This window comes from Azospirillum sp. P4_B5 (assembly GCF_056402275.1).
This window is the reverse complement of the sequence record NZ_JBFUHT010000005.1, coordinates 163,230-219,191: the sequence shown is the minus strand read 5'-3', so window position 1 is coordinate 219,191 and position 55,962 is coordinate 163,230. Positions and strand designations below refer to the sequence as shown.

Genomic DNA, 55,962 nt, shown 5'->3' with positions numbered 1-55,962 from the left:
GAGGGCATCGTCGGCAGTGACCGCATGCGCGGTCGCGGTCTGCCCGAACCGATCCAGGACCCGCGCCGTCTCCGCCTGGACTTTCTGCCCTTCATTGAGCGCACGGTGCAGCCCGAGGGCATCGTCTGGGACAAGATCTGGTACCGGGACCCGCTGCTCTCCCAGTGGGTTCGGGCCGACGAAGGGCGCTGCCGTCGAAAGTTCAAAGTTCGGCGCGACCCGACCGACATCTCGAAGCTCTACTTCCTCGACCCAAGCCTGGGCGACTACGTGGAGATCCCATACCGGGACTATGGCCGCCCCTCGATCTCACTGTGGGATTACCGGGCGGTCGAGGCCTACTTGCGGCGCCAGGGCAAAGCGGCGGAAAACGAGGCCGCCATCTTCGAGGCATATGAAGAGATGCACCGCATCACCACCGAGGCGGCGCAGCAAACCAGGCGCGTGCGCAGGGAGCAGGCCAAACGGGAAGAGTTGCGCAAGCATCGCGCCGCTCTGACGCTGGACCCACCGCCGCCGGAATCGGCGGCGTCGAAGACGCCTCCATCAAAAGTGCCCCGTCAGCGCGAGGGGCATCTGGAGCTTGTGGTCGACAACGCGCAACGAATGCCGGGCAAACCTTTGACGTCTGCAACGGACTTCGACTTCGACGACAGTGAGATCAGGACGGGCGTGGAGGAATGGTGATGCATCTTGATCCATTTGCAGGGGGCGGTTCGCCGGAGCCGGGAATGTCTGCCGATGACATCGCTACCCGTATTCGTCGGATCAGGAGTCCCCGTTACGTTGAATACGACACTGGAACAGCCGTGCTCGACCGATTGGCTTGGCTGTACAACCACCCCAGCGTGCCAAGACCGCCTTGCAGCTTGATTTACGGAGATACGAACAATGGCAAGACAGCGCTCGCCTACAAGTTCGTGCGGGATCACGGCCCGCTCGAAGACAGCCCGGAGTACGGCAAGCGCCCGGTGGTCTACCTCCAATCTCCTCCGTTCGCCGACGTAAGCGGCTTCTACGACGCCATTCTGCGCGCCCTGAAAGCGCCATTCCGTTCAACAGGCCGGGCCCAAAGCAAGTGGGACCAGCTTCTGATTCTTCTCGGTGCGGTGGGGACGCGGGTGGTGATCGTGGATGAGGTCAACAACCTGCTTGTCGGCAAGATCGACCAACGCTCCATGGTGCTGAACAGCCTCAAGAGCCTGAGCAACGAACTGAAGATATCCGTCGTTGCTCTGGGAACTCAAGATGCCGTGCGCATCTTCCAGACCGACCAGCAGCTCGGAAACCGGTTTGAGCCCATGGGGATTCCCCGCTGGGCGGTGTCCAAGGAGTATGCCGTGTTCGCTGGGCGCTTTGTTCAGGGGCTGCAGCTCAAGCAGGAAAGCAATTTCCGCTCCAAGGACTTGGTCGGCCGGATTCACCGCATGGCCGAGGGGTTGACGGGTGAAACCTGCAAGCTGCTCGCTCTGGCGGCCGAGATGGCGGTGCAAAGCGGCCGGGAGGTCATCGACATGGAAACGCTGGACCAGGTGCCCTGGGTGATGCCGAGCGAGAGAAGGAAGGCAGCGCGGTAAACTCATTACCTGGGGCAGTCAAGAGTTTATTTGCCAGTCGGAAGAGGAGAACGCGTTATCATGACGCGATAATCTGGTCGCTGTTATGGATATGGATCGTAATCCGGCGATGGGCGCCATCCTGGAAGGTGACTTCGATTTCCTTGTGATGGGTTAGGCTGCCGATAGCTTCGCGTTAGATATTGGTAATCGATGGTGAGAGATTGCAGGTGGAGGCGAACAGTTTACCGAGGGACATGCCTCGGCATCGGAGTAGATTGGCCCGGGAAGCTGCTCCATGAGCATCGCGACGCTCGCAGCCAGTAACTCTTCACTTGGCTGGCAGCCGGTGAGGGGGCAGGCGACGGCGAAGTTTCCGCCGACGAGAGCCTGGAATGCTCTGTTCGCCGGCAGCGACGGCGGCGAGCACTGGGCGACCATCAGCGTCGCTGATGGAAACGGCGTTATGCCGCGTGCGGCACAACGGTCGCACTCAGGCGATAGCGCAGCGGAACTGCTATCCCAACACCACACAAAAGGGCAAAAAAGGGCAAAATTCGGCCAAGGAATGGTGCGGAAACCACACCGTTACCCGAGGATAGCTTCTTTTGGACACTCTCAATCCCGATCAGCGTCGCTTTGCGATGAGCCGCGTCCGAAGCCGGGACACCGCTCCCGAATTGGCGTTGCGTCGGAGCCTGCATGCGGCGGGATTCCGCTTTCGCCTGCATCGAAAGGGGTTGCCCGGGCGTCCCGATTTGGTCTTTCCGAAGTACCGCGCCGTCATCTTCGTGCACGGCTGCTTTTGGCACGGTCACGACTGCCCGCGCGGCCGGCCGCCGGCCACACGCACCGAGTTCTGGGGGGCGAAGATCGCCCGCAACCAGGCTCGGGACACCGCGACCGAACAGGTGCTCCTCGACGCCGGTTGGCGGGTGCTGACCGTTTGGGAGTGCGGCGTCTCCGGTCCCGCACGGCGGGAACAGGCCGCGCTCGTCGCGTTGTGCGCCGCCTTTTTGCGGGGGGAGCGGCCTACCGCGGAGGTGAGCGGCGATTGGCTGCACGTTCCTGCGCGGAAGTCGCGGAAATGACGCGTCGGCGGTTGTGGTCCATTCTCCGGCCGCCGAACGCCGGTGAGGGCGGCTCTTTCAGCGCGGCGCCCGTGACCGCTCCGCACCGTTGCCGACGTGCGCGAGGTCACGGCCCGCTTTAGCGCAGAAAGACGGACTCGCGGTGATAATCCAGATACACGGCCTGTCCGGCTGAGAATGGCCCGACGCTCCCGGCCAACGCCGCGGTCAGCCCGAGGCGTTGGACGTCGGGCGGAGCCAGAAGCGGGGAAACCAGGATGCGCCCGTCATCTTGGAAGCCGATGAGTCCACGGTCGAAAAGCCGGTCGATGTGCGGCGCCAGCATCAGGCCGTTGTTTCCGTCAAGGCGCTCCGTTCCCGTCGTGCAGGAGCGCCAAGGCTTTATGTGGCTCGCGGTGAGCAGGTCGGGATTTGTGATGCCAGTGATGCGGCACGCCTTCTCCACGGCCGACACGTTGTCGCGGAATTGGCCTTGCCCCCGCCGTGCCCTGACCTGCTCCAGCCTTTCGGTCTCCGCGATCGAAAGGTCCCGGTTGATGGCCCGCTCCGCTTCTTCGTCCAAGACCTCCACCATTTGTTCGAACGGCCGGGTCCCGTCGGTCCGCAGTTCCTCCAGCGCGAGACCGGCGCGACGGAGGACTGTCTCCACGACGGCGCGCTCCACCTGCGCCAAATAGGCTTTTTGGTTGCCAGCACCGGTGACGGCGTTGAAGGGCGAATGCTTGAGCGGTAGCAGCGGTGCCAACAGGTCCGCAAAGTCTCTTGGTCGGACCGGTCTCGGGAGCGGAGTCCACCTCACTGGCAGCCACCACCCGTCCTGCGCCCAGTACGCTCCGGTTGCGCCGAAATGCCCTGGCTTCGGTGCGGTGACGCAACGCGCCTCCACCACGCCGATATGCCGGATCCATGTGGCCGCGAAAGACAGTACCACATCGCCCGGATCGGCGAGCCGCATGTTCTCGTAGAACTGACTGCGTGCGCCGCCGTTTTCCCGTTTCGGGGACCACAGGTAACCGCCGCCGATTTCCTGACGGACCGTCTGCTTGTGGTTCACCCACCAATATCGAGGCATGCTCCGCTCCTGAACGTTGAACCAGCTTTCCTGTGGCCGACCGTGGCCGTCAGCTGCCCAGCTTCACGTGATCCATGCCGATCCGCGACAGGTGCTGTCCGGCGAGCTGCAGAAAGCGACTGGCGTTCTGGGGACGGAGTTGGCCGATGACAGCGAAATTCTCAGCAGTCAGTGCCGGCTGTCGGGCTCCATTCAGCTGGACCCGCGACGCGGAGAACGTTGAATTGCCGTCTGCGTCGATCGTCAGAGCGCTGCTCTCGGGCAGGAAGAAGAATTCCCAAATGACCTGTTTGACACCCGACGACTCGATGCAGAACGCCTTTTCCTGGTCGGCGGTCCTCACGAAGATATGGCGGCCATGAGTGGCGTTCTTCAATGCGTCGCCCACTTTGCTCATTTCATGTAGACGCAAGGCAAGCATCGGCATCGTCGGGAAGAGGCTATGAAGCCAGGTCTGATCCTCGTGCGCCTTCCTGGCCACCATGTCGCAAGACGGTGAGGCGCAAATCCAGAACTCATCCGTGCCAGCTCTATGGAACACGGTCCCCGTCGTGACGTGCCGCCGAGGCCGGGGCTCGTTGGAGAGGTAATAGTTCAGGGCAAATCCCACCTTTTCCTTCGCGGGCTTTACCGGCGGCGCGCCCAGTTGAATGGCGGCCTCCCACATCCGGTTGGGAGTGGGAGGCTCGGTCCAACCGATCTCTTGCAGCTTTTCACGAAAAACCGATGTGGCCATCGTCCGCAGCGCTTCACTATCACCGATGCGCCGTCTCAGCGTGTCCACCAGCTTATCGATGATGGTTTCCACCGAAGCCCAGACCCGGCGCTCATCCGGCGGCACCTCGTTGCCGAGGCCTTCGAGCATGAAATAAGACAGGCCCGTGCGGATGAGCGGGTCCTTCAGGTTAAGCTCATCCGTGGCGAGCGCCTGCAACTCCAGCAGATTCTGGATCTCCGAGCCGATCACTTGGATCAGGCTGGGCTTCCAGTCCAGCAGGGCCGCGTCCAGCGTGGCCAACAGGCCGTCGGGGTCACTTTCGTCGTTTATGTCCTCCTTCGCCTTCTGAGCCACGGCAACAAAACAGTTGCCCGCCTGAACCCAGCAGAGCCCCCCGTCCTTGTCATACCGGCCCGCCACTTCTTTTCTGGGAGCGGCGTAATCAGTCTTGAGCGCTCGTCGCATGAAACGGTGGATTAAGGCGTCGGTGAAAAGTGTGATTGCCGGTCTGGGAACGTCGCGGTCCTGAAGCTCTTTGCGGAACTGTTCGGCGTCGGCGTGTTCCTTCCACCCCTCTTGTCCGTGAGTGATGTAGGCCCGGACCAGACTGATCGGAGGATCACTCAATTGGTCGCCGATTTCATCCCACAGCTCCGTCAGCTCCCTGCTGTTGGACGCCTGTGCGAAGATAGCCGCTTCATCATCTTCCCATCCTTGGCGCAGGCGACCGGCGAGTTCAAGCCAGACCTCAGCCAGGTCGTGGTGTCGTGTGTAGACGATGATCGTATTGAAGTGTGCAGACTCGCTGAGTCGCAGGACGACGTCGACCGCTTTTGCTCCGTCTTCCGATCCTGGAATTAGATGATAATCAAGGATGATGAGGTCGCTTTTCTTAAAGCGCTCAACTCCGAGGTCAATATTGGCGATATCATTCTCGACATCGCAGATCATTCTGCGCTTATGAAAAGACTCGTAGAGCCGGAGAGCCTTTCTCTCTTCCGAAAAATGCTTCCGGTCCTCACTAAGAACGTCCTTGTATGTAGGAAACTGGTCGTCGATAAGGAGGACGCTTTTCAGGGCCTTACTATGGAAGGAGCCCAGGACAGCTGACTGGTACGCACTAAGCTGTGGCATTCGAAAGACCCTTGAACTCGATAATGAAATTGGCCCCCGGAAGGACATGAGGGTCTTCCTCACGGGCATAGCGTATTTGGTGACCCGCCACGGCGAGGTTGGCCCGGGCAAGATAGAGTCCGATACCGCGGCCCGAACGCTTCTTGGTGAAGAAAAGCTCGAACAGCCGGTGCATGTCGTCCGGGTCGATGCCCGGGCCGCTGTCGGCCACCACCACCAAACCGTCCACCAGGTCCAACGTTATCCGTCGGTCGATCGCCTGAGACGCCCAATACACCGCGTTGTTCACGAGGTTGATGAACACTGGATATATTCTTGATGGAATGTCTGAAATCGTCAAGCCACGGAACGCGTTGGTGACGGTCAGAGCGATCCGGTTGCTAGAGACAGACTTGGCAAAAAACTCTTCAAGGTAGTCGGCGATCTGGCGACCGGTGATCGTCTCCCGCGCTCGGTAGCCCGCGACCTTGAGGGGGGACAGGAAGCGCAGCCGCTCTGTCAGGGCATGGTGGGCCTCGTAGGCGAGCTTGAAGGCGGTGGACCGGCGGGTTTCGTCGGGAAGACGGGCGAGATTGCGGCGGACCTCCGCATCCAGCGTCTCCAATTCGTGCCCGATGATCTCGACGGTGACGCCGACCTGAGCCACCGCGTTCAGGTCGTTGACCTTGTCCTCCAAAGCCTGCCGGTCGTCGTCCACGACGGCCAACGCGCTGTCCAGATCGATGCCCTCGGCCAACTGCTGGAGCGACTTGACCAACGGCTCATAGGTCGAGGTGAACTCCTCCTCGAGGTCTGCACGGTGCTTGTCCAATAGGTTCAGCATCCGGACCAGCGAGAGGCCTTCAATGTCCTCCTCCAACAACGGCCGGCAGAGCTTGTAATACTTCGCCCGGTCCTCCGCGGCCCGCCGGCGCCAGATTCCTCGGAGCGCTTCGATTTGCTGATCCGCCTCCTTCATGTAGGCGTCCACTCGGCTGGCCAGCGTGGCTTGGTGGCTGCTGAAGGACCGCGTCAGCACTTCCTTGGGGTCGGTCGGACCGAGCTTGGCCTGAGCGTCGGCTAAGAGCTTCGACACTCGGTCCAGCTCCGCCACGAACGCCTTGTACCGGTCTCGGTACTCTCGGTAGCGTTCCTCGACGTCCCCGAGCTTTCCGCTGGCACCCGGGGGCTTCAGTGCCACCCGTTCCTGAACGATGTCTTGAAGGCGCGCCGCCGCGAGGGCGACCTGCTCCCGGTCGCCGAGTTCGGCGGCCCGCTCAAGGTCGTGTGCAAGCCCCTCGGCTTCCGACAGCCGGCTGTCCAACGCTCCGCGCTGTTTGCGCAGGAAACTTTTTAAGCCGACCTTCCGCTTGGTTCTGGCTTTTTCCGCCGCGGCCCGGGCTGCTGCGTTCCGAGCCATCAGCTCCGGCAGGATCTCATTGCGCAGGTCGGCGTCCGTCCCGAAGTACTTGAAGGCGAACTCGATGAGCAGCCCGGACACGAGCGCCTTCATTTCTCGGAACGCGCGATTGTCCACCAAACCCTCGCGACCGGCTTTATCGCGCAGGTTAGGGTTCTGTTCCCTGGTAATAGCGACTCGACCGAAACTTCTCCTATGGGCCCAATAATATCGGCCGGCATGTTTGCCACGGCGGCCTTCCAGCTCGAAGACGTCTGAGTCGGGCCGGCCATAGGGCATGACCCGCAGTCCGTCGCGGTAGAAGGTGATGCCCGCGTGCTCTTCCTGTTGCTGCTTGATGATCTCAAGCTGATTCGCTGTGTGCGTCGAGCGAACGGCCTCCTGCTCCGCTGCCGCAATGCAGAATCGGAATGGTCCCAGACGGTCTCGACCGGACTTCGGAGGAGGACGCTTCGGAACGAAGGTTCTTTCCCCAAGATCCCGCCCGAAAACCTTTACGCGACCGCGAAAAACCCCGTCCTCATCGAATTCACCGTCAACCACATGCTCAAGTGCCCAGAGGTCGTCAAACCCAAAGACGTCGGTGTTGCCGACGATCCGGCGCGATCTGCTTCCCGTGTAAAGCAGCACCTCGTAACTGAAGTCGGACTCAGTCGGGCTGTATGGATCGGTAAATCCGCTCAAGGTCCGCCGCCATCGTTCCCGAACCGTATCGACTTCGTCGTTCTGAACGTTGGGTCGGGTCCACTGAGCGAGTTCGTAATGGACGCCCAACAGGAAGAAGCCGGTCCCGTGCTCTGCTAGGCCCGCGAAAACGGGCCATTCATTAAGGTGCCGCTCCCCGACCGGTAGTTCCGCCCAGGCCCGTTCGATCGTGCTCCTGGTGGTGGGCGAACCCTGCGCCAGCTCGAAGCCGTCAAATCTGTGCCACGCCGCCTTAAGCCGACGCCCACGCTCGTCGTCCGAACCGCCGAGGTTGGATCGAATGAGGTCTATCATCCCCGGCAGCCGGTCCATCAAGTCGGACGGCTCCTCGAACTCCTCGACGGGAATGCGGATGTCGTCCAGGTTCAGGTAAGGGTTCTCAAACAGGCGCCAGTCGACGAGAACGGCCGCGAATGGCGCTCCGGCCTTTTTGGAGAGAACCAGCGCCGCGGGCGCGAGATAGGCTGCGGACAGACGGCCGATGCCTTTCTCGCCCTGCCGCTCGCGAGGCTTCAAGCCGAAGGTCTCAACAGGAACCGGCGAATCGGAGAACTTCGACTCGGTGCCGAGCACCAGCCAGCGTTCGGTGAAGTCGTCGGCGGTCATGCCGCAGCCGTCGTCGACCACAGCCGCGACCTCCGGTGTGCCGTCGAAAATATAGAGGCCCACGTACCTAGCGTAGGCGTCGTAGGCGTTTTTCCAGAGCTCGCTGACCGCCGTGGGGGCGTCGGCGATCTGCCCGCGGCCGAGGTGGTCGACCGTGCGGGCGCGGGTCTGGAACGCGGCCTGCCGCATCACGCAGCCTCCGCTGGCGCGTCTTCGCCGCACTCGGCGGCGGCCAGAACGAACGGCCGTAGCAGCGCCCGGCCCATTTCCACCGGAACGGCGTTGCCGATCTGGGCGCCGCAAGACATCAAACCGCCCTGGAAAACGAACCAGTCCGGGAACGCTTGGAACCGGGCCGCTTGGCGGAGCGTGATGCCGTGGTGCTCGAATGGGTGTACGAAGCGTCCCTTGGACGGGTTGATGCAGGCCGTGGTCATTGTCGGGCCGGGTACCGACGTTTTAATCCGCCCATACACGTCGTTGTGGCCGTCGTGACCTTCGTGGCAAGGCAGCTTGCAGTTCGACTGATGACGGGTTCCACCGTCAAGCGGGGTGCTCTCAAACCGGCTAACCATTTTCGGGCTGTGGTTCATGTGGCGATTGTTCGCATCCAACTCCGGAAATGGTGTAGAAAACACCTCATCCGCGACCCGCCAAATCGGCAAGCTGCGACGCTCCCCATCAGCATCACCGGGAGCTCGGTGACTCTTCTCTGGAGGCCAATTGACATCAAGAAGAGGCATGCGGGTGTCTCGCCCTAGTAGAAAAACCCTTTTCCGGTTCTGCGGCACCCCGTAGTCGCGGGCGTTCAGTCGCGAGGGTTGCTCCACGGCGTAGCCGATATTTTTTGCCTTCTCGTAGAAAGCCTTCAAATATTTTTCGTGCCTGGGCCAGAGCAGGCCGGGCACATTCTCAACCAAGAAAAACTTGGGCCTGAGTGCAGCTACAAATTCAAAGTAGCGCAGCAGCAGCCTATTTCGGGGATCATCAACACCGACGCCTTTAAGTCGGTGTGTCGAGAAACCTTGGCAGGGCGGACCGCCGATGAGGATGTCGCACGCTCCGGGAACAAGGCCCGCTTCGTCCATCAGACGTTCAGGGGTGACCTCCAAGATGTCCTCTTCGAACAGCTTAGGACCGTCCACGATCGTGTCTACTAGATTCGCCCGGTATGTTTTGCACGCATCTTTGTCTTTTTCCACTGCGGCGACAACCCGCAATCCAGCTAGCAAAGCACCAAGCGAAAATCCGCCAGCGCCAGCGAACAGGTCTACGGCAACTAAGTCGGAACGAGGACGTAGTGCCAAAGGGTGTCGGGGATTGGAAGGCGGAGTGTCGCTCATTTTCCAAAAACAACCATGGTGTAATGCGCTCTCCTACCCGTGCTAAGCTCAGCGGCGGACGATTTTACTGGGATTGACGTCGCCGGTCTACAACCACTTATTGGTTAATGAATCGGATATTCCCATTTTTGGGATATGACATTGAGCCCGTGTTCATGCCGCACTAACCGGTCACCGCTGTCCGCGCTCAAGATGGTCATAATGCGGATCTTTGATCGCCTCCGATTGCTGCACTCGGACAGCGGGCGTCAGGACCAGCGGGTGAATGGGATCCTGCGCGCTGTCGCAACGCGGGCAGGTTCTGCTGGCGACATCAATGAGGATCTCCTCGCTCGGCAGGTTGTCGCGGTTCAACCGACGCCATGGCGCCGAAAGGTGTCAGTGCCGGTTGGATACTGCTTCATCCGCAAACTTAATGTATAGGGGCGGCTGAGCAGCGCCGTTCAATCGGCCTTGAGAACGCTGTGGCGCAGCAGGTCGAAGCCGCCGCCGCTGTTCATCGTACGCTTGGCCGTGTTTAGCTTACTGATCTGTCCCTCCGCTTCACGGCAGCGACAAGGTCGCCCGCACTGCGGCAAATCGTGTCATGCCTTTGGCAAAGCTCACCAGGGCCGTGCTGGCCACCTCCTCTAGCCAGCCGTCCAACTTGTCAACCCGTTAGACGTGGGCCATCGCCCGGAAGGCCCGCGCCGGCTCGACGGTCCTCGCCAACTTGGGAGAGCGTGCGACCAGGGCGGCGACGAAGGGCTGTTCGACAGCGTCGCCACTGACCACCACCAGCCACACAGTCCGCCGCCGAGAGGGCGTCCACCACGCGATCGGTTCTCTGGAGGCCTTGCCGGGAGTGGCCTGTCGCGAGAGGCGCGCCCACTACCGCACCAAGCCGCTCTGGCGGTGAAGCCAAGGGTGCGGAACTCCCTGCGCAGCCGCGTGGTGTTGTGGCACTCCTTGTTTCAGCGCCGACGCGAAATCGTCAGTGAATGGATTGAGCAGGCTGCCCGTGGCCGGCCAGTGTCAGGGGGACAGAGTTTGCCGGGTGCGCAACCACACCTACACTGTCTTGCGGTCCAGCCCAAGCGTCTCGGCGAAGTGCGTCTGCGACCAGCCGCGGGCGTCCAGCGCAGCAACTTCCTCGTTGCGTGCCTAGCGGAAGATTTAAGGCGCGGCGCACCTCCGGTCACGGCGGGTCGGTGGGTGGACCTCCCGTTCTCTGTATTGACGATCGGTCCGATTTCTGTTAATCGAGACTGGCTTCAAACAACATTCACATACGCGACTTGTCGTGCTTTTCGCTCCATGGGCTGCATCGCACCCCGTGGCGTGGCCTGTTGTGCACAGCTGCAACAGCCTGGTCCATGAGGTGACGGACTATGGTTGAGGCGCTCTGGCAAGCTATCGCAGCACAGTTGAATAATCAGGTCTTCACTGGAGGCCTCGCGCTTGGTGTCTTCGGTGTTGCTGGGGCAGCAGCCCTGCGGCTGTTGCCTGGAGTCCTGCGCTTCGTCATAGAAACTTGTGTTCTGACCACCGTCACGGTCGACAGCCGGTCGCCACTATTCGGCGCGCTGGTTGCTTGGCTTGCTGCTCATCCCTATACGGCGCGCTGCCGGCGGCTGACGGCGGTTCGGGTGACGCAGGGAGATGCCGACGTTCTGCTGCTGTCACCAGGGCAAGGAACCCATTTTGTCCGCGAGGGGCGGGTGCTGCTTTGGGTCGATCGCGGATTCGGTCATGGCCACACCGGACAACCGTCTGGGATGCGGGAGCCCCTGGAGACGATCACCCTGCGTGCCCTGACCCGAGATCGCAGAGTTCTGGCTAATTTGTTGACCGATGCCGACCGCCGTTTTGGTGGCCGAGATCCTGACCGCATTTCCGTCCACGTGGTCGAGCATTACGGAGACTGGGGCGATTGCGCCAGTATCCGCCGCCGTCCGCTCAGGTCGGTGATTCTGGCCGATGGATTGGCAGAATCGCTGCTGGAGGATGCGCGAACCTTCCTGAAGAGCGAAAGCTGGTACATCGCCCGCGGCATCCCCTGGCGCCGCGGCTACCTGCTCTATGGCCCGCCGGGGACAGGCAAGACCAGCGTCATCAAGGCGCTCGCCAGCGAGCTCAATCTCGACCTCAGCATCGTCAATCTCGCCGCGGAGCGGCTGGACGATCAGCAACTGTGCACGCTCCTCGGCTCGGCACCAGCCCGCAGTGTGCTGCTGTTCGAAGACATAGACGCCGTGTTCCGCGAGCGGGAAGCTGGCACGGCGGGCAAAGGCATCACCTTCTCGGGTCTGCTGAACGCCATTGACGGAGTCATGTCGCAGGAGGGGCATATGCTCTTCATGACCACCAACCACATTGAGCGCCTCGATCCGGCCCTGATCCGGCCTGGGCGCATCGACTGGCAGCGAGAAATTGGTCTGGCGAGTGGTGCCCAAATCGCGCGGATGTTCCACGCTTTCTATCCGGAACGAGGGGAATTGGCGGAGGCCTTTGTGGCTGCGCTGGGTGGGCGAGTTCTGGCGCCGGCCGCCTTGCAGGGGCATTTCCTTCAGCACCGCAACGATCCCGAGGCTGCGGTGCAGGCCGCCGGAACGCTCGGCACTCACTTCCGGCAGCCTTCGGCGAACGGGGAACTCGCATGACGCCAGAACCTCACGTCACGTGCGGATTTCCGCAAGGCTACCCGTCCTTTTGACAGGGAGCCGTGTGAGTAGAGAGACTTGCCCCGTGCAAGCGAAATCTCGGTGGCGCGGTAACGGGGCATGTAGCGGCGGCGCGCCGTAAAGCGATGACCAGCAACTTTTCCCTAATAGGTTTTCACTGCTTGGTGGTCAGTCGACCCGAACCGATTCTGTCTCACCTATAAGCCGCAAGTTAGGGGATTGTCTCGTGAAAGAGTAAAAACGGTTCTCACTTATAGCCAGCTAGAAAGGGCAATGTACCCACCGCACTCTCATTTACGTTCAATCCCGACAGCCGGTCCATAGACCAGGTCGGCTCAGCCGATTTCCATCGGACGCCACCCACGCCATTCCCGCTGCGCCGCCCTTTCTTTGCGGAAGGCCGAGGCGGGTGTCGCGTGGACTATTCCCGTTTCTTCGTCCGTTGCCGTGAGGCAAGAATTTCATCGACGGTCACCGGGCGGAAATCCCACACATCCACACCGACGTCGAACTGCCGGGGCATGCCCTTCAACTGACCGTGGCTGTGGCCGTGCAGGTTCAAAGCGCCCTTGTACATGCCGTTCCAGGTGCGGAAGGCGTAGTGGCACAGCACCAGCCGCCGCTCGCCCAGCAGGAGTTCCGCATAGGGCTGGACGCTCGCCCAGCCGGGTAGGGCCAGGGTGGTGGGGCCGTCGTTGTTGCCGGTGATCAGGTGCTTGGCGCCGTACAGCCGCTCCAGGAGCGCCGCCATGGCGTCCGGCTTGCGGTGCAGAGCGAAATCGCCGAGGTGCCACACCTCGTCGTCCGGGCCGACCGTGGCGTTCCAGTTGGCCGCCATGGCCTCGTCCATCTCCGCGACCGACGCGAAGGGGCGGCGGAAGGAGGGTTCCCCGCGCCGCCGCTGCGGCCGTCCCTCAATCGTGCTTGTGCCCATCCGCCGACGGATCGAGCAGGCGGTGCAGGTGCACGATGAAGTAGCGGGTGTGGGCATCGTCGATGGTCATCCCGGTGGCGCCGCGCCACGCCTTGTACGCCTCGTCGTAGTTGGGGAAGATGCCCACGATGTGGACCTTCGTCGGATCGACGAACTGGTCGGAATCGGGACGGACGAGTTCGCCGCCGAAGACGAGGTGGAGAAGCTGCTTGTCGGGCATGACGCGGGCATCCTTGATTGGACGGGGGTGGAACGGGGTTGGGCCGGATTTTTGAGTACGTCATATCCGTCGGCCACCCGCTTCTTCAAGTGCAATGACAGTGCTGCGCCGCCGCCTACCCTCTCGATTGTCGCTTTTTTTTCGAAAACTGGGCAAAAGGCGCCGCCTTGGGGCATAGTCTAAGGAAGAACAGACGAAGCGAGGGGTGATTCATGGTTGTTGGTAATACCACAAATCGCACGAAGGCCCGGCGCGACGTGGCCGTCTGGGACTTGCCGACGCGCCTGTTTCACTGGAGCCTGGTCCTTTTGGTGACGGTCGCGGTCGTCTCCGCCAAGACCGACCGCATGACCGTCCATATGCTGGCGGGGGAAGCGATTCTCGCGCTCCTGCTGTTCCGGCTCGTCTGGGGGCTGATCGGCAGCCAGACGGCGCGCTTCAGCCACTTCGTGAAGGGGCCGCGCGCGGTTCTCGCCTACGCCTGCGGGATGCTCCGCGCCGGGCGCGGCGGCAAGGAACCCGCGCCGGTCGTCGGGCACAACCCGATGGGTGGGCTGATGGTGCTGGCTCTGCTGGGGGCTCTGACGCTCCAGGCGGTGGCCGGCCTCTTCACCTCCGACGACATCCTGGTGGACGGGCCGCTGGTGGCGCAGGCATCGGGGGCCGTGGTGGCGGGTTTCAGCACGCTGCACCGCATCCTGGCCGACGGAATCCTGATCCTGATCGGCGTGCATGTGCTGGCCGTGCTGGCCTATCTGCTGGTCAAGCGGGACAATCTGATCCGCCCGATGATCACGGGGCGGAAGGCGATCGCGGCTGACGCGCCGGTCGAATCGCCGAAGCGCCGCCCGGCGGCCTTGGCCCTGGCGGTGCTGGCCGCGGCGGCGGGGCTGGTGGCGGCGGTGGTGCAGGCGGGCTAAGGCGCCGCAAGGGTCCTTCCCCGCAACCGGCGGGGAAGGACGTGTTTGCGGAGCGGCCGGGTCAGTCGGCGCGGTAGCTCTCGTGGCAGGACTTGCAGGTGCCGCCCACGGCGGCGAACTGCTTGGCGGTGGCGGCCTTGTCACCGGACGCGGCAGCGGCCTCCAGCCCCTTGGCGGCGGTCTCGAAAGCCTGGGCCTTGGCGGCGAAATCGGCGTTGTTCGCCCAGATGTCGGCCTTGGCCTTGGTGTCGCCCTTGTCGCTGCCCGCCGGGAACAGGGTGGGGATCTGGGCGCCGAAGGCGCTCATGCGCTGGGCGACCGGGCCGACCTGGGCGACCTTGTCGTTGCCCAGAAGGTCCTTGATCTCGGCCATCGCCTTCTTGTTGGCCTCGAACCCGTCCTTGCGCGTCTTGATCGGATCCTGAGCCATCGCCGTGCCGCCGACGCCGACACCGACGAGGAGCAGGGCGGCCATGGCGGCCAGCGTGACGCGGGTGAGCATGCAGATCCTCCGGATGATGGGATTGATTAGAAAGAGGTAAGATACCCCGTCCGCGGCGCGGGCTGTCAAGCCGGGCCTGTGCGGTGCAGCAACCGGCTTTGGAGACGAGGGGCGCGTCCGCCGGCCGGGAAACCGTCCCGCTCGGGGAGTGATCGGCTTGCAAGAGCAATAAGGCGGAAGTAAGGTCCCGCGTCGCGTTCGCGCGGTCATACCAAGTTCTCACCCGAACCTTCCGCCACCTTCGTCATAGGGGCCAGTACGCCATGTCGATCATCGCGTCCCGTCTGTCGCGCATCAAGCCCTCGCCGACCATCGCCGTCACCCAGAAAGCCCGCGAGCTTGCGGCGGCCGGTCGCGACGTCATCGGCCTCGGCGCCGGCGAGCCGGACTTCGACACCCCCGACAACATCAAGGATGCCGCCATCAAGGCCATCCAGGCCGGCGACACCAAGTACACCGCCGTGGACGGCACGCCCGCGCTGAAGAAGGCCATCTGCGCCAAGTTCGAGCGCGAGAACGGCCTGACCTACGCGCCCGACCAGATCACGGTCGGCGTCGGCGGCAAGCAGGTGCTGTACAACGCCCTGATGGCGACGCTGAACCCCGGCGACGAGGTCGTCATCCCGGCCCCCTATTGGGTGTCCTACCCGGACATGGTGGAGCTGGCGGAAGGCACGCCGGTCTTTGTCTCCTGCCCGGCCGAGCAGGGTTTCAAGCTGCAGCCCGCCGACCTGGAGAAGGCGATCACGCCGAAGACCAAGTGGCTGATCCTGAACTCCCCGTCCAACCCGTCGGGTGCCGCCTACACGCGCGACGAGATGAAGGCCCTGACCGACGTGCTGGTGAAGCACCCGCAGGTCTGGGTGATGACCGACGACATGTATGAGCACCTGCTCTACGACGGCATCGAGTTCGTGACCCCGGCCCAGGTCGAGCCGGCGCTGTACGACCGCACGCTGACCGTCAACGGCGTGTCGAAGTCCTACGCCATGACCGGCTGGCGCATCGGCTACGCCGGCGGCCCGAAGGCGCTGATCAAGGCGATGGGCGTGATCCAGAGCCAGTCGACCTCCAACCCGACCTCCATCGCCCAGGCCGCCGCCGTCGAGGCGCTGAACGGTCCGCAGGACTTCATCGCGGAGCGCGCGGCGGTGTTCGCCCAGCGCCGCGATCTGGTGGTGTCGATGCTGAACCAGGCCAAGGGCATCTCCTGCCCGAAGCCGGAAGGCGCCTTCTACGTCTACCCGTCCTGTGCCGGCACCATCGGCAAGACGACGCCGGACGGCAAGGTGATCGAGACCGACGAGGATTTCGTCACCTATCTGCTGGAGTCGGAAGGCGTGGCGGTCGTCCAGGGTTCGGCCTTCGGCCTCGCCCCGCACTTCCGCATTTCCTACGCGACCAGCACCGAGGCCCTGGAAGAGGCCTGCAAGCGCATCCAGCGCGCCTGCGGCAATTTGAAGGACTGATTTCCGGCGGTTGCGACCGGCGGAAAAGGAAGAGGGGGCCGCAAGGCCCCCTCTTTTCGTTTGTGCACCGTCGTTTTACGCGCCGCGGTCGACTCCCGCGGCCTGCAGGGCCGGCGCGGCGTCCTTGGCCGACACCAGCCGCAGGACCAGGGCGCCCGCCGTCGCGGACAGGATCGACCCGGCGAAGACGCCCACCTTCACCGCGTCGCCCAGTTCCGGCGAGGTCGGGAAGGCCAGCGCGCCGATGAACAGGCTCATGGTGAAGCCGATGCCGCACAGCAGGGCGACGCCGTAGAGCTGGGCGGTGGTGGCGCCGGCCGGCATGCCGGCGAAGCCGAGACGGATGGTCAGCCAGGCGGTGCCGAACACCCCGACCATCTTGCCAAGGAACAGACCGAGCGCGATGCCCAGCGGCAGCGAGCCGGTGAGAATCGAGGGACTCATGCCGGCGAAGGACACGCCCGCGTTGGCGAAGCCGAAGACCGGGACGATCAGGAAGGCGACCCAGGGGTGGATGCCATGCTCCAGCCGGAGCAGCGGCGCGTGTGGGTCCGCCGCCGCGCCGGAAGCGGGACGCAGCGGGATGGTCAGGGCCAGCGTCACGCCGGCCAGCGTCGCGTGCACGCCGGACAGCAGAACCGCGCCCCACAGGCCCGCACCCAGAACCAGATAGGGCAGGAGGCTGCGCACGCCGAACCGGTTCAGGCCGATGAGCGCCGCCAGGAGCAGCGCCGCCACGCCGAGCGCCGGCAGGGACAGGTCGGCGGTGTAGAACAGGGCGATGATGATGACCGCGCCCAGGTCGTCGATGATCGCCAGGGCGGTCAGGAAGATCTTGAGCGAGACCGGAACGCGCGGCCCGAGCAGCGACAGCACGCCGAGCGCGAAGGCGATGTCGGTCGCCGCCGGGATCGCCCAGCCGTTGACCGTGGCCGGGTTGCCGGCGTTGAAGGCGAGATAGACCGCCGCCGGCACCAGCATGCCGCCCGCCGCCGCGACCCCCGGCAGGATGCGGCACGACCAGTTGGACAGCTGGCCGTCCAGCATCTCCCGCTTGATCTCCAGCCCGACCAGCAGGAAGAAGACCGCCATCAGGCCGTCGTTGATCCAATGGCCGATGCTGAGCCCGAGGACGTAGGTGTGCAGCGTGTCGAAATAGGCGGTGGACAGGGGGGAGTTCGCCACCACCAGAGCCAGCGCCGCGGCGACCATCAGCAGGATGCCGCCCGAGGCCTCGTTGCTCATGAACTCCCTGATGAAGGCTGCCGGGCGCCGGCCGGCGGGTTGCCTGTGAGCATCCATGGCGCTTGTTTCCTTTCCTGGTTCGTCGGTCCTGATCGGCCGGAAGAACGGAGTTGTCGTGGAGTTCGTGAAGAAGCAATTTGTGAAAAGAATGTGGCGTCATGGCGGCTTCGCCATGACGCCATCGCAGGTTTCTTATCAGCTGCGCATCATTTTCAGTCGCGCATCATCACATGAAGAATTTTGTGATGAGGACGTAGAGCGTCAAGCCGACCAGGCTGATGGTTCCGGCCCAGGCCCAGGCGAACTGGAACTTGCTCGGCAGCAGATCGCGCTCGAAATCGCTGGTGAAGTTGTCCTTGACCGCCTTGATGGTCAGCCAGAACAGGACCGGTGAGAAGACCAAGGCCATGACGGAAGCGAGCTGGACCACGAAGATCGGCTCGGGCAGACCGTAGACCACCGCGATGCCGGCGACCAGCCACGTCACCTGCATGCCGCGGTACAGCAGCTTGCGGATCGCGGCGGTGTCCCACTCGCGCTTCAGACGGACCACGCATTCCTCGAACAGGCGGGCCTGACCGTCGAAGTAGGTGAAGACGGTGGAGAACAGCGCGGCCACGCCGCCGGCGATGATGACCGGGAAAATCCAGGCGCCGAAGGTGTCGGTGTAGATGCTCGCGATGGTCGTGCCCATCTCCGAGCCCTTGGGCACCAAGCCTTGCGGGTGCAGCACCACGGCGCCGACGATCAGGAAGATCATTCCCGACAGCATCGAGATGATGTAGCTGATGTTCATGTCGCGCTTGAACAGGATCAGGCTGTTCTTCATGTAGTTGGGGTCCATGTGCACGGTGTGCCCCTGGGCCCGCATCTCGTTGACCTTGACCATGCCGGCCTTCTTGTCGACAGCCCAGTTCGACTGCATGGGTGCCACTTCAAGCGTGGTCGGGAAATAGCCGAACATGGCGCCGAACAGCATCATCGACCCGATCGGCGGCAAGGTCGGCAGCAGACGCGACAGATACTCGCCCGGCGGCGGGGCCTGGAGCGCGAAGGCCACGAAGCAGGACACGGCGAAGACGATGATGAGGATCTTGCAGATGCCCTCGACCGCCTTGTAGCTGCCCATCCACAGGATGCCGACGGTCAGGAGCAGGATGGCGACCGCCCAGAGCTGCATCGACATGAAGGGGAAGGCCGCCCACATCAGAGCCGCACAGCCGAGCGCGCGGCCGGCGATGCCCACGGTGTTGGCGAAGCCCTGGAAGATCATGAACCACAGCGGCCAGGTGCCGACGCGGTGGTACGCGTTGATGATGGATTCGCCCTTCACCATCGTGTAGCGGTGGGCGAATTCGAAGGCGCAGTATTTGATGATGTAGGCGGCCAGGATCACCCACAGCAGATCGTAGCCGTAGAGCGCGCCGGCGGTCGGCGCGTGCATGATGTGGCTGGCGCCGATGCCGGTCATCGCCGCCGCGATGCCGGGCCCCATGGCCTTCCAGGTGTCCATGAAGCCGGTGCCGGGGGCTTCCAACCGGATGACCTTCTTGGCGCTTCCGTCCGCGGTGGTGCCGCCGTAGAGGCCATCGGCGTCGATGGCCGCGCTGTTCGTCGAGCTGACGCTCATTCCCGTTCCTCCCTAGGATTGGCCTGTCGATTGGCATCGGGCCGTTCGAGGATTGATCGGCCCGGTTCCGTCCGGCTCCTTTCCTGATCCGTGCTCTCTTGCAGGGGCTGGTTTCCCGCATGCCATAGTTTGGTATGCCAAATATCAGCGGGGCGTAGGAAAAAAAATCTGGTTGGGATGAGCGTTTTTCAGACTCAGAAAAAAAGCAGAAACTCGGGACTAAAACCGCTATTGCCCATATTGGCTATGATCAGTGCGCGAATCATGAAAATAAATTCATGATCGAATCGACCGGTTGCGCAGGGTAAGTGATGCATCCATATGCCGGTGGACTCAGCGAGCTTGGGCCGCACGCTGCGTCGCCTCCCCAAAGGCTGTCCCTGTTGATTCAGGGGCAGCCTTTTCTCGTTCAGGTATTATGGGGCGGTTAAAAATATTCATATTGTGCGGGATGAAAATTGAAGGAGGAATTTGCCGAAAGCAACGGCGACAGAGGTGTCGGAGACGCATCAGCTAGGCTTTTAATCCATGAAACGTAAGAATTTTAAAGCAGCGCTGCTCAGCGGGACAAAACCGCGCCGATTCTTGTGGTTTGCCGCCCTGTGAAAAAAGCGGGGGTCCTGGGGAACTGAAAGCATCTATGCTGAAGGGTAAGGCGAGCGGGAAGCCGTGCAACGCGCGCCGGCCAATCTGTTGTCGGGGCGTTGCCTCAGAGGATTGCGCTGCCCAAAGCCGGCGCGCCGAACCGTATGTGCGGGAGCTTCCATGGTCCTGGAACCGATCACACTCGCTGTGGCGCTGTGCCTCGCCACTTTCGCCGCGACCGCTGTCGCATCTCTGTTGACCGCGGTGTGGGAAAGCCACCGGGACCCAAGCGCCCTTCTCGTTCCCGTGCGACCCTGGGGGCGTCCGGCGAACATGAACCGGCCCCCGCGCGGGACCCGCCGTCACCTGTGGATCGCAGCGGATACGTCGGACTGATCCCGTCGATCGGCGTGGCGATGCCGAAAATCAAAAAACGCTCTGATTTAGACGACGCTTGAATCAGAAAGGGCCGCGACTGGATCGCGGCCCCTTCGTCGTCCGGTGTCGTCCGGCTGTCCGCAAGGCATGCTCACAGGACGCCGTACAGACGGGACTTCTCGCACCAGGCTTCCATGAAGGACTTGAACGCCTGAAGGAAAGTCGAACCCTTCGTGCCGTTCTGGTTGGCGTGAAGATGGGTTACGGTCGCGTAGGTCATGATCATCTCCGTCGTTCGATGAAGACAATGTAGCCTGGTATACCTAATACCAGAAGCGCAATCGATGCATCGCTTGCTTGCCCTCATCACATGGCGGGTTATGAAAGACTTACTTATTGTCTGTGACGCTGATTTATTGTTGGGCTGATTTTCCCCCCCCCCATCGCCTGCGTGCAAGCGACCCATTCCCGACGTCCGGCCATGAAAAAGGGGCCGGAGGACGCTCCCCCGGCCCCATGCACCGTCCCATCCGCCGCTTATTGCGCGGCCAGCGTCTCCTTGCGGATCTCCACCGCCTTGTCGGCGGCCTTGCCGGTCAACTCCTGCAGGCGTTCAAAGCTCCAGGTGAAGGTGCCGACGCCGAGCGACAGCGAGCGCAGCTCGACGATCAGGTCGTGCATCTCGGCCTGCGGCAGATAGGCTTTCACCTCGTCCCAGCCCTGCCAGCCGGGGCGCGCGTCGTAGCCGAGGATCTGCCCGCGCCGTCCGCTGACCAGCCGCTGCACCTTCGAGGTGAAGTCGCTGGGCACGGCGATGGAGACGGTCAGGATCGGCTCCAGAAGCACCGGCTCGCAGGCGGGAAGCGCCTCGGTCATCGCCTGACGCGCCACCGTCTTGAAGGCCATCTCGGAGCTGTCCACGGCGTGGAACTGCCCGCCGGTCAGCCGCACCGCGAAATCCACCACGGGGAAGCCCAGCGGCCCGCGCACCGCGTAGTCGCGCACGCCGTTCTCCACCGCCGGGATGAACTGGCGCGGCACGACGCCGCCGACGATGCCATCCTCGAACTGGAAGCCGGTGCCGCGGGGCAGCGGCTTGACCTCCACATGGATGTCGGCGAACTGGCCGTGGCCGCCGGTCTGCCGCTTGTAGCGGGCGTGGTGGGCGGTGCCCTTGCGGATCGACTCGCGGTAGGGCACCTGCGGCGGCACGCCCTTGACCGAGACGTTGAACTTGTTGCGCAGCCGGTCCATGGCGATCTGGAGATGGATGTCGCCCTGGCCCCACAGCACCAGCTCGCCGGTGTCGGTGGACTGGTCCAGACGCAGGGACGGGTCCTCCTCGACCAGCTTCTGAATGGCGGCGGTCAGCTTCACCTCGTCGTTGCGGTTCTGGGCGTGCAGGGCGAGGCCGAAGACCGGCGGCGGCAGCTCCGGCCACAGCGCCGAGCGGCCGGCGTTGCCCTTGTCGGTCAGCAGGTCGCCGGTCGCCGCCTTGTCGAGCCGGCCGAGCGCCACCACCTCGCCAGCCGCCGCCTGGGACAGCTTCTCCTGATTGTGGCCCATCATGCGGAAGACGCCGGACACCCGCTCCCCGCCGAGCGTCATGCCGTCGTTGACCGTGCCCCGCCAGACCCGGGCGAGGCTGATCTTGCCGGCGTGGGAGCCGTTCAGCGTCTTGAAGACCTGGGCGGCCACCGTGGCGTCCGCCGGGATGCCGGCGCGCTCCGCCGAGGTGGCGACGTCCGGCCCCTCGTGGCGCAGCGCCTTCAGCAGGCGGCGGATGCCGTTGTCGTTTTCCGCCGAGCCGAAGAAGACCGGGACGATCAGGTCGCCGGCCAGCTCGCTGGCCAGCCGGTCGTAGACCTCCTGCGTGTCGGGGGCGACGTCCTCCAGCAGCTTTTCCAGAAGCGCGTCGTCATAGTCGGCCACCGCCTCCAGCATCTCCTGCCGGGCCTCGTGCTCGCGGTCCTTCAGGCTGTCGGGGATCTGGACGAGGTTGGACGGCTTGTGCGGGTTGAAGTGCCAGGCGCGCTCGCTGACCAGATCGACGAAGCCGGTGATCTTCCCGTCCTCGCGGATCGGCACCTCGCGCAGCACCAGCTTGCGCGCCGACACCGCCTGATAGGCCTGCACCACGTCGCGCACCCTGAGGTCGCCCAGGCTGTCGACCTTGTTGATGAACAGCAGGTGGGGGATGCGGTTGTCGTCGAGGAACTTGAACAGGGGGGCGAGCAGCACGGCCTTTTCCGGCGCCGCCTCGGCCACGATCACCGCGACGTCCGCCACCATCAGAGCGCTCTGCGTCTCGCAGGCCAGCTCCACCGAGCCGGGGCAGTCGAGCACACTCCAGCGCTCGCCCATGAATTCGAAGGAGGCGACGTTGACCTCGACGCTCATCTGCCGGGCCTTGGCCTCGGGGGAGCTGTCGCCGACCGCGTTGCCGTCGCGGACGCTGCCCTTGCGCGTGGTCGCCCCGGCGGCGGACAACAGGCTTTCCAGAAGCGATGTCTTGCCGCTGAGATAGGGGCCGACCAGCGCAGCGCAGCGGGCCGTCTGGATCTGAGTATGGGGCATGCACACCTCCCGTATGGCGTCTTCCCGTGTGGGCATCGGCCGGAACGCCGGGTGGCCTGGGTGGGCCGGGTGGGACGCTGTGGCCGGAAGCACCGGCGGCGCGCATGGCCCTGACAGGGTGCCGGACTGGTCCGGTGCTTTGAAAACAGTGCCTTTTCAACGCTATGGTCCACCCGTGGCGGGGGACGTGTCGATGGAAAAAAGGGGCGGCATGACGTCACGCCGCCCCTGGTGGGGTGTCCTTGCCTAGGGCGGTCCGTCGGCGTAGGGCGCCAGGGCCGCCGCGACCACCCGGTGGACGGGAGTCGGCACCCCTAGCTCCGAGCCGAGCTGCACCACCGCCCCGGACAGCCAGGGCAGCTCCAGCCGCCCGCCCCGCGTCAGGTCGTTCAGCATGGAGGAGGTCATGGCGGGCGGCACGCCGTCGAGCAGGGCCTCGACGCGGGCGACGATGCCGGTGCCCAGATCGACGTCGCGGGCGCGGGCCAGCCGGGCGACCTCCGCCACCGCGTCGAGGAACAGGGCGCGGCTCTCCGGAACGCGGCGGATCACCCCGGCGGGCTGGCGAGTCAGGGCGGTGACGCCGCTGAAGGGCGCCAGGAAGGCGAACTTCTCCCACTGCGCGCGCAGGATCGCCGCGGACAGCACCGCCTCGAACCCGGCCGCCTCGGCCAGCGCGTGGAAGGCGGTCAGCCGGGGGGAGGGGCGCCCGTCCAGCTCGCCATAGGTCAGGCGGGCCAGCGTTCCGGTGTGGCGGATCATGCCGGGGGCGGCGATGGTGGCGCCGATGTGGGCGACGCCGCCCGCCACATGCTCCCGCCCCAGGATCTGGCACAGCGTGTCCAGGCCGGTGACGCCGTTCTGCACGGTGACCACCACGGTGCCCGGCTTGACCAGCGGGCGGCAGGCCTCGGCGGCGCGGTCGGTGTCCCACAGCTTGACCGCGAACAGCACGAGGTCCACCGGCCCGATCTCCGCCGGATCGTCGGTCGCACGGATGTCGGTCAGGTGCAGGGGGGCGGCCTCGCTCTCGATGCGCAGGCCGTCGCGGCGGATGGCCTCCAGATGCGGGCCGCGGGCGATGAAATGCACCTCGGCTCCGTGGGTCGCCGCGAGGCGCGCGCCGAAATAGCCGCCGACCGCGCCCGCCCCCATGATTGCGATGCGCATGCGATGCTCCTCCCAAATGCGGTCCGGGCCGGCGCGCTCCGTTGGATGGGGCCGATCGATCGGCGAAGGCCGGGCGGGCCTTTGGTGCCGGACGCTCGGGACAGTGTGGCCCGCGCGGAACTTTGCGGCAATAGGCCGCAGGATTGCGGATTGCGGGAGGCCGACTTTCTTTCGACAGTGGGCGAACCGATCGGCGCCCATTTTCCGAATCATGTTCCCGCATTGGCCGGTCCGGGGGATTTGCCATGAGCGCCTTCGTCCGAGTGCCGCCGCTCCGCGCCTTATGGGCCTTGCTGACCGTCCTCTCGGTGGTGTCGGCCCACCCCGTGGGAGGCCTCGCCCAGCCCGGCGATCCGGATCGGGAACAGGTCCGCGCCATTGCGCTGAAGGCCGCGGACCTGATCGCCACGCGGGGCCTGGAGGCGGCGGCGGCGGTGTTCAACAGCGACGGGGAGTTCAAGCACGGGGCGCTCTACGTCACGGTCATCGACTTCGCCGGGGTGTGGAAGGTCTATCCGCCGCGGCCCGCCGGAGTCGGGATGAGCGTCATCAACGTGAAGGACCCGGACGGGCGCGACATCGTCCGCGATATCCTGTCGGTGGCGCGGGACGGGGGCGAAGGCTGGGTGGACTACCGCTGGCTGAACCCGGCCAGCGACCGGATCGAGCCGAAAACCACCTTCGTGAAGCGGGTGCCGGGTCAGGATCTGGTCGCCTATGTCGGCCTGTATCATTGACGCCGCACGGCCGCGTGTTCGCGGAGCTTGATACGGCTGCTGTTGCGGCGCACATCTTGACCCGCATCGGGTGCGCCCAAGCTTGTCGGGGTGACCTTCACGGCATGCCGGGGCATGCGGGTTGCGCAGGGCTGCTTTTTAGAAACTTTCTAAAGTAGGGTCTTTACCCGGGGCGCAGCGGGGCGTAGCCTCGATTGCAGCCAAGAATGGAAGACAACCCCTCGGAGGATTGAGAAACCATGCAGATCGACATCGGGATCGCGGAAGCCGACCGCAAGGCCATCGCCGAAGGCCTGAACAACGTGCTCGCCGACACCTTCGCCCTGTACCTGAAGACGCATTCCTTCCACTGGAACGTCACGGGGCCGATGTTCAACACGCTCCACACCATGTTCATGACCCAGTACACGGAGCTTTGGACCGCCCTGGACGAGGTGGCGGAGCGCATCCGCGCGCTCGGCTATCCGGCGCCGGGCAGCTTCTCGCAGTTCACCAAGCTCGCCTCGATCAAGGAGGAGCAGGGCGTTCCGAACGCCCAGGAGATGCTGCGCCAGCTCGTCGAGGGGCATGAGGCTGTCGCCCGCACCGCCCGGAAGGTCTTCCCGACCGCCGAGGAGGCCAACGACCAGCCGACCGCCGACCTGCTGACCCAGCGCCTGCAGATCCATGAGAAGACCGCCTGGATGCTGCGCTCCATGCTGGAGTAGTCGACGCTGAACAGCGGTTTGCGATTCGACTTTGTGATTCGGCGGGGCGCCGTCCTTCGGGGCGGCGCCCCGTCCTTTTGGGGCGTGAGGAAACAACCGGGTGGGGCCGCGCGTTCTTCTGGGATGTCCGATGGACGCGGGAGAGGGCGCCATGGCCTCCTACAATTACGACCGAGCGCGGGGAGCGGACCGAGCGGCGACGGGCGCGCAGGACGCGCTGCTGCTGGCTGCAAGGCTGCTGATCGGAGCGATCTTCGTGGAGAGCGGCTTCGGCAAGCTGATGAATCTCGGCGGCTTCGCTGAAAGTCTGGCGGGGCAGGGGCTGCCCATGCCCATGCTGCTGGCCGCGCTGGGCGGTGCGGTGGAGTGCTTCGGCGGGCTGGCCGTGGTGCTGGGGGCCTGGACGCGGCTGGCCGCGGCGGCGGTGATTCTCTTCACCATCATGGCGACGCTGATCGCCCACCGCTACTGGACCTACCCGCCGGAGGCGCAGGGGATGCAGCGCATCCAGTTCATGAAGAACCTCGCCATCATCGGCGGCTTCCTGGCGCTGATCGCCGCCGGGGCCGGGCGGTTCAGCATCGATGGGATGATGAACCGGCGGTAGGAGGGGACCGGCCGCCCGGCCCCCGCCAACAGTTTACCAGTTGCCCGCCGGGCTCGGCTCGCCCTCGTGGTGGGCCAGCCAGCGCTCGGCCTCCAGGGCGGCCATGCAGCCCATGCCGGCGGCGGTGACGGCCTGCCGGTAGATCTTGTCCTTCACGTCGCCCGCGGCGAAGACGCCAGGCACGTTGGTGGCCGTCGAGTCGGGGGCGGTGACGATGTAGCCCTCGGAGTCGGTCTCCACCTTGCCCTGGAAGACGGCGGTGGCCGGGACATGCCCGATGGCGACGAAGACGCCGGCCACCGGGATCACCCGCTCCTCGCCCGACTTCACGTTCTTCACGCGCACGCCGGTGACGCCGCGCGGGTTGCCCAGCGAGCCGTCGCCCTCGCCGACGATCTCCTCGACGACGCTGTCCCAGACGACCTCGATCTTGGGGTTGCGGAACAGCCGGTCCTGCATGATCCGCTCGGCGCGGAAGCTGTCGCGGCGGTGGATGACCGTCACCTTGGAGGCGTGGTTGGTGAGGTACAGCGCCTCCTCCACCGCGGAGTTGCCGCCGCCGATCACCGCGATCTCCTTGCCGCGGAAGAAGAAGCCGTCGCAGGTGGCGCAGGCCGACACGCCGAAGCCGCGGTAGATCTCCTCGCTGGAGATGCCCAGCCAGCGGGCCTGCGCGCCGGTCGCGATGATGACGCTGTCGGCGGTGTAGGTGTCGCCCGAGTCGCCCTTGCAGACGAAGGGGCGCTGGCTGAAGTCGACGTCGGTGATCAGGTCGAAGACCATCTTGGTCCCGACATGCTCCGCCTGCTTCTGCATCTGCTCCATCAGCCACGGCCCCTGGATGGGGTCGGCGAAGCCGGGATAGTTCTCGACGTCGGTGGTGATCATGAGCTGGCCGCCCGGCTGCATGCCCTGCACCATCAGCGGCTGCAGATTGGCGCGCGCCGCGTAGATGGCCGCGGTGTAGCCGGCAGGACCGGCGCCGATGATGAGAACCTTGGTGTGGTGGGTGCTGGGCATCGCTCTGTCCGTCACGATCTGGTCTGACGCGGACCATAGGGCCGCGCCGAACATATGGGCCAGTTCCGACGCGCTGTCATCGGAAAGCCTGCCATGCCGGCCCATCATGGGCGACGATGTTTCATCCCGGCCGCCTGAGAAATTCCCATCAGGTGCGCGCCGGCGCGGCCCCCGTCCGGTTCTTCAGCCAAGCGCCGACGCGGTGGCGCCACTGCTCGTGCCAGATGTAGACGCTGTTCCGGACCCAGTTCATCTGCACGGCGCGGCGCCGGCCTTCGAAGGAATGGTGCCCGTGCCAGGAGGTGTCGGAGCGGCGGAAGCACAGCAGCGTGCCTTCGTCCGGCGGCACCTCGGCGGCGTAATCCTCCAGGTTCGGGCTGCGCAGCACGCGCAGGCGCCCGCCCGACGCCTCCCAGGGCGGGTTCATGTAGATCAGGACGGTGACGATCTTGCTGGCCGAATCGGGGTGGATCTTGCCGTCGGTCGCCCGGCACATGCCGCGGGCGGTGAACATGGTCGGGTAGCGCGACAGGTCCAGCCCGAACTTCTCCGAAAAGGCCCGGCAGACCGCCTCGCCGCGCAGTTCCCCGATCAGGGCGTCGAAGGCCGGCCCCTGAGGGAAGACGCCCAGGGGAATCGAGCCGGGCTTGTCCACCTTGGGGTAGTCGCGGTGCAGGGCCTCCAGATGCTCCCGCTTCACGAAGCCGGGGACGCAGAGGAAGTCGAACGGCTCGTGCCGCAGCGGGGTGGCGCGGAAGCGGTCCAGATCCAGCATGGAGGAGGGCGCGGACATGGGGCGGTCTCCAGACGGCAACGCGGACGGCGGCCACTCAGGCCACGGCAATTCAGGCGACAGGCATGTCGGGGAAGGCCAACTCGTGGCGGGCGCGCCATTCCGGGCCGACGTAGTTCACGATGATCGACTTGCGCACGTCGTGGATCGGGCGCGGGGCGAAGCCATGCCACGTGTTCGTTCCGGGGACGAAGACCAATCCCCCGTTGAAGGCGTAGGACGCGCGGGTGACGACGGTGCGGGTGGCGTCCAGCATGTCGGTGCCCCAGTCGGCGCAGTCCGGCCCCTTGGAGAGATAGATCAGCATCGTGAATTTCTTCACGCCGATGTCCGTATGCGGCTCCAGCCAGAAGCCGTCGGTGTCCTGGCAATACTCGATGCGCAGCGAGGTGCCGGCCAGATCGACGCCGCAGGTCCGCTGGATCGCCTCCGTCACCGTCCGTCGCTGGAAGGCCGTGGCGACCGCGTCGCAGACGGGATGCTCGGCCCGGCTGCGGGCGCAGAAGTAGCTGCGGGTGGCGTTGTTGGTGTCCCGCTTGCCCATGGTGTCGCCGATCGGCGGCGGCGCCCAGGGCAGGGCGGCGACGCCGTCCGCGGCCTCGTCGGGGAGCGCGCGCGACAACAGCCAGTGGCGATAGGGGGCGTCCCTGGTCGGGGCATCGTCCAGGCAGCGGATGAAGGCGTCCTGGACCGCGTCAGGCGAAACCATGAGAAAGGATCCAATGCGTCCCAGCGGTAAAGGCGAATTACCATGGGGTGGCACACGCGCTAAATGAATTAGCGTTCATGAACCGTTTGACAGGACTCTCCCCCGAAAAGCGCAAGCAAACAACGATACGTCGCGGCATTGCGGAGCGTGGCGCGCAGCGGATTTCAGGCGCCGTGCTTGGCGCGGTGGGCGAGAAGGCGATGGCGCAACTCTTCGGCGACTTGCCGGGTGTCGTCCAGCGTTGGGTAGGCCCAGTGCTCCAAGGCGCCGGTGAAGGGCCGGGTGATGCCTTCCCTATAGAGTTCTTCGTGGAAACTGCGGAATTTGGGCGAGCCGCCCTCCAGTTCGATCACATAGACCGGCTTCCCGGTGGAGCAGGCTTCCGAGGTCATGGACACGCTGTCGCAGGTCACCACCACGGCGTCGGCCAAGCCGAGATAGGCGAAATAGGGATTCTCGCCGGTGCCGTCCCACATCTCCGCCGGCAGGCCGTTCAGGCGGGCGCGCAGGATCGCCTCGTTGTCGGCGCCGGTGCGGCGCGACGGGGTGACCATCAGCCCGGCCCCCTTGCTGCGGGCCAGCTCCGACAGTTTCTCCGCGACGTCGCCCATGATGGTCGGGGTCAGGGCGTAGACGCCGTTGGTGCCGCCGATCAGCACGGCGACGCGCGGGTGCGGCAGGTCGGCGAGCCGGGGGGCATGGCGCTCCGCCGCCTCGGCCAGCAGCTTGGGCGTCACGCGGTGCAGGGCGCCGCGGGTGGCCATGACGTTGGGGCCGCGCAGCCGGTCGTGGCGGGGCACCACGACGAGGCCGAAATGGCGGGGGTTGATCTGCGGGTCCTGGATGTAGACGGTGAAGGTCCGCCCGCGCGACTCCTTGCTGGCGGCCAGCAGCGGCGCGATGGCTTGGCGACCCGAGCCGATCATCAGGTCGGGCCAAGGCGCGCGGATGGGGTCGCCCTCCGGCCCGGCGGCGAAGCGGTTGCCCAGCCGCAGGAAGGGGCTGAGCTGACGCCACGGGCTGCGCAGCCGCACGCGCTTCACGACGGGGGTGAGGCCCAGCGCCTCGGCAAGGCCGATGCACTGGTTTTCCATGCCGGGCTTGCCGTCCGACACGACCCAGCAGGTAAGGGAACCGGAAATGGTGGAATGCATCGTCACACGAATGGTTTGGGGGTGCGTCTGGTTGTCGCGCCTGGATGGGCGTCGGGGCTGGATACATCGATAGAAAGTTTTTCCACCGGTGCCGATACGGGTTTCTTGCTTGGCGTGGATGGCTGCGCCGTGTAATATCCTTTCTTCAAATCACCCCCGGAGCGACCGAGCAAACCATGCGGCGGGTCAAACTCGACCGAATTGACCGGCGGATTTTGCGCGACCTGCAAAATGACGGCCGGATGACCAACGTAGAACTCGCGAGGCGTGCCGGCATCTCTGCCCCTCCGTGTTTGCGGCGTGTCCGCGCCTTGGAAGAGGCGGGCTTCATCCGCGGCTATCACGCCGACATCAACCCCGACGCGCTCGGGTTCGGTGTCACCGTGTTCGCCCAGGTCGGCCTGTCCAGCCAAGCTGAAGTGGACCTAAAGAAATTCGAGGAACTCGTCAACTCCTGGCCCATGGTGCGTGAGTGCAACATGCTGGCCGGCGAGTATGATTTCCTGCTGAAGATCGTGGCGGAGGACTGGGACGACTACCAGCGCTTCCTCACCACGAAGCTGACGGCGGCGCCCAACGTGGCGCACGTCAAGTCGGCCCTGTCGATCCGCACGTCGAAGCACACGCCCGGTGTGCCGATCGACGTCGACTCGCCGGACATCCCCGACTCGTTGGAGGATGACGACGAGGAGGACGAGGGCGAATCCTCGACCCGCGTGGCGCGTCGCTGAGGCGGCGCCGCACCGACGGATAGCCTTTCCCCGGACAGCCTTTCCCCGGACAGCCTTTCCCCGGACAGCCGGCACCGCACCCAGCGTATGGGATGTGGTGCCGGCTGTCCGCGTTTCGGGAACACGCCCTTCGCGCAATTTTGTGACGCCGAGCGTTTCCGAAAATGGATTCCTGCCCGTCTTCGCACGTGCGATGCTTTCCGCGGCGAAGGTGCTAAACTCGTGCGGCACCGATTCCGCCGAGCTTGTCCGTGACCGGGAGACGATGATGGCCTCACCCCGCCGCCGTGCCCTTCCGCCGCGCCGTCTCCTGCCGACGCTGGCGTTCGCCGCCGCGCTGGCTCTGCCGCCCCTGCTCGGCTTCCCGTCGGCGGTGGCGGCCACGCCGGGCGTCCATGCGGAGGAGATCGTCCGCTTCCCCTCGCTCGACGCCGACCTGACCAGTGGCGCCCCGACGCCCCTGACAGGGCGCTTCCTGCGCCCCAGGGCCGACGGCCCCTATCCCACCGCCCCCTATCCCACGGTGGTCCTGCTGCACGGCTGCAGCGGCCTCTACGCCAAGACCGGGCGGGTGGCGTCCCGGCACATCGATTGGGCGTTGACGTTGCGCGAGCAGGGCTACGCGGTGCTGATGGTGGACAGCTTCGGCCCGCGCGGCGTGGTGGAGGTCTGCACGGCCAAGGACCGTCCCGTCCGGGCGACCGAGGAACGCAAGCGCGACGCCTGGGCGGCGCTGGCCTATCTGCGCGCGCGCAGCGACGTGGACAGCGATCGGATCGCCCTGATGGGCTGGTCGCAGGGGGCGGGCACGGTGCTGGCCGCCTATGGGCCAGGCGGGCAGGGGAACGGCTTCCGCGCCGCCATCGCCTTCTATCCCGGTTGCCGGACGCCGCTGAGCGACGCCGACTGGCAGCCGGAGGGCCCGCTGCTGATGCTGCTGGGCGGCAAGGACGAATGGACCCCGGCGGAGCGCTGCCTGGAACTGGCGAGCCGAGAGCCGGTGAAGGAGCGCACCGAGGTGGTGGTTTATCCCGACGCCCATCACGGCTTCGACTCCCCCCATTCGCCGCTGCGCAAGCGCCGCAATCTGGCGACCGCCCCGGCGGGCGAGGCGACGGTCGGCACCGACGAGTCCGCCCGCAAGGACGCCATCGAACGGGTCAGCGCCTTCCTGGCGGAGCGGCTGCGGGGGTAACAGGCCGCTCCAGGGACGAAAACGAAACGCCCCGCACCGGATGTCGGTGCGGGGCGTTTCGGCTCGCGGTCGGTGGCGGGGCCGTGTCTTGCGAACCGGCCCGTGAAGCTTGGACCCGCGCTTACTTGAAGGCGACGGTGACGATCTCGTAGACCTTGGAGCCGCCCGGCGTGGAGACTTCCACGCTGTCGCCGACCGACTTGTTGATCAGCGCGCGGGCCAGCGGCGCCTGGATGGACAGCATGCCGTTCTTGATGTCGCTCTCGTCCTGGCCGACGATCTGGTAGGTGATCTCCTCGTCGGTGTCCTCGTCCGCGAGCGTGACGGTGGCACCGAACTTCACCGAACTGCCGGACAGCTTCGTCGGGTCGATGACCTCGGCGCGGCTGATCTTGTCCTCCAACTCCGCGACGCGGCCCTCGATGAAGCTCTGGCGTTCACGCGCGGCGGTGTATTCGGCGTTCTCCGACAGGTCCCCGTGCTCACGCGCCTCGGCGATCGCCTTGATGACGTTGGGCCGTTCGACAGTCTTGAGGTGCTTCAACTCCTCTTGCAGGCGGTTGTATCCCGCCGCAGTCATTGGAACTTTTTCCATCGTTCAATCCATCACCATGCCGACGCAGCGCCCTGGGAAAGCTACGGCGCGGCGGAGGAGGTCCGCCGCGCCGTAAACCGTCCTAATAGGAACCGCTAAGGTACGACTGCAACGGCGCGACTTCAAGGCTGCCGTTCCGGAGTGCGGCAATCGCTTCCACCGCCGCGCGTGCACCGGCCATGGTGGTGTAGTAAGGCAGGTTGTAGGTCAGCGCCGTGCGCCGTAGGCTGAAGCTGTCGGACAGGGCCTGCGCGCCGTCCGTGGTGTTGATGACCAGATGCACCTCGCCGTTGATCATCGCGTCGACGATGTGCGGCTGGCCCTCCACCACTTTGTTGATCGACTCCGCCGGGACGCCGGCTTGGCGCAGCGCCGCCGCGGTGCCGGTGGTCGCCAGGACGCGGAAGCCCATGGCGTGCAGCTTCTGCCCGATCTGCACCGCCGACGGCTTGTCGCGCTCCTTCACCGAGATGAAGACGGTGCCCTGGACCGGCAGGGTGACGCCGGCACCGAGCTGAGACTTGGCGAAGGCCAGCGCGAAGTTGTGGTCCAGGCCCATCACCTCGCCCGTCGACTTCATCTCCGGGCCGAGCACGATGTCCACGCCGGGGAAGCGGGCGAAGGGGAACACGGCCTCCTTCACGGCGGTGTGCGGCGGGGTCGGGCCGTTCAGCGTGAAGTCGGCCAGCTTCTCGCCGGCCATGACGCGGGCGGCGACCTTGGCGATGGCGGTGCCGGTGGCCTTGGCGACGAAGGGCACCGTGCGGCTGGCGCGCGGGTTGACCTCCAGGATGTAGACCGTGCCGTCCTTGACCGCGAACTGGACGTTCATCAGGCCGACGACGTGCAGGGCACGGGCCAGCGCCTCGCCCTGGCGGCCGATCTCGGCGATGGTCTCGGCGGGCAGCGAGTAGGGCGGCAGGGCGCAGGCCGAGTCGCCGGAATGGATGCCGGCTTCCTCGATGTGCTCCATGATGCCGGCGATGTAGACCTGTCCGGTGGCGTCGGCCACCACGTCCACGTCCACCTCGATGGCGTCCTGCAGGTAGCTGTCGATCAGCACCGGGTTCTTGCCCGACACCTTCACGGCGTTGCCCATGTAGCGCTTGAGCCCCGCCATGTCGTGAACGATCTCCATGGCGCGGCCGCCCAGCACGTAGGACGGGCGGATGACCACCGGGAAGCCGATCCGTGCGGCGACCGTCTCCGCCTCCTCCAGCGACCGGGCGAGGCCGTTGGCCGGCTGGAGCAGGTCGAGCTGGTGCAGCAGCTTCTGGAAGCGCTCGCGGTCCTCGGCGAGGTCGATGGCGTCCGGCGAGGTGCCGAGGATCGGGATGCCGGCCTTCTCCAGCGCGTCGGCCAGCTTCAGCGGGGTCTGGCCGCCGAACTGCACGATGCAGCCGAGCACCGTGCCGTTGCGCTGCTCGACGCGGACCAGCTCGATGACATCCTCGGCGGTCAGCGGCTCGAAATACAGGCGGTCGGCGGTGTCGTAGTCGGTGGACACCGTCTCCGGGTTGCAGTTGACCATGATGGTCTCGATGCCGGCCTCGCGCAGGGCGTAGACGGCGTGGACGCAGCAATAGTCGAACTCGATGCCCTGGCCGATGCGGTTCGGCCCGCCGCCCAGGATGACCACCTTCCGCTTGTCGGTCGGGTCCGATTCGCACTCGGCCGTGCCGGTGCCGTCGGTCTCGTAGGTCGAGTACATGTAGGGCGTGCGCGAGGCGAACTCGGCGGCGCAGGTGTCGATGCGCTTGAAGACCGGCGTGACCCCGGCGGCGCGGCGGGCCTCGGCGACATCGCCCTCGCCCGTGCCGGCCAGCTCGGCCAGACGGGCGTCGGAGAAGCCCATCTGCTTCAGCGACTGCCAGCCGGCCTTGTCGGTGGGCAGGCCGCCGCTGCGGATCGCCTGCTCGCGGTCCACGATGGCCTTGATCTGCTCCAGGAACCACGGATCGTACTTGGAGACCTGCTGCACTTCGGCGACGGTGAAGCCGTGGCGGAAGGCCTGGGCGATGACCAGCAGGCGGTCCGGCGTCGGGCGGGCCAGCGCGCCGCGGATGGCCGAGGCGTCCGGCGTGTCGCTGTCGCCGATGCGCACCTCGTTGAATCCGGTCAGGCCGGTTTCCATGGAGCGCAGCGCCTTCTGCACCGACTCCTGGAAGGTGCGGCCGATCGACATGGCCTCGCCCACCGACTTCATTGAGGTGGTCAGCAGCGGCTCGGTGCCGGCGAACTTCTCGAAGGTGAAGCGCGGCATCTTCGTGACGACGTAATCGATCGTCGGCTCGAAGCTGGCCGGAGTGGTGCCGGTGATGTCGTTGGTCAGCTCGTCCAGCGTGTAGCCGATGGCCAGCTTCGCGGCGATCTTGGCGATCGGGAAGCCGGTGGCCTTCGACGCCAGCGCGGAGGAGCGCGACACGCGCGGGTTCATCTCGATGACGATCAGGCGGCCGTTCGCCGGGTTGACCGCGAACTGGACGTTGGACCCGCCGGTCTCCACCCCGATCTCGCGCAGCACCGCGATCGAGGCGTTGCGCATGATCTGGTATTCCTTGTCCGTCAGCGTCAGCGACGGGGCGACGGTGATCGAATCGCCGGTGTGGACGCCCATCGGGTCGATGTTCTCGATGGCGCAGACGATGATGCAGTTGTCCGCCTTGTCGCGGACGACCTCCATCTCATACTCCTTCCAGCCCAGCACCGACTCCTCGATCAGCACCTCGCCGACCGGGCTGGCGCGCAGGCCGCCGCGCACGATGTCCTCGAACTCGGCGCGGTTGTAGGCGATGCCGCCGCCGGTGCCGGCCAGCGTGAAGCTGGGGCGGATGATCGCGGGCAGCCCGACGAACTCCAGCGCCTCGGTCGCCTCCTGCATGTTGCGCACGAGGCGCGAGCGCGGCGATTCCAGGCCCAGCTTGTCCATGGCGTCGCGGAACAGGATGCGGTCCTCGGCCTTGGCGATGACGTCGCGCTTGGCGCCGATCATCTCCACGCCCAGCCGCTCCAGCGTACCGTCGTCGGACAGGGCCATGGCGGTGTTCAGCGCGGTCTGGCCGCCCATGGTCGGCAGCAGGGCGTCGGGGCGCTCCTTCTCCAGGATCTTCGCCACCACGGCCGGGGTGATCGGCTCGATGTAGGTGGCGTCGGCCAGACCCGGATCGGTCATGATGGTGGCCGGGTTGGAGTTGACCAGGATGACGCGGAAGCCTTCCTCGCGCAGCGCCTTGCACGCCTGGACGCCGGAGTAATCGAACTCGCAAGCCTGGCCGATGACGATCGGCCCCGCGCCGATGATGCAGATGGATTTGATATCAGTGCGCTTGGGCATGGGTCCGCTTCTCGACGTTCGTGCAGCAAAAGCCCCCTCGCGCCATTGGCCCCTTTCGGGGCGCGGGTGTGAGGGGGCACGGATCAATATGTCGTTGCGAGGCCCCTTTATAGGGAACAAGGCGGCGCGGGGGAAGGGGTGGGATGATGCGCGGGCCACATGTCTGAAACATCGCCAGCGGGCGGCGAGGCAAGGCTTGAACCTGCGCCGAAAGGGCGTCATCAATCGGGGTGCGCCGGAAACCCGGCGTTTCCCGATCTTCACCAGCGGGAGAAGCCCGCACACCTGTCCTGACCGCCTCCGGAGTTCGCACCCGACGATGACCCACGCTTTCGCCAAGGACAGCCGCGCCTGCGCCGCCTGCGTTTCGTGGGGGGGCGACCGCGCCCTGTCGGACGACAACACGCTCGTCCATGTCGACCGCTACAGCGCGGAGGGGGAGTGCCGGACGGCGACCAGCCAGGATTACCGGAAGGTCACGCGCTCCTACCACACCTGCCCGACCTGGGCGCCGCTGCCGATGCTGAAGAAGCACGGCGGGCGCCCGGAGCGCCAGCCGGTCTTCGCCAGCCGCCCGGCTCCGGCCCCGAAGCCGGTCCCGGAGGCTGTGGCGGCCGCGCCGGTGCGCGTGGTCACGGCCGCCGCCCCCGCCGTTCCGCCGCCGCCGCCCGCGCCGCCGGTCTGCCGGTCGGAGCCGCTGGATCTCGACCAGATCCCGCAGATCGCCAGCCTGCTCTACGTCCACTGGCGGCGCGTCCTCCGCGGACGCCCGATGCCGGAGGCGCGCGACATCGACACCGCGCAGATCCGCGAATGCGTGCCGCGCCTGTGCCTGATGGAACCGCTGCGCGGCGGCGGGGATTTCCTCTACCGAGCCTGCGGGCGGGCGGTGCAGCGGCGGATCGGGCAGCGCGCGGTGCCGCGCCCGGTCAGCGACTGCCACCCCGCCGAGGCGGCGGCGCGCTTCAACGCCGACCTGCGCGCCTGCCTGGAGACGGGGGAACCGCGCGGCCTTCTGGTGCGCGACGACCCGATGCTGCCGGGCGCGCGCTTCGTCGAACTGCTGCTGCCGCTGGCCGACGAGGACGGCCGCCCGGCCCGCGTGCTGGCCTTCCGGCACGTGCCGGGGGGCTGACGGAGGCGGCGGTGCCCTGGAGCGCGCAACCCCCGCCGGAGCCCCCGCCGGAGCCTCCGATGCCGGCGCCCGGCGGTGCCAGACCGGCCGGCGGCGCCGACATGGTGGGGGTCTGGCCGTCCGCCGTCTGGATCGTCGTCGGCACGCTCTTCTATCTGGAACACCCGCAAAGCTTCGCCGGCTGGAAGGGCGCGCTCTATTATGTGGTCGGCACCGCCGCCGTGGCTCTGGTGATCGGGCTGGTCAGCCTGAACCTGCGCCGCGCCGTCGCCGGCATGCTGGCCGAGGTGTTCCCCCGCCGCGACCGCTTCACCGACCTCGTGACCCTGATGCTGCGGCTGATGTTGGCCACCGCGGAAGGCATGCTGGTGTCGCTTCTCGCCCGCTGGACTCTGGGCGCGCTGGGATAGGGCAATCCATCGCCAACCGATCGGCGCTACACTGTGTCGCCTGGAACCGGGCGTCCCGGGGGAGGGGCCATGCTGAATCTGTCCGCCTATTGGTCGCACGCCGAACTGATCGCCAACGGCGTCATCCTCCTTCATTTGGCCGGGGCGCTGGTGCTCGGCATCCTGATGGGCTACGAGCGCTCCTATCACGGGCGGGCGGCGGGGATGCGGACCTACGCGCTGGTCTGTCTCGCCGCGACGGCGCTGACCGTGGTCAACGCCTATCCGGGCCTGTGGTACGGCGGCATCGGCAGCGGCACGGGCGGCGATCCGACGCGGGTCGTCCAGGGCATCGTGACCGGCATCGGCTTCCTGGGCGCCGGGGTCATCATGCGGGAGGGCTTCTCGATCCGCGGCCTGTCCACCGCGGCGTCGATCTGGACGGCGGCGGCGATCGGGGTGACCATCGGGCTGGGCTTTTACGCCGCGGCCATCGGCACCGCCTTGCTGGTCATCCTGGTGATGAGCGCCTTCCGCCGGCTGGAGGCGGTGCTGCCCCACCACACGGTGGTCCAGGTGATGCTGGTGTTCGAACGCGCGCACGCTCCCCCGGCGGAAACGATCCGCGCCAAGGCGCTGGAGCACGGCTACGAGATCGTGTCCTGGGCCTTTCACCTGCGCAACGGCAGCGGCCACCTGGAGTATCAGCTCACGCTCCAGGCCAACGGCACGCCGGACCCGATGGAGCTGATCGACAAGCTGGCCCACACCAGCCGGGTGGTGGAGTTCCGCCTGTCGCCGTCGCGCATGTGAGGGGCCGGAGTGACGGTCCGGCGGGCCTACTTGTCCAACATGAAATAGGCGAAGTCGATGCTGGGCGCGGCCAGCCCGAACTGCGTCAGCAGGGTATGCGCCTGCCCGCGGTGGTGGGTCTGGTGGTTGAAGACATGGGCCAGCACCGCGGAAAAGGGCATGGTGAAGGGCTGCCCGGCCAGCGAGCGATAGTGGAGGTCGGAGGCGAAGCGGGCCTCCTCCTGCTCCGCCACGACGCGGATGATGCGCTCGTCCTCCGCCTCGCGGGCGGCGCGCAGATCGTCGAAGCCGTCATAAAGGATTTCGTCCAGGGCGGAGGGCGTCGGCCCGTCCCCCTCGATGCGGCGCAGCCACACCCGGTCGGCCACCAGGATGTGGTTCAGCGTTCCCCGCACCGAGCGGAAGAAGGCGCTGCGGTCCTCGCGGTACTGCGCGTCCGACAGCTCGGCCGCCACCGCGTAGAGACGGCGGTTGGCCCAGCGGTTGTAGCGCGCGAACCGTTCAAAATGCGCCTTCATCGCCTCATCTCCTGCGTTCAGACCCCGGCGCGCTTGGCCGACAGGCCGGCGGGGGACAGCAGCACCTCGCGTTTGCCCTGGTGGTTGGCCTGGCCGACCACGCGTTCCGTCTCCATCCGCTCGACCAGACGGGCGGCGCGGTTGTAGCCGATCTGGAGCTGGCGCTGGATGAAGCTGACCGACACCTTGCCCTCGCGCACCACGAGGTTGACGGCCTGCATATAGAGATCGTCGCCGGAGTTGGTGCCGCCGCCCTCATCGTCCTCGTCGGCGACCGCATCCTCCTCTTCCTCGGTGATGGCGGTGACGTAGTTGGGGGCCCCCTGCGACTTGATGCACTGCACGATCTCCTCGACCTCCGAATCGGAGACGAAGGGGCCGTGGACACGGGTGATGCGGCCGCCGCCGGCCATGTAGAGCATGTCGCCCTGGCCGAGAAGCTGCTCCGCCCCGGCCTCGCCCAGGATGGTGCGGCTGTCGATCTTGGAGGTGACCTGGAAGCTGATGCGGGTCGGGAAGTTGGCCTTGATGGTGCCGGTGATGACGTCCACCGACGGGCGCTGCGTCGCCATGATCAGGTGGATGCCGGCGGCGCGGGCCATCTGGGCGAGACGCTGGATCGCCGCCTCGATCTCCTTGCCGGCCACCAGCATCAGGTCGGCCATCTCGTCGACGATCACGACGATGTAGGGGAGCGGCGTCGGCTCCTGCGGGGTCAGGTCGAAGACGGCCTCGGCCTCGCCGGGGACGGTGCGGCGGGGCATCGGCTCGCCGTTGGCGATCATCTCGGCGATGCGGGCGTTGTAGCCCTCGATGTTGCGCACGCCGAGTTTGGACATCGCCTCGTAGCGGCTCTCCATCTCGCGCACGGCCCAGCGGAGCGCGATCACCGCCTTCTTCGGGTCGGTCACCACCGGGGTCAGCAGATGCGGGATGCCGTCATAGACCGACAGCTCCAGCATCTTCGGGTCCACCATGATGAAGCGGCAGCGGTCGGGCGGCAGCCGGTAGAGCAGCGACAGGATCATCGTGTTGATGGCGACCGACTTGCCCGAGCCGGTGGTGCCGGCGACCAGCAGGTGCGGCATGCGGGCGAGGTCGGCGACCACCGGCTCCCCGCTGATGTCCTTGCCGAGCGCGATGGCGAGATGGGCCTGGGACTCGGCGAAGGCCGCATGGTCGAACATCTCGCGCAGATAGACCATCTCGCGCACCGGGTTCGGCAGCTCCACGCCGATCACGCTGCGGCCCGGCACGATGGCGATGCGGGCGGTGACCACACTCATGGAGCGGGCGATGTCATCGGTCAGGTTGATGACCGTGGCCGACTTGGTGCCAGGCGCCGGTTCGAACTCGTAGAGTGTCACGACGGGGCCGGGGCGCACGTCCATGATCTCGCCGCGGACGCGGAAGTTCCGCAGCACCGTCTCCAGCATCCGCGCGTTGCGGGCCAGGACGGTCTCGTCATGCTGCTGCGGCGGGCGCGGCGGCGGATTCTGGAGAAGCGCGGTGCCGGGCAGGGCGTAGTGATCGCCCTCGCCGATGGGCAGCGCATCCTCGTCGGATTCGTCGCCGTCGTTGCCGTCATCGTCGCCACCATCGTCGAAGGCGTCGGTGTCGTCGATGTCCTCCGCGTCGTCCTCATAGGCCAAGGTGTCGTCCTCGGCTTCTTCCGACTCGGCTTCCTCGGACAGGTCCTCGGGCAGATCCTCGGCGTCGGGAATGAGGACGTCTTCCTCGTCCGCAGGCGCGTCCACGGCCGCATCCGACGCCGGGGCCGGGGCCGGGACGGCGGTTTCCGCGGGGCGCGCCTCATAGGCCCATTCGACGCCGGACAGGAAGGCGAAGCCGGCGACCACCGCCAGCGCCTCGTCGCCGAGGTTGGTCGAATAGACTGTTCCGGCGCGCGGGGTTCCGGGGAGCACCTCCACGTCCCACAGCAGCCGCCCGTCCGGGCGCGCGTTGGGGATCAGGTTGAAGGGGCGGCCGTTCAGCGCGCACCACAGATTGAACTCGTCGGCGGTGACGACTCCCGACTGGGTCACGGGCGCGGTCAGGTGGGGCGTGCGCGGCGTCATGCCGGGGCTCCCGGTTTCTGTTCGGTGGAGAAGGACTCGCCGTCTTCGGCGTCGTCGCCGGGGGCGGCGTCGTCGTCGGGGGTGTCGTGGTCGGTCGCGATCTCGGCTTCGGTGTCCGCGGTCCCGTCCGTGTCGCCGCCAAGATCGAGGCTCTCATTCACGCTCTCGTCGGGGCCGTCATCGGCAAACACCTCCGGTGCATCGTCCTCCAGAACGTCAGGCTCGTCGGCCTCCACCTCCGCCTCATCCTCCGCCGCGTCGGGGGTGAGCGCGGAGCAGGGCGGTTCGTCCGGCGGCAACTCGTAGGCGGCGACCAGGATCTTGTCGATGGTCTCGCCATCGCTGGACATCGGCAGAGCCAACCGCTCCCAGGTCCGCATGACGCCGCTGAAGTCGGCCCTGTAGACGCGGGCGACCGGAAGCCGCTCGCGCAGAAGCGAAGCGTATTCGGGGCGCAGGATGGCCCGCTGCTCCTCCGGCAGATCGTCCAGCGTGGCGCCCAGCCGCGAATGCCCGAAGGCCGCAGCGAGCGACTGACCGTAATAGGAATACACGAAGTCGTCGTCGCCGATGACCTCGAAAATCACAATATTATCCTTCCACGGCCGCAAGTCGGCCGGGGCGACGGTGCTGGACACCGGCGGCTTCCCACCGATGCATTTGGTGAGCCAGAAGTCAAGCAGGCCGCTCAGGTGCGGCGTCGCCAGCTCGGTTCTTTCCTTGATCATGGATTGGGCGCGGAATGTCTCGGGCGGCGCCCCGCGGGGCTACCCCCTGGAGCTTTCATGGACCGCCGGAACCATACCCGGAAGGGACGGGCAGGCGCAACCGCAAGGGCGACGTTGCCCAAGGACCGGACGAGGATTCCCGAGTGGGTGTGTCCGTGGGTCCCGATCCGTCCTGAGTGTGGGGGCCGAGCGACAAAGTGTTCCAGTAAAGAGCATTTTTGAAGCCAATTGATGATTTATACACGAAACACTTGTTTAGACGTCATACGTTTATATGCAAAAACAATAGTAATAGATGATCGTAAATGATAACAATAAATCATGCGGTTGTACTCTTTAGAAAAATGATTCTCAGCGGTTGATTGCTTATTGTCTTGGTGCTATAAAATTCATGTCGCGATTTTTTTGCTGAAATCGGACCACAAAACAAAGGAGGAAGCAGTGTCATCTTTTCTCGATCTGCAAAATGGCTTCTATAACGGTTTGTGCCAAGGCCTCGGCCTGTCGCAAGACACGTTCCAAATTCTTCAGCCATCGCCGCCGCTTGTGGCCAACAACAACACGCTGTTGTGGGATTACTTCAACAACATCCCACCGCTGTCTCTTACGCAAAATTATATCGCGAGTGGCGGCAACCAATTTTTCTCCAACTACAAGGGCATCATCGGTTCGCTGATCGCGCCGACGAACACCTTCGAGCCGGACATCGGGCCGGACAACTACAAGGCCTGGAAGAGCTACATCGCCGGCATCTCTCCCCCGCCGGCGGCCAACCAGCTGCCCAGCATCTTCTTCCAATGGGGTATGATCAACGCGCCGTCGGTGGCGAATGTCGGCGCGCAGGATCTGTCGGCGATGCTGCTCAACCCCGTCAGCGCCGCCAGCCTGGCGCTGATGCCCTACGTCAGCCTGCCCTTCCAGACACCGCCGGCTCCGCCGCCGGATTGGAACGCCGGCTATTCGGTGCTTGTCCAGCAGCTGTCGCAGGCTCCGTCCCGCTCGTTCACCTTCTCCAGCTCGACCATGAACAGCAATGTTTCGAGCAGCTGGTCGAAGGGCGGCAACTCGGGTTTCTTCGGACTGTGGGGCGGCAGCAGCTCGTCGTCTTCCCAAAGCACGAAATTCGCCGCCAGCAACGTGCAGATCACCAAAGCGACCTTCCGGCACATCCTGACCTTCGCCGCGACTCCGGGCAATTGGTACAACTCTTCGGCGATGGGGCTCGCCTATTCCAGTTCCGATTCGCCGCCGTGGAAGCAGGGCGCGCTTCCCAGCTGGAAGACGGTGTTCGATCCGACCACGGGCACGACCACCCGATTCATGGTCAACCTGATCGTGGCCGATACGATGTACATCGAGGTCACGTCGGACGCCAAGTTCGATTCCAACGATCAGAGCACCATCAACAGCAACAAGTCGTCCGGCTTGTGGCCGTTCTACACCAGCGGCTCGGGCAGCGGCTCCTCGACGTCGGTGTCCTTCAACAACAACGGCAACATGACCGTCACCATCACGAGCGAACCCGGGGTTCCGATCGTCCTGGGCGGCAACGTCCTGCCGGTCCAAACCTATCTGGGCCATTCGACCGGCGCCCTGAAGGCCGTGTCGGACAAGACGCTGGCCCTGGCCTGAGGGCACGGCGAGTGGGGACCGGCCGTGCTGCGGCCGGTTCCTTTCGCTTCATGACGCTCCGGACGGAACTTGGGAGAACGCGATGTTACGCCAACACGAAGCCGCGGTGGACACGCCGGCCGGCATGGAAGGGCTTCAGAACCGCTGGTACAATTCCGTCGTCCAATCGCTCAATCTCACGTCCGCCACCTTCCAACTGCTTCAGCCATCCTTCGTCGTTCCTCTGACGGATCTGGGGCTGTGGCGTTATGGCCAGGAAATTCCGCCGCGTTCCCTTACGGCAAACGCCTACGATATGAGCCTGGAATATGTTTTTGACATCTATGCATCCGTCATCAGTCAGCTGAGCTTTCCCGAATCCTGCTTCAAGGAGGACATCGGCGACGACGTTTATGAGGAGTGGACCGCTTATCTTGCGACGCTCAGCCCTCAGCCGCCCGCGCAGCAATTGCCGTCGCTGTTCCTGGTCTGGGCGATGCTCAACGCGCCGACGGTTGCCAATGTGGGGGAGCAGGATCTTGCGGAGATGGTCCTGATCGGCTCGGCTCAAGCCGCGCTGGCTCCGTATGTCGGCCCGAACGGACAGCCTGCGGATTTTGGCGGAAGCTATGCGCAACTGGTCCAAAGCCTTGCTCATGGCATCGCCAAATCCTTCCGCTTCGACAGCAAGACGGCCAGCGGCGATGTTTCCGGGACATGGACCGGCGGTGTCGACACCATCGGCAACGGGCTTTGGAGCGGTGCCGCTCCAGGCAACCGCCAAAGCCTGCTTTTCTCGCAAAGTCATGTGCAGGCATCGGTCAAGGTGTCGGGACTGATCACATGGCCGCTCACGCCGGGCGCCTGGTACAATTCCTCGACGTTTGCGACGGCCTACGCCGACCCCCGCACGCCGCCATGGCCCGATCCGGCCCAATCCGCCTGGGACGAGGTCTTCGGTGCGGACGGAAGCCTGCCGCGCGTCATGGCATCGCTGGGGGTGGCGAAGGGCGTCGACATCACGGTCACTTCGGACGCGGACTATTCGCCGCTTGACCAAGGCATCATCGAAACCTTCGCCCCGCTCGGCCTGTGGCCTTTCTATCTGCCGAGCGGCATGGCGCAGACCTCGGTCAGCTTCGGGCCGTCCTCGGGCATGACCATCCGGACCGTCTCGACGCCGGGCGTCCCGGTCGTTCTGGGCGGCAACGTCCAGCCCATCCGCGCCTTCCTGGGGGCCGGGAGGTAGACGCCCGACCGGAGGGCGCCTCGCTGCGACGCGATCCGCCCCCTCTCACCCCGCGCAGGTCACCCCGGTGCCGCCCAGCCCGCAATAGCCCGCGGGATTCTTGGACAGATACTGCTGGTGATAGTCCTCGGCGTAGTAGAAGGGCGGAGCCTCGCGAAGCTCCGTCGTCACCGGGCCGAAACCGGCCTGTTCCAGACGGGCCTGATAGGATTCGCGGCTGGCCTCGGCGGCGGCGCGCTGGGCGTCCGTGTGGGTGTAGATGGCCGAACGGTACTGGGTGCCGACGTCGTTGCCCTGGCGCATGCCCTGGGTCGGGTCGTGCGCCTCCCAGAAGACGCGCAGCAACTCCTCGAACCCGACCTTGGCCGGGTCGTAGACGACGCGCACCGCCTCGGTGTGGCCGGTGCGGCCGGAGCAGACCTCCTCGTAGGTCGGGTTGGGCGTGTGGCCGCCCTGATAGCCGACCATGGTCGTCCAGACGCCCGGCACCTTCCAGAACTTGCGCTCCGCCCCCCAGAAGCAGCCGAGCCCGAAGTCGACGACCTCCAGCCCCTCCGGATAGGGCGGGGTCAGCGGGTTGCCGTTGACGTGGTGGCGCGGCGGCACGGGAACCGGCGTGTCGCGTCCGGGCAACGCCTCCTCCGCGCTGGGCAGCGCCAGGGGCTTGCGCATGAACATTCCGAGCATCTCGGCCTCTCCGATGGCGTAGGGTTTGGGGATGGGGATTTGGGGATTATGTCGGGTCGCACCGCCCTGGAGGCAAGTCGGCGCCTTTGCGCGGGAGCCTTCCGCGGCCCCGCCTGTTTACCCTTTGGAATGTTCAGTCCAAGGTGGAACCGCGGGGAGAGAACCATGACGATCGACGACGCCACCCTCCAGCGCCTGATCGACAAGGGGCGCCAGCACGGCAACCGGCTCGGCATCGAGCAGCTCGGCCAGGACGTGCCGGTGGAGACGATGACCCCGGAAGAGGTCGCCGTGGTGGTGGAGCGGCTGGAGGCCGCGGGCATCGACGTGGAACTGACCGACGAGCGGCTGAAGCGCCCGCGCGGCGGCGGCGGCGACTACCAGCGCGGGGCCGGGGTGGTCACCATCGCCAGCCCGGCGGCTCCCGCCGTCTCCGCACCCGGCGCCCGCCCGTCTGAACATGGTTGGGCCGACGATGGGCTGGGCCATGCCCACGGCGCGCATCACGGCTCCCGCCGGGCGCCGACCTGGGACCGCGGCGGGGTGGACATGCTGCCCGTCGTCTCGGTCATCGTGGTGGCGCTGGTGCTGATCATCGCCCTGGGCGGCTGAGGTCCGGCTCTCAGCCCGGCTTCGCCAGCGCGTGGATGAGGATGGCCGCGGTCGCCGCGACATTCAGCGACTGGATGCGGCCGGTGCCGGGCAGGGTCAGGACGTCCTCACAGGCGGCGAGGGTGGCGGGCGGAAGCCCGTCCTCCTCGTTGCCCAGCACGACGGCGGCGGGCCGATCCCCCATGGCGAGGACCGCCGGGTCGCTCACCACCGCCCGGCCGCGGCCCAGCGCCGTTCCGGCCACCCGATAGGAGTCGCGCAGCCGCTTCAGAACCGCCGGCAGGTTGGCCGCCCGGTACAGCTCCACCCATTCGAAGCCGCCCTCGGCGACGCGGTAGGCGGACTCCGACGGCAGGGCCTGTCCGGGATGGTCCGACACCACGACGCGCCGCAGGCCGAAGAAGGCGGCGGTGCGCAGGATGGCGCCCAGATTATGCGGGTTGCCAACCCCGTCCAGGATCAGCAGCGGCCGGCCGTCCACCGCCCAGCGCTTCGCCGCCTCGATGTCGAAGGCAGGGACCGGGCGCGGCGCGATCAGCGCGACGACGCCGCCGTGCAAAACCGTCCCGGCGACCTTGGCCAGCTCGTCGGCCTCCACCATGCGGTAAGGCTTGCGCGCCGCGGCCATCGCCTTGCAGAAGTCGCCGGTCTTCGCCTTCAGCCGCTCCTCGAAGAACAGCCGCTCCACGCGCGCCGCGTCATGGGCGAACAGGGCGGAGACGGCGGACAGGCCGGCGACGCGGAACAGCTTTCCCGGCTCCTCCCGCGGTTCCTCCCGGCGGACGTCCTGGCCGGCGCGGGCCGGACCCGGACGGGAGGAGCGGGCAGGGGACGGGCGGGCAGGAGAAGGGACGGGCGGACGGCCGCGCGGGGTCGTCGGCTTCGGCATGATGGACTCGGGGGCTTGCGGGAACGGGCCGGCATTCTGGACCAACCCGTCCCCGAACTCAAAGCCCTCAGTGGTTTCCGTTTTTGCTCCGCGCGTAGCCGGCATAGGCCGCCGCCGCAGCGGCCGCGACCCCAGCGACGAGCAGCGGCGACACCCAGCCGGGCGGCGGGGTGCGGAAGCCGCCGGTGACGCCGCGGCCGCGCTCCACCGGGCGGAACAGGTTGCCGTCGCTCGCCGCGGCGGGCGGGGTCCGGCTGAAATGGCGGTGGGCGCCGTGTCCGGCGATCTTCTCCATCAGGCGCGGCGCCACCGCGTGCCCCAGCCGGGTTAGCGGCGTCATCGCCCCGACCATCGCCTGGGCGCGCGGGCGCAGGGCCACGGCGAGCACGGTGTCCGCCACGTCCTGCGGGTCGTCGTAGAAGGGGCTTTCCGCGTCCAGCTGATGGCCGGTGTAGTTGGCGCCGTGGGACATGCCCGGCGTGTCGGTGAAGAAGGGATAGACGCCGCAGACATGAACGCCCGGCGCGTCGACCAGCTCCGCCCGCAGGCTTTCCAGAAGCCCTTCCAGACCGAACTTGCTGGCCGCGTAGGCGGCGGCGTAGGGGGCGGGCGCCCAGGCCCCGACCGATACCGTGTTGATGAGCACCCCATGGCCCTGCCGGCGGAACAGCGGCAGCACGGCGTGGGCGGCGTAGAGCGGGCCGAACAGGTTGGTCTCGACGACGCGGCGGTGCGCCTCCAGCGGGGTGTCCTCGAACCGCCCGACGGCGCCGACCCCGGCGTTGCTCACCCAGACGTCGATGCCGCCGAACCGTTGCACCGCCCGGTTGGCCAGCCGGCGGACGGCTTCCGCGTCGGTGACGTCGGTGGGCACCACCTCGGCCTCGCCGCCCAGTTCCCGGCATTCCTCGGCCACCTCGCCGAGCAGGGCCTCCCGCCGGGCGGCCAGCACCAGCCGGGCGCCCTCCCGTGCGAAGGTCAAGGCGGTGGCCCGCCCGATTCCGCTCGACGCGCCGGTGATGACCACCACGGCCCCGCGCACGCTGTCCATCCGTCCTCTCCCATTGACGCCTTGATGCGGCATCAACAGGAAAGAACGGCCCGGCGTCGCGGTCCCGTGGTTGGGTTGCCGTGGATCAGATCAGCTTGATCGCCAGGAAGCCGCCGATCAGCGCGACGGCGAAGGCGGTGGTGACCAGCGTCAGCCGCTTCTCGATGAAGGCGCGCACCGGTTCCCCGAACCAGTAGAGCAGGGCGGCGACCAGATAGAAGCGGATGGCCCGCGACAGGATCGAAGCGCCGATGAACACCCAGATGTTCAGCTTCGCCACACCCGCGGTGATGGTCAGCAGCTTGTAGGGGATGGGCGTCATGCCCTTGATGATGAGAATCTCCGCGCCGTATTCGACGAAGGTATGGCGCAGCGTCTCGAACTGGGCTTCCAGGTGATAGAAGTCGATGACCGCCTTGCCGATGGCCTCGTACAGGAAGAAGCCGATCATGTAGCCGGCAATGCCGCCCACCACCGAGGCCAGCGTGCAGATCGTCGCGATCCGCCATGCGGCCTGCCGGTTGGCGAGCACCATCGGCACCATCAGGATGTCCGGCGGGATCGGGAAGAAGGAGCTTTCCGCGAAGGAAACCCCCGCCAGCCAAGTGGTGGCGTTCTTCGAGGCCGCCTTGGCCATCGTCCAGTCGTAAAGGCGCTTCAGCATGCCGGTCGCAGCCCGTGTTGTGCCGGTGAGGGAGCCCCTGTTTTAACGGGGGACCGGGCCAGCGGCTACGACCAATTCGGGGCGGCCCCGGAAAGGCTACGCCATCGGCCTAACGGGATGTGGGCTTGTTTCCGGACTCGGCGGTGTCCGGTTCCGCCTTCTCAGGATCGGCGCGCGCCACCGGATCGCAGTCGCCGTCGCGGGAACCGCCCGGATGACCGCCGGGCATGCCGCGGTAGCGCGTATCCGGGTTGGACCCGCCGCCGCCGCTCTGCTCGTCGCAGAGAGGCTCGATGTCGGTCTTATGAATGTCCTTGGGCTCGGCACCTTTTTGTCCTGCGGTGTCGTCGGTCATGGCCGTTCTCCGGCTGCGGGAATGGAAACCGGGCAACAGATGGGCGTCGCCGCGGTTCCCGTCCCGCTGACGCTCACTTGGTCGCGGATTCCAGATAGGCGATCAGGTCGGCGCGGTCCTCCGGCTTCGCCACCCCGGCGAAGGCCATGCGGCTGTCGGCGATGACCGCCTTCGGGTTGGCGAGATAGGGGTCGAGCGTCGCTGCGTCCCATTGGAAGCCGGATGCCTTCAGCCCCTCGGAGTAGTTGGCGAAGCTCTCCACCGCGCCGGCCTTCCGCCCGAACAGCCCGTGCAGCGTCGGGCCGACGCGGTTCTTGCCCGCCTCCACCGTGTGGCAGGCCTTGCACTGGCGGAACAGCTTCTCGCCGTTCGCCGGGTCGCCGTCGGCCAAGGCCGGGAGCGGCGCTGCGGCGAGAAGGATCAGGGCGGCCAGAGTTGTGCGGGCGGCGGTTCGGGCGGCGGTGCGCATGGGTCGGGAGCCTCCTTCGTTTCGCCGCGGCGGAAGGTCGCGGCGTCGAGGGAGACTTTACGGATCGCTGGAGTCCGGACCATTGGACTTTGGATCAGCGGAGTCCGCGCCCTTTTCAAGCACCGCCTCCGGCTTCAGCGCCTCGTCCAGCCAGGCGAGGTGGGGTGCCGCGGCGCGGCGGGCCTCCTCCTCCATGCGGCGGTAGCGGGCGATCACCTCCTGGCCGAAGGCGGTCAGGCCGGTCCCGCCGCCCTCCCGTCCGCCGACGTTGGTGCGCACCACCGGCTCGCGGAAGGCGGAGTTCATGGTTTCCACAAGGAACCACGCGCGGCGGAAGGACATGCCGAGCGCCCGCGCCGCCGCGGAGATGGAGCCGGTGCGGTCGATCTCCTCCAAGAGGGACACCTTGCCGGGGCCGATGGCGCCGGAGGGGTGGAGGAAGCGCAGCCGGATGTCGGTCGTCATGTCCTGGGATCTCGCCGGAAAACGGGATGGTCTCCGCCCAAGGTATCATCTGCCGTCCAAGGGTCAGTCCCGAATCTGGGGGCCTGCGCGTCTGCAACCCCGCGGCGGAGCCGCTTCTGCAACCAAAGTCGAATTTACCGGCCTTCCCCGAAACCGCGATAACGGCGGGGCGCTGTGACGGATACCGATCATCGGACGAACGGACACAGGGCGCACAACCCGCCAAACGTCATTCCACGACATTCAGTTCGGGCAATCCGCTTCGGGAGGAAACCGCCGTGATCCATCAGGCCCTGGAAACGCTCAGCAAGCAGGTCGCCATCCGGCCGCGCTACGACAACTTCATCGGCGGCCAGTGGGTGGCGCCGACGAAGGGCCAGTATTTCACCAACCTGACCCCGATCACCGGCAAGCCGCTGTGCGAGGTCGCCCGCTCCACCGCGGAAGACATCGAGAAGGCGCTGGACGCCGCCCACAAGGCCAAAGACGCCTGGGGCCGCACCTCGCCGGCGGAGCGCGCGCGCATCCTGAACAAGATCGCCGACCGCATGGAGGAGCGTCTGGACGTCCTGGCGCTGGCCGAGACGCTGGACAACGGCAAGCCGATCCGCGAGACGACCCACGCCGACCTGCCGCTCGCCATCGACCATTTCCGCTACTTCGCCGGCTGCGTCCGCGCCCAGGAAGGCACCATCGCGGAGATCGACCACACCACCTACGCCTATCACTTCCATGAGCCGCTGGGCGTCGTCGGCCAGATCATCCCGTGGAACTTCCCGCTGCTGATGGCCGTGTGGAAGCTCGCCCCGGCCCTGGCCGCCGGCAACTGCGTCGTGCTGAAGCCCGCCGAGCAGACTCCGATGGCCATCATGGTCATGATGGAGATCATCGGCGACCTGCTGCCCGACGGCGTCCTCAACGTCGTCAACGGCTTCGGCATCGAGGCCGGCAAGCCGCTGGCCCAGAGCCCGCGCATCGCCAAGATCGCCTTCACCGGCGAGACGACCACCGGCCGCCTGATCATGCAGTACGCGGCGGAGAACATCATCCCGGTCACGCTGGAGCTGGGCGGCAAGTCGCCGAACATCTTCTTCAACGACGTGATGGCCGACGACGACGAGTTCCTGGACAAGGCGCTGGAAGGCTTCGCCATGTTCGCGTTGAACCAGGGCGAGGTCTGCACCTGCCCGTCGCGCGTCCTGGTGCAGGAGAAGATCTACGACAAGTTCATGGAGCGGGCGGTCGCCCGCGTCGGCGCGGTCAAGCAGGGCAGCCCGCTCGACCCCGCGACGATGATCGGCGCCCAGGCGTCCATCGACCAGCTCGAGAAGATCCTCTCCTACATCGACATCGGCAAGGCCGAGGGCGCCAAGGTGCTGATCGGCGGTGAGCGCGCCCATCTGGGCGGCGAGCTGGAGAGCGGCTACTACGTCCAGCCGACGGTCTTCGAAGGCCACAACAAGATGCGCATCTTCCAGGAGGAGATCTTCGGGCCGGTGGTGTCCGTGACCACCTTCAAGACCGAGGAAGAGGCCCTCGCCATCGCCAACGACACGCTCTACGGCCTGGGCGCCGGCGTGTGGAGCCGCGACGGCAACCGCGCCTTCCGCATGGGCCGGGCCATCCAGGCCGGCCGCGTGTGGACCAACTGCTACCACCTCTACCCGGCCCACGCGGCCTTCGGCGGCTACAAGCAGTCGGGCATCGGCCGTGAGACGCACAAGATGATGCTCGACCACTACCAGCAGACCAAGAACCTGCTGGTCAGCTACAGCCCGAAGGCCCTGGGCTTCTTCTAACCGTCCTGTCTCCTCCCTGATGACCTTGGGCCGGCGGCCATTCGGCTTCCGGCCCTTTTTCTCTCTTACGGCAGGATTCATTTCCGGCCGGCTTTCTTCTGGGAGCGTCCGCCCATGGTCGAACGAGTCGTCGCCACACCGGCGGCCCTGGCGCTGATCGAAAAGCTGCGCGGGCTTTACGGGCCGCTGTTCTTCCACCAGTCCGGCGGCTGCTGCGACGGCAGCGCGCCGATGTGCTTCATGGACGGGGAGTTCCGCCCCGGCGGGCAGGACGTCCGGCTGGGGGAGATCGGCGGCTGTCCCTTCTACATGGGGGCGGCGCAGTTCGAATACTGGTCGCACACCCAGCTCATCATCGACGTGGTGCCGGGCCGCGGCGCCAGCTTCTCGCTGGAGGCGCCGGAGGGCGTGCGCTTCCTCACCCGTTCCCGCCTGTTCTCCGATGGCGAGGTGGAGGCGCTGCGTTCCGATCCGCGCGATATGACGGAAAAAGCATAGCGCTGTTCCGTGGAATGCGGTATTCAGGATTCGACTTTGGGGCTTTCCCAGTCGGCACGGCCACCGGGCGGTCTGATCCGTGTTCAGACCGGCTCCCCCGCGTGGCGGTGCATATGGAACCGAACTCAGGCGCTTTCCGCGACGGCGGAAGGCGCCTTTTTCGGTGCGTGGGAAAAAGTCCCATGCCGGACCTTAGACGATGGTCGCATGCCCGCACCCCAGCGCCGGCTTTGCCCGGCGGGCGGCGCTGAAGTAACCTATAGGTCATCCGCCCACGGTCCCCGACCCGCGTTCCGCGCATCGGGGGGCGGCTTGGGGTGATGGATGCCATGCCGTTGCTTTTCGGGACCCGCATTGTGACCAGCCATCCGGCCTCGGACGCTCTCCACTCCGATGCTCCGCCCAGTTCTCCCGCGCCCAGCCCGTCCCTGCCGCGGGCCGTCTCGATGGCGGAGGACGCCCGCGCCGCTGCGCGTGACCTGTTCGAGGGGCTGTGCGGACGGAACCCCGCCGCCGCGGCGGAGTTGGAGATGGTGCTGGTCTTCTGCTCCGCCCATTACGACCGGGTGGAACTGGCGGCGGCGCTGGCCGAGCTGTTCGGGCCGGTGCCGGTGGTCGGCTGCACCACGGCGGGGGAGATCACGCCTTTCGGCTACGCCGCCGGGTCGCTGGTCGGGATCGGCTTTCCGCGCGCCGACTTCACCATCGCCACCCAGCGCATCGACGACCTCGACCGCTTCTCCATCGCCGAGGCGCCGCGCGTCCTGCGCAGCCTGATGGAGCAGCGCGACGTCGCGCTGGCCGCCCGCGCCGACGCCTTCCCCGACCATGGCAGCTTCGCCTTCCTGATGATCGACGGCATGTCGCGGGCGGAGGAGATGGTGGTCAGCGCGCTGCACAGCGTGCTGATGGACATTCCGCTGTTCGGCGGCTCCGCCGGGGACGAGCTGCGCTTCGAGCGCACCTTCGTCCTGCACGAGGGGCGGTTCCACACCAACGCCGCCGTGCTGATGCTGGTCACCACGGCGCGCCGCTTCGTGGTCTTCCGGACCGAGCATTTCGTGGCGTCCGACGCCAAGATGGTGGTGACCGGCGCCGACCCGCAGCGCCGCATCGTCACCGAGATCAACGCCGAGCCGGCGGGCCGCGAGTACGCCCGCATGGTCGGGCTGGAGGGGGAACCGCTGACCCCCCTGATCTTCGCCGCCTATCCGGTCGTCGTGCGGGTGGGGGGCGAGTACCATGTCCGCTCCATCCAGAAGGTCAACGACGACGAGAGCCTGACCTTCTACTGCGCCATCGACGAGGGGATCGTGCTGACCGTCGCCCGCGGCGTCGACCCGGTGGAGAATCTGGAGGAGATGATGCGCAAGCTGGCCGCGGAGATCGGCGGGCCGCCGGACCTCGTGCTCGGCTGCGACTGCATCCTGCGCCGGCTGGAGCTGGAGCAGCGGCAGCTCAAGCACGTCATGTCGGCGGCGCTGGCGCGGCACAACGTTGTCGGCTTCTGCGCCTACGGCGAGCAGTACAACGCCATGCACGTCAACCAGACCTTCACCGGTGTCGCGATAGGTGCGCGATGACGCTCATCTTCGACTGGCGGGAACCGTCCCGCCCACCCGCCGATCCGTCACCCGCCACCCTCCCGGCCACCGATCAGGATAAGCGGCTGGAGGCGCTGGAGCGCGAGAACGCCAAGCTCCGCCGCATCAACCAGGTGCTGATGGACCGGGTGGAGCGGTCGATGGACGTGCAGGGGGGCGCCTTCTCCCTGTTCCAGACCGCCATCGTCCTGGAGCAGAAGGTGCGCGAGCGCACGCTGGAACTGGAGCGCGCCCTGCGCGAGCTGGAGGACAGCCACCGCGCCCTGGCCCGCGCCAAGGAGCTGGCCGACACCATGCGCGGCCGCCTGTCGGAGGCCATCGAGTCGGTCAACGAGGGCTTCGCCATCTTCGACGCCGACGACCGGCTGGTCCTGTGCAACAGCAAGTATCTGGCCCTGTGGCCGGAGATCCGCGACCGCATCCTGCCGGGCATCCGCTTCCAGGAGATCGCCGAGCTGGCGGCCTCCTCGCGCACCATCGCCGACGCCTACCCGCGGCCCGACCGCTGGCTGTCGGAGAGGCTGGCCCAGCACCGGGCGCTGAAGGGTCCCTACGTCTACCGGCTGGCGGACGGGCGCTGGGTCCAGGTCAACGAGCGGCGGACCCGCGACGGCGGGGTGGTCGGCGTCTACACCGACATCACCGACATCAAGGAGCATGAGACCCGCCGCCGCGAACGCGAGCTGGCCGAGAAGTCGGCGCTCCTCCAGGCGACGCTGGACAACATCGCCCAGGGGGTCGGGGTGTACGACCGCGACCAGCGGCTCGTCGCCTGGAACGAGCGCTTCACCGGTCTGCTGCGCCTGCCCGCCAACGTGGCGGAGCGCGGGGCGGGCTTCGCCGACTTCGTGCTGCACCACGCTGCACTCGGCGACCGCGGCTTGTCGCTGAGTGCCCTGATGATGCCGAGCTGCCTCGTCGAGCAGCCCTGGCTGGACGACACGGTGCTGGAGATCAGCCGCAATCCCATGCCGGGCGGCGGCTTCGTCCTGACCTTCACCGACATCACCGAGCGCAAGCGGGCCGAGCAGGCGCTGCGCGACAGCGAGGAGCGCATCCGGCTGGTCACCGACGCGGTGCCGGCGCTGATCGCCTATGTCGACGCCGAGCAGCGCTTCCGCTTCGTCAACAAGGCTTACGAGGGCTGGTTCAACCGCAAGCGCGAGGAGATCGAGGGCCAGCCCATGTGGGCGGCGCTGGGCGACCTCTATTACGAGGTGCGGCGCTCCTATGTGCTGCGGGCGCTGGCCGGCGAAGAAGTGACCTTCGATTTGGAACTGCCGGGCGAGAACGGCTCCCCGCGCTACGCCGTCGCCACCTACATCCCGCATTTCGGCGAGCGGCGGGGCAGCGGCAAGCCGGAGGTGCTGGGCTATTTCGGCCTGATCCACGACATCACCGAGCGGCGCATGGCGGCGGAGGCCCTGGCCGACGCCAAGGACAGCCTGGAGCGCCGCGTCGTCGAGCGCACCGCCGAGCTAACCCGGCTCAACGGCCAACTCCAGCAGGAGATCGCCGAGCGCATTGCCGCGGAGGAGGCGCTGCGGCTGGCCAAGGCGGAGGCGGAGCAGGCCAACCTGTCCAAGACGCGCTTCCTGGCGGCGGCCAGCCACGACCTGCTGCAACCGCTGAACGCGGCCCGGCTGTTCGTCTCGGCGCTGGGCGACCTGGAGCAGCCGGAGCCGAACCGCGGGCTGGTCGACAACATCGACGTCGCTCTGGCCTCGGTCGAGGATCTGCTGTCGGCTCTGCTGGACATCTCCAAGCTGGACGCCGGGGCGGTGCGGCCGGAGATCGCCGATTTCCCGATCAAGAGCCTGTTCGGCGCGCTGGCCACCGAATACGCGGCGGTGGCGAAGGAGCGCGGGCTGGACCTCTGCGTCGTTCCCAGCCACGCCGTGGTGCGCAGCGACATCCGACTGCTGCGCCGGATCCTGCAGAACTTCCTGTCCAACGCCCTGCGCTACACCCAGGCGAAGAGGGCGGCGAAAAGAGGGGCCGAGGGCGGAGTCGGGCGCGTGCTGGTCGGCTGCCGGCGGACACCCGAGGGCTTGCGGATCGAGGTGTGGGACACCGGCCCCGGCGTGCCCGCCGACAAGCTGGGCGAGATCTTCCAGGAATTCCGCCGCCTCGACACGCCCTGCGCCAACGAGCGGGTGCGCGGCATGGGCCTCGGCCTCGCCATCGTGGAGCGGGTGGCGCGGATGCTCGACCACCCGATCACCGTGCGGTCGCAGCCGGGGCGGGGCTCGGTCTTCGCGGTGACGGTGCCCTTCGGGCGCTACGCCCGCCCGGTGCGCGCGCTGGAGGCGCCGGTGCAGACCGCCTCGAACCGGCTGGCCGGCACGCGGGTGCTGGTGATCGACAACGAGCCGGCGGTGCTGGCCGGGATGCGCGCGTTGCTCGAAGGCTGGGGGTGCAGCGTCGCCACCGCGGCGTCGGGCGACGAGGCTCTGGCCGGGCTGGGGGCGGTGGCGCCGGACGTGCTGTTCGCGGACTATCACCTGGACGACGGGGTGATCGGTTTCACCGAGATCGCGCGGGTGCGCGAGCGCTGCGGGGCGGACCTGCCGTCGGTCCTCATCACCGCCAACCGCACCGCCGAAGTGGTGGAGGAGGCGCAGGCCAGGGGCTGCCATGTGCTGAACAAGCCGGTGCGACCGGCGCAGCTGCGGGCGGTGATGACGGGGTTGCTGGGGTAGCTTTCGCGGTGAAGGTGGTTGCGACGGCCCCCCCTCCCGACCTCCCCCCGCTTCGCAGGGGGAGGAGAAAAAGCCCTCCCCTGCGAAGCTCTCGCGCAAGCGAAGCTTGCGCTGACGCGGCAGGCGGACCTTCGGTCCGCCGAGAGC

Annotated in this window: 50 protein-coding genes (1 of these 50 cut by a window edge); 21 read left to right on the top strand and 29 right to left on the bottom strand. The window is 66.4% G+C overall.

What is annotated here, in order from left to right:
• From AC1DVI_RS05895 to AC1DVI_RS05885, 3 genes are all read left to right on the top strand, one after another.
• A protein-coding gene (locus AC1DVI_RS05895; RefSeq protein ID WP_476957131.1) for a Mu transposase C-terminal domain-containing protein crosses the window boundary here: on the top strand, positions 1-687 show its 3' end. 1,266 nt of this gene lie to the left of the window's left edge; the window shows 687 of its 1,953 coding nt (coding positions 1,267-1,953); its start codon lies beyond the left edge, outside the window; it ends in the stop codon at positions 685-687.
• A complete protein-coding gene (locus AC1DVI_RS05890; RefSeq protein WP_476957130.1) occupies positions 681-1,577 on the top strand; it encodes a TniB family NTP-binding protein in 897 nt (298 codons plus the stop codon). Before AC1DVI_RS05895 ends, AC1DVI_RS05890 begins: the two co-directional genes overlap by 7 nt.
• Positions 1,578-2,164: 587 nt before the next feature.
• Positions 2,165-2,647, top strand: coding sequence for a very short patch repair endonuclease (locus tag AC1DVI_RS05885; protein WP_476957129.1), 483 nt, complete (start codon positions 2,165-2,167; stop codon positions 2,645-2,647).
• A gap of 118 nt (positions 2,648-2,765) precedes the next feature.
• Here AC1DVI_RS05885 and AC1DVI_RS05880 read toward each other — a convergent pair whose 3' ends face one another.
• The 5 genes from AC1DVI_RS05880 to AC1DVI_RS05860 all read right to left on the bottom strand — a co-directional run bounded on the left by AC1DVI_RS05880 (position 2,766) and on the right by AC1DVI_RS05860 (position 9,978).
• On the bottom strand, positions 2,766-3,701 hold the full coding sequence (locus AC1DVI_RS05880) for an HNH endonuclease (protein WP_476957128.1): 936 nt from the start codon (positions 3,699-3,701) through the stop codon (positions 2,766-2,768).
• Between the two features lie 67 nt (positions 3,702-3,768).
• Positions 3,769-5,571: a response regulator receiver domain gene (locus tag AC1DVI_RS05875; protein ID WP_476957127.1), complete on the bottom strand. Its 1,803-nt coding sequence runs from the start codon at positions 5,569-5,571 to the stop codon at positions 3,769-3,771.
• Positions 5,558-8,470 (bottom strand): ATP-binding protein, encoded by a 2,913-nt coding sequence (locus tag AC1DVI_RS05870; RefSeq protein ID WP_476957126.1) that lies wholly within the window; start codon positions 8,468-8,470, stop codon positions 5,558-5,560. The genes AC1DVI_RS05875 and AC1DVI_RS05870 overlap by 14 nt, the downstream gene beginning before the upstream one ends.
• Positions 8,470-9,624 (bottom strand): DNA cytosine methyltransferase, encoded by a 1,155-nt coding sequence (locus AC1DVI_RS05865; protein ID WP_476957125.1) that lies wholly within the window; start codon positions 9,622-9,624, stop codon positions 8,470-8,472. The genes AC1DVI_RS05870 and AC1DVI_RS05865 overlap by 1 nt, the downstream gene beginning before the upstream one ends.
• Positions 9,625-9,795: 171 nt before the next feature.
• Positions 9,796-9,978, bottom strand: a complete 183-nt coding sequence (locus tag AC1DVI_RS05860; RefSeq protein WP_476957124.1) for a hypothetical protein — start codon at positions 9,976-9,978, stop codon at positions 9,796-9,798.
• 1,016 nt (positions 9,979-10,994) lie between these two features.
• On the opposite strand from AC1DVI_RS05860, the gene AC1DVI_RS05855 reads away from it, so the two are divergent.
• Entirely contained in the window at positions 10,995-12,266 is a 1,272-nt protein-coding gene (locus AC1DVI_RS05855) for an AAA family ATPase (protein WP_476957123.1), read from the top strand.
• Positions 12,267-12,708: 442 nt separating this feature from the next.
• Here AC1DVI_RS05855 and AC1DVI_RS05850 read toward each other — a convergent pair whose 3' ends face one another.
• Both AC1DVI_RS05850 and AC1DVI_RS05845 read right to left on the bottom strand, forming a co-directional pair.
• Positions 12,709-13,221: a metallophosphoesterase gene (locus tag AC1DVI_RS05850; protein WP_476957122.1), complete on the bottom strand. Its 513-nt coding sequence runs from the start codon at positions 13,219-13,221 to the stop codon at positions 12,709-12,711.
• Positions 13,202-13,441, bottom strand: a complete 240-nt coding sequence (locus AC1DVI_RS05845; protein ID WP_035675610.1) for a DUF4170 domain-containing protein — start codon at positions 13,439-13,441, stop codon at positions 13,202-13,204. Before AC1DVI_RS05845 ends, AC1DVI_RS05850 begins: the two co-directional genes overlap by 20 nt.
• Before the next feature lie 212 nt (positions 13,442-13,653).
• On the opposite strand from AC1DVI_RS05845, the gene AC1DVI_RS05840 reads away from it, so the two are divergent.
• Positions 13,654-14,361 (top strand): cytochrome b/b6 domain-containing protein, encoded by a 708-nt coding sequence (locus AC1DVI_RS05840; RefSeq protein ID WP_476957121.1) that lies wholly within the window; start codon positions 13,654-13,656, stop codon positions 14,359-14,361.
• 61 nt (positions 14,362-14,422) lie between these two features.
• Here the strand turns inward: AC1DVI_RS05840 and AC1DVI_RS05835 are convergent, their stop codons facing one another.
• Complete coding sequence (locus AC1DVI_RS05835) at positions 14,423-14,863, bottom strand: c-type cytochrome (RefSeq protein WP_476957120.1); 441 nt, start codon at positions 14,861-14,863, stop codon at positions 14,423-14,425.
• 263 nt (positions 14,864-15,126) lie between these two features.
• On the opposite strand from AC1DVI_RS05835, the gene AC1DVI_RS05830 reads away from it, so the two are divergent.
• Positions 15,127-16,332: a pyridoxal phosphate-dependent aminotransferase gene (locus tag AC1DVI_RS05830; RefSeq protein WP_476957119.1), complete on the top strand. Its 1,206-nt coding sequence runs from the start codon at positions 15,127-15,129 to the stop codon at positions 16,330-16,332.
• A 75-nt stretch (positions 16,333-16,407) separates the two neighbouring features.
• Here AC1DVI_RS05830 and nhaA read toward each other — a convergent pair whose 3' ends face one another.
• The 5 genes from nhaA to AC1DVI_RS05805 all read right to left on the bottom strand — a co-directional run bounded on the left by nhaA (position 16,408) and on the right by AC1DVI_RS05805 (position 23,917).
• Positions 16,408-17,634 (bottom strand): Na+/H+ antiporter NhaA, encoded by a 1,227-nt coding sequence (gene nhaA / locus AC1DVI_RS05825; RefSeq protein ID WP_476957118.1) that lies wholly within the window; start codon positions 17,632-17,634, stop codon positions 16,408-16,410.
• Between the two features lie 169 nt (positions 17,635-17,803).
• Positions 17,804-19,207, bottom strand: a complete 1,404-nt coding sequence (locus AC1DVI_RS05820; protein WP_476957117.1) for an Nramp family divalent metal transporter — start codon at positions 19,205-19,207, stop codon at positions 17,804-17,806.
• A 1,114-nt stretch (positions 19,208-20,321) separates the two neighbouring features.
• Positions 20,322-20,450: a hypothetical protein gene (locus AC1DVI_RS05815; RefSeq protein ID WP_257722158.1), complete on the bottom strand. Its 129-nt coding sequence runs from the start codon at positions 20,448-20,450 to the stop codon at positions 20,322-20,324.
• Between the two features lie 257 nt (positions 20,451-20,707).
• The gene (locus AC1DVI_RS05810) at positions 20,708-22,747 is read right to left on the bottom strand and encodes an elongation factor G (RefSeq protein ID WP_476957116.1); all 2,040 of its coding nucleotides are present in this window, start codon (positions 22,745-22,747) and stop codon (positions 20,708-20,710) included.
• Between the two features lie 246 nt (positions 22,748-22,993).
• Positions 22,994-23,917 carry a ketopantoate reductase family protein gene (locus AC1DVI_RS05805; RefSeq protein WP_476957115.1) on the bottom strand — a complete coding sequence of 308 codons (924 nt, stop codon included), beginning with the start codon at positions 23,915-23,917 and terminating at the stop codon, positions 22,994-22,996.
• Between the two features lie 245 nt (positions 23,918-24,162).
• Between AC1DVI_RS05805 and AC1DVI_RS05800 the strand changes: the two genes are divergently transcribed.
• The 3 genes from AC1DVI_RS05800 to AC1DVI_RS05790 all read left to right on the top strand — a co-directional run bounded on the left by AC1DVI_RS05800 (position 24,163) and on the right by AC1DVI_RS05790 (position 25,968).
• On the top strand, positions 24,163-24,654 hold the full coding sequence (locus AC1DVI_RS05800) for a cache domain-containing protein (protein ID WP_476957114.1): 492 nt from the start codon (positions 24,163-24,165) through the stop codon (positions 24,652-24,654).
• Between the two features lie 239 nt (positions 24,655-24,893).
• Positions 24,894-25,361, top strand: a complete 468-nt coding sequence (locus AC1DVI_RS05795; protein ID WP_035675596.1) for a Dps family protein — start codon at positions 24,894-24,896, stop codon at positions 25,359-25,361.
• Positions 25,362-25,491: 130 nt separating this feature from the next.
• The gene (locus tag AC1DVI_RS05790) at positions 25,492-25,968 is read left to right on the top strand and encodes a DoxX family protein (RefSeq protein ID WP_476957113.1); all 477 of its coding nucleotides are present in this window, start codon (positions 25,492-25,494) and stop codon (positions 25,966-25,968) included.
• Between the two features lie 33 nt (positions 25,969-26,001).
• On the opposite strand, the gene trxB is transcribed toward AC1DVI_RS05790, so the two are convergent.
• The 4 genes from trxB to AC1DVI_RS05770 form a co-directional block, all read right to left on the bottom strand.
• Positions 26,002-26,988, bottom strand: a complete 987-nt coding sequence (gene trxB, locus AC1DVI_RS05785) for a thioredoxin-disulfide reductase (RefSeq protein ID WP_035675595.1) — start codon at positions 26,986-26,988, stop codon at positions 26,002-26,004.
• Positions 26,989-27,136: 148 nt separating this feature from the next.
• Positions 27,137-27,781 (bottom strand): 2OG-Fe(II) oxygenase, encoded by a 645-nt coding sequence (locus AC1DVI_RS05780; protein WP_476957112.1) that lies wholly within the window; start codon positions 27,779-27,781, stop codon positions 27,137-27,139.
• A gap of 52 nt (positions 27,782-27,833) precedes the next feature.
• Positions 27,834-28,490, bottom strand: a complete 657-nt coding sequence (locus tag AC1DVI_RS05775) for a 2OG-Fe(II) oxygenase (RefSeq protein ID WP_476957111.1) — start codon at positions 28,488-28,490, stop codon at positions 27,834-27,836.
• Between the two features lie 164 nt (positions 28,491-28,654).
• Positions 28,655-29,644, bottom strand: a complete 990-nt coding sequence (locus AC1DVI_RS05770; protein WP_476957161.1) for a mitochondrial fission ELM1 family protein — start codon at positions 29,642-29,644, stop codon at positions 28,655-28,657.
• A 176-nt stretch (positions 29,645-29,820) separates the two neighbouring features.
• On the opposite strand from AC1DVI_RS05770, the gene AC1DVI_RS05765 reads away from it, so the two are divergent.
• Both AC1DVI_RS05765 and AC1DVI_RS05760 read left to right on the top strand, forming a co-directional pair.
• Positions 29,821-30,375, top strand: coding sequence for an Lrp/AsnC family transcriptional regulator (locus AC1DVI_RS05765; RefSeq protein WP_035675586.1), 555 nt, complete (start codon positions 29,821-29,823; stop codon positions 30,373-30,375).
• A gap of 268 nt (positions 30,376-30,643) precedes the next feature.
• Positions 30,644-31,570, top strand: coding sequence for a dienelactone hydrolase family protein (locus tag AC1DVI_RS05760; RefSeq protein WP_476957110.1), 927 nt, complete (start codon positions 30,644-30,646; stop codon positions 31,568-31,570).
• A 121-nt stretch (positions 31,571-31,691) separates the two neighbouring features.
• On the opposite strand, the gene greA is transcribed toward AC1DVI_RS05760, so the two are convergent.
• Together greA and carB are read right to left on the bottom strand one after the other, a co-directional pair.
• A complete protein-coding gene (gene greA, locus AC1DVI_RS05755) occupies positions 31,692-32,165 on the bottom strand; it encodes a transcription elongation factor GreA (protein ID WP_079285121.1) in 474 nt (157 codons plus the stop codon).
• Positions 32,166-32,247: 82 nt separating this feature from the next.
• Entirely contained in the window at positions 32,248-35,499 is a 3,252-nt protein-coding gene (gene carB / locus AC1DVI_RS05750; RefSeq protein ID WP_476957109.1) for a carbamoyl-phosphate synthase large subunit, read from the bottom strand.
• A 319-nt stretch (positions 35,500-35,818) separates the two neighbouring features.
• Here carB and AC1DVI_RS05745 point away from each other — a divergent pair, with 319 nt between their 5' ends.
• The 3 genes from AC1DVI_RS05745 (at position 35,819) to AC1DVI_RS05735 (ending at position 37,836) form a co-directional block, all read left to right on the top strand.
• The gene (locus tag AC1DVI_RS05745) at positions 35,819-36,634 is read left to right on the top strand and encodes a PAS domain-containing protein (protein WP_476957108.1); all 816 of its coding nucleotides are present in this window, start codon (positions 35,819-35,821) and stop codon (positions 36,632-36,634) included.
• Between the two features lie 59 nt (positions 36,635-36,693).
• Complete coding sequence (locus AC1DVI_RS05740; protein WP_476957107.1) at positions 36,694-37,044, top strand: hypothetical protein; 351 nt, start codon at positions 36,694-36,696, stop codon at positions 37,042-37,044.
• A gap of 69 nt (positions 37,045-37,113) precedes the next feature.
• Positions 37,114-37,836, top strand: a complete 723-nt coding sequence (locus tag AC1DVI_RS05735) for an MgtC/SapB family protein (RefSeq protein WP_476957106.1) — start codon at positions 37,114-37,116, stop codon at positions 37,834-37,836.
• 26 nt (positions 37,837-37,862) lie between these two features.
• On the opposite strand, the gene AC1DVI_RS05730 is transcribed toward AC1DVI_RS05735, so the two are convergent.
• The 3 genes from AC1DVI_RS05730 to AC1DVI_RS05720 are packed head-to-tail and all read right to left on the bottom strand — an operon-like array spanning position 37,863 to position 41,160.
• A complete protein-coding gene (locus AC1DVI_RS05730) occupies positions 37,863-38,354 on the bottom strand; it encodes a DinB family protein (protein WP_476957105.1) in 492 nt (163 codons plus the stop codon).
• Positions 38,355-38,371: 17 nt separating this feature from the next.
• Entirely contained in the window at positions 38,372-40,432 is a 2,061-nt protein-coding gene (locus tag AC1DVI_RS05725; RefSeq protein WP_476957104.1) for a DNA translocase FtsK, read from the bottom strand.
• Entirely contained in the window at positions 40,429-41,160 is a 732-nt protein-coding gene (locus AC1DVI_RS05720; protein ID WP_476957103.1) for a PAS domain-containing protein, read from the bottom strand. Before AC1DVI_RS05720 ends, AC1DVI_RS05725 begins: the two co-directional genes overlap by 4 nt.
• A 441-nt stretch (positions 41,161-41,601) precedes the next feature.
• Here AC1DVI_RS05720 and AC1DVI_RS05715 point away from each other — a divergent pair, with 441 nt between their 5' ends.
• Positions 41,602-42,792 carry a hypothetical protein gene (locus AC1DVI_RS05715; RefSeq protein WP_476957102.1) on the top strand — a complete coding sequence of 397 codons (1,191 nt, stop codon included), beginning with the start codon at positions 41,602-41,604 and terminating at the stop codon, positions 42,790-42,792.
• 82 nt (positions 42,793-42,874) lie between these two features.
• Complete coding sequence (locus tag AC1DVI_RS05710; RefSeq protein ID WP_476957101.1) at positions 42,875-44,020, top strand: hypothetical protein; 1,146 nt, start codon at positions 42,875-42,877, stop codon at positions 44,018-44,020.
• Positions 44,021-44,065: 45 nt separating this feature from the next.
• On the opposite strand, the gene msrA is transcribed toward AC1DVI_RS05710, so the two are convergent.
• Positions 44,066-44,707 (bottom strand): peptide-methionine (S)-S-oxide reductase MsrA, encoded by a 642-nt coding sequence (gene msrA / locus AC1DVI_RS05705; RefSeq protein ID WP_476957100.1) that lies wholly within the window; start codon positions 44,705-44,707, stop codon positions 44,066-44,068.
• 165 nt (positions 44,708-44,872) lie between these two features.
• On the opposite strand from msrA, the gene AC1DVI_RS05700 reads away from it, so the two are divergent.
• Positions 44,873-45,319 (top strand): RNA polymerase sigma factor region1.1 domain-containing protein, encoded by a 447-nt coding sequence (locus AC1DVI_RS05700; RefSeq protein WP_476957099.1) that lies wholly within the window; start codon positions 44,873-44,875, stop codon positions 45,317-45,319.
• Positions 45,320-45,329: 10 nt separating this feature from the next.
• On the opposite strand, the gene AC1DVI_RS05695 is transcribed toward AC1DVI_RS05700, so the two are convergent.
• From AC1DVI_RS05695 to AC1DVI_RS05670, 6 genes are all read right to left on the bottom strand, one after another.
• Positions 45,330-46,208 carry a TrmH family RNA methyltransferase gene (locus tag AC1DVI_RS05695; protein WP_476957098.1) on the bottom strand — a complete coding sequence of 293 codons (879 nt, stop codon included), beginning with the start codon at positions 46,206-46,208 and terminating at the stop codon, positions 45,330-45,332.
• 67 nt (positions 46,209-46,275) lie between these two features.
• Positions 46,276-47,259: an SDR family oxidoreductase gene (locus AC1DVI_RS05690; protein ID WP_149162978.1), complete on the bottom strand. Its 984-nt coding sequence runs from the start codon at positions 47,257-47,259 to the stop codon at positions 46,276-46,278.
• 85 nt (positions 47,260-47,344) lie between these two features.
• Positions 47,345-47,923 (bottom strand): YqaA family protein, encoded by a 579-nt coding sequence (locus AC1DVI_RS05685; RefSeq protein ID WP_145677520.1) that lies wholly within the window; start codon positions 47,921-47,923, stop codon positions 47,345-47,347.
• Positions 47,924-48,032: 109 nt separating this feature from the next.
• The gene (locus AC1DVI_RS05680; protein WP_476957097.1) at positions 48,033-48,278 is read right to left on the bottom strand and encodes a hypothetical protein; all 246 of its coding nucleotides are present in this window, start codon (positions 48,276-48,278) and stop codon (positions 48,033-48,035) included.
• Between the two features lie 73 nt (positions 48,279-48,351).
• Positions 48,352-48,747 carry a c-type cytochrome gene (locus AC1DVI_RS05675; protein ID WP_476957096.1) on the bottom strand — a complete coding sequence of 132 codons (396 nt, stop codon included), beginning with the start codon at positions 48,745-48,747 and terminating at the stop codon, positions 48,352-48,354.
• A 57-nt stretch (positions 48,748-48,804) separates the two neighbouring features.
• On the bottom strand, positions 48,805-49,212 hold the full coding sequence (locus tag AC1DVI_RS05670; protein WP_476957095.1) for a winged helix-turn-helix domain-containing protein: 408 nt from the start codon (positions 49,210-49,212) through the stop codon (positions 48,805-48,807).
• A gap of 278 nt (positions 49,213-49,490) precedes the next feature.
• Here AC1DVI_RS05670 and adh point away from each other — a divergent pair, with 278 nt between their 5' ends.
• The 4 genes from adh to AC1DVI_RS05650 all read left to right on the top strand — a co-directional run bounded on the left by adh (position 49,491) and on the right by AC1DVI_RS05650 (position 55,815).
• A complete protein-coding gene (adh, locus tag AC1DVI_RS05665; protein WP_476957094.1) occupies positions 49,491-51,011 on the top strand; it encodes an aldehyde dehydrogenase in 1,521 nt (506 codons plus the stop codon).
• A 114-nt stretch (positions 51,012-51,125) separates the two neighbouring features.
• On the top strand, positions 51,126-51,509 hold the full coding sequence (locus AC1DVI_RS05660; RefSeq protein ID WP_476957093.1) for a DUF779 domain-containing protein: 384 nt from the start codon (positions 51,126-51,128) through the stop codon (positions 51,507-51,509).
• A gap of 329 nt (positions 51,510-51,838) precedes the next feature.
• On the top strand, positions 51,839-53,092 hold the full coding sequence (nosP, locus tag AC1DVI_RS05655; RefSeq protein WP_476957092.1) for a nitric oxide-sensing protein NosP: 1,254 nt from the start codon (positions 51,839-51,841) through the stop codon (positions 53,090-53,092).
• Positions 53,089-55,815 carry a NahK/ErcS family hybrid sensor histidine kinase/response regulator gene (locus AC1DVI_RS05650; RefSeq protein ID WP_476957091.1) on the top strand — a complete coding sequence of 909 codons (2,727 nt, stop codon included), beginning with the start codon at positions 53,089-53,091 and terminating at the stop codon, positions 55,813-55,815. The genes nosP and AC1DVI_RS05650 overlap by 4 nt, the downstream gene beginning before the upstream one ends.
• The last annotated feature ends 147 nt before the right edge of the window (positions 55,816-55,962 follow it).

Bases quoted from the DNA above. Each gene is read 5' to 3' on its own strand.
- AC1DVI_RS05890 (WP_476957130.1), top strand. From the start codon at position 681: ATGGTGATGCATCTTGATCCATTTGCAGGGGGCGGTTCGCCGGAGCCG.
- AC1DVI_RS05875 (WP_476957127.1), bottom strand. From the start codon at position 5,571: ATGCCACAGCTTAGTGCGTACCAGTCAGCTGTCCTGGGCTCCTTCCAT.
- AC1DVI_RS05870 (WP_476957126.1), bottom strand. From the start codon at position 8,470: ATGCGGCAGGCCGCGTTCCAGACCCGCGCCCGCACGGTCGACCACCTC.
- AC1DVI_RS05865 (WP_476957125.1), bottom strand. From the start codon at position 9,624: ATGAGCGACACTCCGCCTTCCAATCCCCGACACCCTTTGGCACTACGT.
- AC1DVI_RS05855 (WP_476957123.1), top strand. From the start codon at position 10,995: ATGGTTGAGGCGCTCTGGCAAGCTATCGCAGCACAGTTGAATAATCAG.
- AC1DVI_RS05850 (WP_476957122.1), bottom strand. From the start codon at position 13,221: ATGGGCACAAGCACGATTGAGGGACGGCCGCAGCGGCGGCGCGGGGAA.
- AC1DVI_RS05845 (WP_035675610.1), bottom strand. From the start codon at position 13,441: ATGCCCGACAAGCAGCTTCTCCACCTCGTCTTCGGCGGCGAACTCGTC.
- AC1DVI_RS05840 (WP_476957121.1), top strand. From the start codon at position 13,654: ATGGTTGTTGGTAATACCACAAATCGCACGAAGGCCCGGCGCGACGTG.
- AC1DVI_RS05835 (WP_476957120.1), bottom strand. From the start codon at position 14,863: ATGCTCACCCGCGTCACGCTGGCCGCCATGGCCGCCCTGCTCCTCGTC.
- AC1DVI_RS05830 (WP_476957119.1), top strand. From the start codon at position 15,127: ATGTCGATCATCGCGTCCCGTCTGTCGCGCATCAAGCCCTCGCCGACC.
- nhaA (WP_476957118.1), bottom strand. From the start codon at position 17,634: ATGGATGCTCACAGGCAACCCGCCGGCCGGCGCCCGGCAGCCTTCATC.
- AC1DVI_RS05820 (WP_476957117.1), bottom strand. From the start codon at position 19,207: ATGAGCGTCAGCTCGACGAACAGCGCGGCCATCGACGCCGATGGCCTC.
- AC1DVI_RS05815 (WP_257722158.1), bottom strand. From the start codon at position 20,450: ATGACCTACGCGACCGTAACCCATCTTCACGCCAACCAGAACGGCACG.
- AC1DVI_RS05810 (WP_476957116.1), bottom strand. From the start codon at position 22,747: ATGCCCCATACTCAGATCCAGACGGCCCGCTGCGCTGCGCTGGTCGGC.
- AC1DVI_RS05805 (WP_476957115.1), bottom strand. From the start codon at position 23,917: ATGCGCATCGCAATCATGGGGGCGGGCGCGGTCGGCGGCTATTTCGGC.
- AC1DVI_RS05800 (WP_476957114.1), top strand. From the start codon at position 24,163: ATGAGCGCCTTCGTCCGAGTGCCGCCGCTCCGCGCCTTATGGGCCTTG.
- AC1DVI_RS05795 (WP_035675596.1), top strand. From the start codon at position 24,894: ATGCAGATCGACATCGGGATCGCGGAAGCCGACCGCAAGGCCATCGCC.
- AC1DVI_RS05790 (WP_476957113.1), top strand. From the start codon at position 25,492: ATGGACGCGGGAGAGGGCGCCATGGCCTCCTACAATTACGACCGAGCG.
- trxB (WP_035675595.1), bottom strand. From the start codon at position 26,988: ATGCCCAGCACCCACCACACCAAGGTTCTCATCATCGGCGCCGGTCCT.
- AC1DVI_RS05780 (WP_476957112.1), bottom strand. From the start codon at position 27,781: ATGTCCGCGCCCTCCTCCATGCTGGATCTGGACCGCTTCCGCGCCACC.
- AC1DVI_RS05775 (WP_476957111.1), bottom strand. From the start codon at position 28,490: ATGGTTTCGCCTGACGCGGTCCAGGACGCCTTCATCCGCTGCCTGGAC.
- AC1DVI_RS05770 (WP_476957161.1), bottom strand. From the start codon at position 29,644: ATGCATTCCACCATTTCCGGTTCCCTTACCTGCTGGGTCGTGTCGGAC.
- AC1DVI_RS05765 (WP_035675586.1), top strand. From the start codon at position 29,821: ATGCGGCGGGTCAAACTCGACCGAATTGACCGGCGGATTTTGCGCGAC.
- AC1DVI_RS05760 (WP_476957110.1), top strand. From the start codon at position 30,644: ATGGCCTCACCCCGCCGCCGTGCCCTTCCGCCGCGCCGTCTCCTGCCG.
- greA (WP_079285121.1), bottom strand. From the start codon at position 32,165: ATGGAAAAAGTTCCAATGACTGCGGCGGGATACAACCGCCTGCAAGAG.
- carB (WP_476957109.1), bottom strand. From the start codon at position 35,499: ATGCCCAAGCGCACTGATATCAAATCCATCTGCATCATCGGCGCGGGG.
- AC1DVI_RS05745 (WP_476957108.1), top strand. From the start codon at position 35,819: ATGACCCACGCTTTCGCCAAGGACAGCCGCGCCTGCGCCGCCTGCGTT.
- AC1DVI_RS05740 (WP_476957107.1), top strand. From the start codon at position 36,694: ATGCCGGCGCCCGGCGGTGCCAGACCGGCCGGCGGCGCCGACATGGTG.
- AC1DVI_RS05735 (WP_476957106.1), top strand. From the start codon at position 37,114: ATGCTGAATCTGTCCGCCTATTGGTCGCACGCCGAACTGATCGCCAAC.
- AC1DVI_RS05730 (WP_476957105.1), bottom strand. From the start codon at position 38,354: ATGAAGGCGCATTTTGAACGGTTCGCGCGCTACAACCGCTGGGCCAAC.
- AC1DVI_RS05725 (WP_476957104.1), bottom strand. From the start codon at position 40,432: ATGACGCCGCGCACGCCCCACCTGACCGCGCCCGTGACCCAGTCGGGA.
- AC1DVI_RS05720 (WP_476957103.1), bottom strand. From the start codon at position 41,160: ATGATCAAGGAAAGAACCGAGCTGGCGACGCCGCACCTGAGCGGCCTG.
- AC1DVI_RS05710 (WP_476957101.1), top strand. From the start codon at position 42,875: ATGTTACGCCAACACGAAGCCGCGGTGGACACGCCGGCCGGCATGGAA.
- msrA (WP_476957100.1), bottom strand. From the start codon at position 44,707: ATGCTCGGAATGTTCATGCGCAAGCCCCTGGCGCTGCCCAGCGCGGAG.
- AC1DVI_RS05700 (WP_476957099.1), top strand. From the start codon at position 44,873: ATGACGATCGACGACGCCACCCTCCAGCGCCTGATCGACAAGGGGCGC.
- AC1DVI_RS05695 (WP_476957098.1), bottom strand. From the start codon at position 46,208: ATGCCGAAGCCGACGACCCCGCGCGGCCGTCCGCCCGTCCCTTCTCCT.
- AC1DVI_RS05690 (WP_149162978.1), bottom strand. From the start codon at position 47,259: ATGGACAGCGTGCGCGGGGCCGTGGTGGTCATCACCGGCGCGTCGAGC.
- AC1DVI_RS05685 (WP_145677520.1), bottom strand. From the start codon at position 47,923: ATGCTGAAGCGCCTTTACGACTGGACGATGGCCAAGGCGGCCTCGAAG.
- AC1DVI_RS05680 (WP_476957097.1), bottom strand. From the start codon at position 48,278: ATGACCGACGACACCGCAGGACAAAAAGGTGCCGAGCCCAAGGACATT.
- AC1DVI_RS05675 (WP_476957096.1), bottom strand. From the start codon at position 48,747: ATGCGCACCGCCGCCCGAACCGCCGCCCGCACAACTCTGGCCGCCCTG.
- AC1DVI_RS05670 (WP_476957095.1), bottom strand. From the start codon at position 49,212: ATGACGACCGACATCCGGCTGCGCTTCCTCCACCCCTCCGGCGCCATC.
- AC1DVI_RS05660 (WP_476957093.1), top strand. From the start codon at position 51,126: ATGGTCGAACGAGTCGTCGCCACACCGGCGGCCCTGGCGCTGATCGAA.
- nosP (WP_476957092.1), top strand. From the start codon at position 51,839: ATGCCGTTGCTTTTCGGGACCCGCATTGTGACCAGCCATCCGGCCTCG.
- AC1DVI_RS05650 (WP_476957091.1), top strand. From the start codon at position 53,089: ATGACGCTCATCTTCGACTGGCGGGAACCGTCCCGCCCACCCGCCGAT.